Raw genomic sequence first — 57,671 nt, forward strand, 5'->3', positions numbered from 1 at the left:
CGTTGGTGAAGGCTCGGTGGTCCATTTCGGACTCCGGATCGGGCCGTCGCCCCTCCTTGCTCATCGCAGCACGGACCATAGCAGGCGACCCCCCGGATGGTCATATTGGAGTAGTCCCGTACCGCCAAGATCGCCCGCATGCGCATCATGGGCTCCGGTCACGGGCGACGCCGGGGGCCCCGGCGGGGTCCAGGGACAGCGTCTTGTTCTTCATGGTGGCGCGCGCCTCGGCGACGACCCACACGAGGGTCAGCACGATCACCGACCAGGCGAACGCCTTGGTGTTCCACAGCGTGACGCCGTCCAGCACGGCCACCAGGGCCAGCATCGCCAGCACCTTGCCCAGGTAGCTGAAGATGGCGGCGGCGAACATCATCTGCGGCGAGATGCGGGCGGCGTACCCGACCGCGATCACGCTGATGGTGAAGAAGGCGAGCACGACGACGGTGCCGAGCGCGGCGCCCAGCGCCCCCTTGGTCCCGGCCAGCGGCACGGCCGCCGCGATGACGGCGAGGCCGGCGAGGCCGGACGGGATCGCGGCGCCGCGGAGGATCCGGGCGTCGGAAGACTGCATGAGGGCTCCGGCTGGTCACGTAATGTGTTCGTCCCTTGTTCGTGAAAGGTATCACAAGCGTCCGGAACGTCCACAATTACCCTTAACGTAACGACACGACGTCGCGTGCGATCACACACTGAGGTCGCGACGCACCACGGACTGTAGCCCACGTCTCGCACTGGAACGTCCAGAAACGACCGCGCGCCCCCCGATGTTCAACACGCCGACGGGGTCCGACCTGCTCGATGCGCGCCGCGCGGCCGCTCCGGGCCAGTCGATGGGACCGCTCCAGGTCAGACGGGACGCGGGGGCGGCGGGGACGCCAGGTCAGGCGGGACGCGGGTCAGGCGGGACGCGGGTCAGACGGGACGCGGCGTCAGGCGGGCTGACGGGGGCGGGCCGGGGCGGCGTCGCCGGGCGCGTGCCGCGCCTGCTTGCGCTGCACCATCCGCGGCACCCCGATCATCACCACCACGCCGGCGACCGCAACGACTCCGGTCACCGACACCACCAGCGGCACGGAGTTGGTGAACGACAGCGTCACCAGGCTGGAGGCCAGCAGCCCCACCCAGAAGTACATGATCAGCACGGCCCGGCGGTGCGAGTGGCCCAGCTCCAGCAGCCGGTGGTGCAGGTGCTGCTTGTCCGGGGCGAAGGGCGACTTGCCCTGGTTGGTACGCCGCCACACCGCCAGCAGCATGTCGATGAACGGCACCGCCGCCACCGCCGGGATCAGCAGGATCGGCACGTAGAAGGGGAACAGCCGGTAGGTGCCGATGACCGCCGGGTCGAAGTTGCCGGTCAGCATGATCGTGGACGCGCTGAGCAGCAGCCCGATCAGCATCGACCCGGTGTCGCCCATGAAGATCCGGGCCGGGTTGAAGTTGTGCGGAAGGAAGCCCGCGCACATGCCCACCAGCACCGCCGCGGTCAGCGTGGCGGCGCTCAGCGTGATCAGCTTGAAGTCGATCGCCACCAGGTAGGCGTAGGAGAACAGCGCCAGCGCGGCGATCCCCACCACCCCGGCGGCCAGTCCGTCCAGGCCGTCGATGAAGTTCACCGCGTTGATCGTCGCGACGACCAGGAACACCGTCAGCGGCACCCCGTAGGCCGGGGGCAGCGACAGCGACGTGCCGTTGGGCAGCGGGATCACGTACAGCTGGATGCCCTGCATGATGAAGATCCCGGCGGCCGCGACCTGCCCGGCGAACTTGGTCAGCGCGTCCACGCCCCACCGGTCGTCGAAGATCCCGACCAGCACGATCAGCCCGCCCGACAGCAGCAGCGCCCGGTGCACGCTGACGTCGCCGTCCTCCAGCACCCGGCGCATCGCGGGCAGCCCCCCGGCCGCCACCAGCGCGGCGACCATCCCGCCGAACATCGCCAGCCCGCCCAGCCGGGGCGTCGGGATGACGTGCACGTCCCGGTCCCGGGGGGCCGCCTGCGCCCCGAACCACACCGCGAACCGGCGGACGACGGGGGTGAGCAGGTAGGTCGCGAGTGCGGCGATCAGGATCGTCAGCAGGTATTCCCGCACGCCGCACGCCTCCCCTCACCGGCCCCCTGGCCACCGCTCCGCGGTACGTCGCGCACGCCGCCTGGGTTCGGTTCCACGCGTGACGTCGTCGGCGGCGATGCGGCCGGACCTGACCAACAAAACAGACGGCCGCCGGACGCGATCGGTTCGCACCGGCGGTTCATCGCCAACTCTATTCCCCTTGCCCGGCCCCCGTTGCGTGATCCGTATCGGGAACCGGTGAAGGGAGACGATAGCGGTTCCGACCACGGTCAACGCGACACCGCCCATGCTCGCGTCCCCCACCGAGACCGCCCACACGCCGTGCCGGGCGACCTCGTGCGACACGTCGGCGGCCACCAGCAGGCCGCCGAGGGCGACCAGCAAACGGCCCCTGCCCGCCGGCACAAGGCCCCTGTCCCCCGGCACCGTCCGCCCGCCCCGGGCGACCCCCGCCACACCGGCGAGCGCCAGCAGGAGCAGCCCCGACCCGGCCCAGGTGACCGCCCAGTGCGGCCGTGCGCGGCGGGGCGGCGGCACCGAGATCGCGTCCTTGGGCAGCAGCACCGTGACGTGCATGCTCTCGTGCGGGCGCAGCCCGCTCTGGGTGAAGTCGATGGCGTACGGGCCGTCGCGGTCCCGCAGGCAGCCGGTGGCGGACTCGCTCGTCCCGGACCGGCACCGAACCTTCCGCAGCACCACCGGCGCCTCCACGCGCACGGCGGCCTCCCGGATCGGCACATCCCAGGACGTGCCGAGGGCGTCCCAGTTCAGCTCATCGTGAACGGCCCCCGGAGTGAACGCCCCCGAGACCGTGTACTCGATCACGTACGCCTGCCGCCCCCGGACGGTGCGGTCGTCGTCCCCGACGCTGATCAGCAGGTCGTGCCACAGCCTGCGGGTGCGCGCCCGCGCCGGGGCCCCGGTGGACGAACTGGTCCGCACGTCGCGGATCTCGAACAGCCGGTCGCCCCGCCGGTACGGCAGCCGCCGGACGATCCCGTGCTCGCCGCCCCGGGCGAAGTCGTAGGTGATGGTCTCCCGCACGTGCAGATCACCGTTGGCGGCGATCGCCAGGACGACGTCATAGGCCGGAATGCTCTCGAACTCCTCGGGCCCCACGTCCCCGGCGCCACCGCCCTCCTCCGCCCGCGCGGCGGCCGGGGCGGGCGTGATCGGCACGAGCGCGAGCAGCACGAGGACGACGATCGCCGGAAGGGCACCGAGGGCGACCGTCCGCGCCCGGACCCGGCCACGCACGTCAGGCATGATTTCACCACTCGGCCGACATCATCGTCGTAACGAGGCTATTACTCTCCGAAGTCTCCAGTTCCGTCCCGTTCAGGTTACGTGTCATGGGCGATGCGGTGACCATCACGAGCACGACACGGTCGCATGGCCGGCGGGCGCCTTGTGACGAACCAGAAGGTTTCAACGCGCCAATTCGGGGAATGGCGGGCGGCCATTCCTGGCGCACGCCCACGGCCTGCGCTAGCGTTGAATTCCCCCGCCGAGCCAGGAGGTGCCGTGCACCCGTCCGGACCGCGACGCGCCGCCACGATCACCGTCTGCACCGGGCTGCTGCTGAGCGGCCTCGGCTCCGCCGCCGCGGGGGCGCAGGCCGCCGCTAACGGTTCGTGGACGACCAGAGGCGGCTACGCGGCCGTGGACGCCGGCGGAACGTACACCAGAAACGCCGGGCGCGTCACCGTGAACGGCTGGCTGCGGGACCGCAAGACCAACGGCCGGGCCGCCGCGGTGCAGTTCCGCACCACCGAGGGCGACTGGCGGCACACCAGCGCCGTGTACTTCTTCCTGACCGGCGACAGACCCGCCGACCTGCCTTACCGCCAGCGTTACGGCCGGTTCTTCAGCTCCGACTTCACCGATCACCTGTACGCGCGGGAATGCGGCGTCACACCCGACCGCAAGCGCGCCGCGAAGTGCGGGAACTGGCAGAAGATCTTCTGACCGGACGTTTCCCCGGCCCGATTCCCCGCCCCTTTCCCGGGGCGCCGGAATTACTTGGCGCCGTCCTTTTTGAGGGACGGTCCGGCCGAGTCGTCCGCCTCTTCCGCGGGCTTCTTGGCGGCGGATTCCGCGGATTCCGCGGCGTCGGCGGAGGCGGATTCGGCGGGCTTTTCCCCGGCCGTCGCCGGCTTGTCCAGCGAGACGGGAGCGTCGGCGGACTCCTCCGGAACGTCCTCCTGCTCGTCCTCGTCGGTCAGCAGGACGCCCACCACGGAGCGGATCTTGTCCTCGGAGATCGCCCCGGCGCGCAGCAGCCGCGGTATCGAACCGGTGAGGTCGATGATCGTGGACGCCTCGCCCAGGCCCGCCGGGCCGCCGTCCAGGTACACCGACACCGCGTCGCCGAGCATCTTCTCGGCCTCGTCGGCCGAGCGGGCCGCCGGACGGCCGCTGAGGTTGGCGCTGCTGACGGCCAGCGGGCCGGTCTCCTTGAGCAGCTCAACCGCCAGGTCGTGCATCGGCATCCGCACCGCGACGGTGCCCTTGGTGTCGCCCAGGTCCCACACCAGGTTCCGGTTGGCGCGGCAGACGATCGTCAGGGCGCCCGGCCAGAACTCGTCGATGAGGTCCTGCCCGTAGGTCCCGAGGTCCTCCACGAGGGCCGTGGCGGCCCGTACGGAGCCCACCAGCACCGGCGGGGGCATGTCCCTGCCGCGGCCCTTGGCGTCCAGCAGGGCGGTCACCGCGGCCGGGGTGAAGGCGTCGGCGCCGATGCCGTACACGGTGTCGGTGGGCAGCACGATCAGCTCTCCGCGCCGTACCGCCGAGACCGCCTCGGCGATCCCCCGGGTGCGCTCCATGGGGTCGGCGGCGCAGTCATAACGTCGGCTCACGGTGCCATCCTTCCATGTCCGCGCCGTGTCCCGGCCCCGCCCCGGCGGGCGCCGGCACGGCCTCAGTCCGTTCCCAGGCGGGCGGTCACGAAGCGGTCGCGGTTGGTCAGGTCGCGGCGGTTGCGCACGTCCCGCCAGCCGTTCTCCTCGGCGAAGACCCAGTAGACCGCGTTGCCCTGCAGGTCGCTGTGCTCGACCGCCACGTACCCGCCGGGCCGCAGCAGCCGCCGCGCCGTACGCTCCACCACGCGGATCGCGTTCAGGCCGTCGTCGCCGCCGCCCCACAGCGCCGCCGCCGGGTCGTGGTCGCGCACGTCCTTGGGCACGTACTCCCACTCGGTCATCGGGATGTACGGGGGGTTGCTGACCACCAGGTCGACGGTGCCGTTCAGCTCGGCCAGCGCGGTGCCGAAGTCGTCCAGGTGCAGCCGCACCCGGCCCCGCTCGTCCAGCTCCTCGACGTTGCGGGTGGCGTGGACGAACGCGGTGGGGTCCTTCTCCACGGCGTGCACGCGCGCCCGCGGCGCCTCCCGGGCGATGGACAGCGCGATCGCGCCCGATCCGGTGCCCAGGTCGACCACCAGGGGGTCCCGCACGTCCATGTCGCGCAGCGTCTCCAGCGCCCAGCCGACCATCACCTCGGTCTCCGGACGCGGGATGAACACCCCCGGCCCGACCTTCAGCTCCAGGTAACGGAAGAACGCCCGTCCGGTGATGTGCTGCAGCGGCTCGCCCGCCTCGCGCCGCGCCACGTACTCCCAGAAGCGGGCGTCGAACGCGGCGTCGGGCACGGTGTGCAGCTCGCCGCGCGGCACCCCGTGCACGGCGGCGGCCAGCTCCTCGGCGTCGGCGCGGGGCGAGGCGGCCCCGGCGTCGGCCAGCCGCGCGGTCGCCCGTGCGACCTCGTCGAGCAGCAGGTTCATGACGTCGGTTGCGCCTCTTGCGCCTGTCCGGCCTCGGCCAGCCTGCGTGCGGTGTCGGCGTCCACCAGCGCCTGCGTGACGTTGTGCAGGTCGCCGTCCAGCACCTGGTCGAGGTTGTACGCCTTGTATCCGACCCGGTGGTCGGAGATCCGGTTCTCCGGATAGTTGTAGGTGCGGACCCGTTCGGACCGGTCGACGGTGCGGACCTGGCTCTTGCGCTCGGCCGCCGCCGCCGCGTCCGCCTCCTCCTGCGCCATCGCCAGCAGCCGCGAGCGCAGGATCCGCATCGCCTGCTCCTTGTTCTGCAGCTGGCTCTTCTCGTTCTGGCAGGAGACCACCACGCCGGTCGGCAGGTGGGTGATGCGCACGGCCGAGTCGGTGGTGTTGACGCTCTGCCCGCCCGGCCCGGACGAGCGGTACACGTCGATCCGCAGGTCGTTGGGGTCGATGTCGACCTCGACCTCCTCGGCCTCCGGCGTGACGAGCACGCCGACGGCGCTGGTGTGGATGCGGCCCTGCGACTCGGTGACCGGCACCCGCTGCACGCGGTGCACGCCGCCCTCGTACTTCAGGCGCGTCCACACGCCCTCCTCCTGGCCGGGACGCGACTTCACCGCGACGGTCACGTCCTTGTAGCCGCCCAGATCGGAGGGGTGGGCGTCGATGATCTCGGTCTTCCAGCCGACCCGCTCGGCGTAGCGCAGGTACATCCGCAGCAGGTCCCCGGCGAACAGGGCCGACTCCTCGCCGCCCTCGCCCGCCTTGATCTCCAGGATGACGTCCTTGCCGTCGTTGGGGTCGCGCGGCAGCAGCAGGCGGCGCAGCCGCTCGGCCAGCTCGTCCCGCCGCTGCTCCAGCTCCTCGGCCTCGGCGGCGAACGCGGGGTCCTCGCCGGCCAGCTCGCGGGCGGCGCTCAGGTCGTCCTCGATCGCGGTGATCTCCCGCTGGGTCTCGACGACCGGCCGGAGCTCGGCGTAGCGGCGGCCCAGCCGGCGTGCCAGCGCCTGGTCGGCGTGCACGCCCGGGTCGGCGAGCCTGCCCTCGATGTCGGCGTATTCGCGGATGAGATCGTCGATCTTCACGGTGTCGTCGTCTCCGGCCTGGTGGCGGCCTTCGGGCCGGCGGACCGGCGGGGCCCGCGGTACGGCCGGGGCCGGAACGTCGATCGGGGCCGGGAGGTCGGCCGGGATGGATGGGTCGGTTCCGGCCGCAGGTCCGGCCGGGGTCGGTCTTGTGGCGCGGCGGGGCGCCGGCGGCGGACTCCGAACGGCCCGAGGACGCGCGTCGTCCCCGGGCCGATCTGGGTCGCTCCGCTCACCCCTACTTGCGGCCCGCCTTCTTGCCGAACCGCTGCTCGAAGCGCGCGACGCGGCCGCCGGTGTCCAGGATCTTCTGCTTGCCCGTGTAGAACGGGTGGCAGTTGGAGCACACGTCGGCGTGGATCACGCCGTTCTCGGCGGTGCTGCGGGTCTCGAACGTGTTGCCGCACGTGCACGTCACGGTCGTGACGACGTAGTTCGGGTGAATGTCGGGCTTCATGGTTCTCCTCGCCTAAGGGCGGTCGCCGGGCGCTTCCCATCTCCTGCCTGCGTTCCCACCAGGGTGAGGAGCGCGCGGGGGAGGCGTGAACCGGTACCGCAGCGGTCGCACTCCAAGTGTGCCAGATACCCGAACGTGCCGAGGTCACCCGGCATTCCCCGCGGAGGCCGGGCGCCCGCAACGGAGCGCTAGCGGAGTGAGGATCGCCCGGCCGACTGACGGGGGGTGTAGGGGGGTCGCCCCCCACAGGATCAACTATTGCGGCCGAGGTAGGTGAGGACGGCCATGACGCGGCGGTGGCCGCCCTGGGCGGGCTGCAGGCCCAGCTTCATGAAGATGTTGGAGATGTGCTTCTCCACGGCGCCCTCGGTGACGACGAGGTCCCTGGCGATCGCCCCGTTGGAGCGGCCCTGGGCCATCAGCGCCAGCACCTCGTGTTCGCGCGGGGTGAGGGCGGCCAGCGGGTCGCCGGTGCGGCGGCGGCCGAGCAGCTGGCCGATCACCTCGGGGTCGATGACGGTGCCGCCGACGGCGATGCGGCGCACCGCGTCGATGAAGTCGGCCACGTCGGACACCCGCTCCTTGAGCAGGTAGCCCACGCCCTCGGCGCCGCCGCCGATCAGTTCGGTGGCGTAGCGCTCCTCCACGTACTGCGACAGCACCAGGATGGGCGTGCCGGGCCGGCGTTCGCGGACCGCCAGCGCGGCGCGCAGGCCCTCGTCGGTGAAGGACGGCGGCATCCGCACGTCCACGATGGCCAGGTCGGGTTCGTGCTCGTCCACCGCGTCGAGCAGGCCCGGCCCGTCCCCCACCGTGGCCGCCGTCTCGATTCCGGCGTCGTCCAGCAGCCGGACGAGCCCCTCCCGCAGCAGCACCGAATCCTCGGCGATCACCACCCGCATGCCCTCGATTATCGCGGCCCGGTCCTCGTCCTCGTCCACGCGCCGGATCTCTACCAGGTGCAGGGCAGGTCCGCGCGGACGACGGTGGGGCCGCCGGGCGGGCTGTCGACGATCAGCATTCCGTCGATGGTGGCGGCGCGGTCGGCCAAGCCGGCCAGGCCGCCGCCCGGGTGCGCCGCCGCCCCGCCGACACCGTTGTCGGTGACCTCCACGACCACCCAGGCGTCCTCGCGGGCCACCCGGACCGTGGCGCGGGTCGCCCGGGCGTACTTGGCGATGTTGGCCAGGCACTCGGCGACGATGAAGTAGGCGATGCTCTCCACCGCGGCGGGCGGACGTTCGGGCAGGTCGACGGTCACCTCGACGGGCACGGACGCGCGTCCGGCCAGCCCGGAGATCGCCGCGTCCAGGCCACGGTCGGTGAGGATCGCCGGGTAGATGCCGCGGGCCAGGTCGCGCAGCTCGGTGATGGCCTCCTTGGTGCCCGCGTGCGCCTGCTCGATCAGCGCCCGCGCCCCCTCGGGGTCGGCGTCGAGCTTGGCGCGGGCCCGGCCGATGTCCATGGCGACCGCCAGCAGCCGCTGCTGCGCGCCGTCGTGCAGGTCGCGCTCGATGCGGCGGCGTTCGAACTCGGCGGCGTCCACCCCGCGGGCCCGGCTGGCCTGCAGCCGTTCGGTGCGGGCCCGCAGTTCGCGGTTCTCGGCCTGCGAGGCGCTGGGGCCGAGCAGCACCTGGGCCAGCAGCGCGTGCCCGGTCGCGATGGCGCGCGTCACGTAGAGGCTGAGGACGAGCAGCGCCAGGCCCACCGGCACGGCGGGCAGCGCGCCGAGCGGGTTGTCCACCCAGAACGACACCAGTCCCAGGCTGATCTCCGCCCCCTCGCGCGTGAACCCCACGATCAGCGGCAGGAACAGGAACGTGCCGGTCGCCGCCCACATCGCGATGGCGGCGGCGGACTCCACCAGCGACAGGGGGAAGCGCAAGTACAGGTAGAGCAGGTCCTTCCAGGTCGCCGGGTCGGCGGCCATGACCTTGAGCTTGGTCAGGGGGTTGCGGCCCGGGGGCAGGGGCCGGTAGGGGGTGGGGACGTCCACGCCGAACGCCAGTCGCGCCAGCGTCCGCTCCAGCACCGCCGCCAGCCGCCACAGCACCACCATCGTGGCCAGCATCGGGATGCCCACCCAGAGGATCACCAGTGCGGACGACAGCGCCAGCCCGACCGTCAGCCCGATCAGCCAGACGAGCCCGAACCCGAGGCTGACCGCCTGGTAGGCCGCCGACCGCCAGACCAGCCAGGACCGCGCCATGGCCACCGGCCGCCATGGCAGCTCAACGATCGAGGCCCCGCCGCCCCTCAACTCGCCCACATCGACCTCCGTGCCGGGTACGCCGTACGAGCCCAGCCTGCCGGTGCCGCCTCCACGGGACCATGGAGCCCACCGCCGCGTCCAGGGTGGGGCTATCCCCACCCCTGCCGGGATGGGGGCTTGGCCGTCATGCCGATGGGCGGGCGTCCGGAACCCGCCGGCGGACGATCAACGGGCGGGCGGTCGTCGCGCGCGCGTCGCGACGACCCCCGTCACGCACGGGTCGGTGGTTCCGCGCCGGACGCCCCGGGAAGGTCAGCGGTCGTCGGCGACCGTGGTCTTCTGGACCTGGAGCAGGAACTCGGCGTTGGACTTGGTCTCCTTCATCTTCTCGATGAGGAGCTCCAGCGCCTGCTGGGTGTCCAGGGCGTGCAGCACGCGGCGCAGCTGCCAGACCACGCGCAGCTCCTCCGGCGCCATGAGGATCTCCTCCTTGCGGGTGCCGGACGCGTCCACGTCCACCGCGGGGAAGATCCGCTTGTCGGCGAGCTGCCGGTTGAGCTTGAGCTCCATGTTGCCGGTGCCCTTGAACTCCTCGAAGATGACCTCGTCCATGCGGGACCCGGTCTCCACCAGCGCGGTGGCGAGGATGGTCAGCGAGCCGCCGTTCTCGATGTTGCGGGCCGCGCCGAAGAACCGCTTGGGCGGGTACAGCGCGGTGGAGTCCACACCACCGGACAGGATGCGGCCCGAGGCGGGCGCGGCCAGGTTGTACGCGCGGCCCAGGCGGGTGATCGAGTCGAGCAGCACGACCACGTCGTGGCCCAGCTCCACCAGCCGCTTGGCACGTTCGATGGCCAGCTCGGCGACCGTGGTGTGGTCCTCGGCGGGACGGTCGAAGGTCGAGTGGATGACCTCGCCCTTCACCGACCGCTGCATGTCGGTGACCTCTTCCGGCCGCTCGTCCACCAGCACCACCATCAGGTGGCACTCGGGGTTGTTCTTGGTGATCGCGTTGGCGATCGCCTGCAGCACCATCGTCTTACCGGCCTTGGGCGGCGAGACGATCAGGCCGCGCTGGCCCTTGCCGATCGGCGACACCAGGTCGATGATCCGCGTGGTCAGCACCCCGGGCTCGGTCTCCAGGCGCAGCCGGTCCTGCGGGTACAGCGGCGTCAGCTTGGAGAACTCGACGCGGTTCTTGGCCTGCTCGGGCTCCATCCCGTTGATGGTGTCGACCCGGACCAGCGCGTTGAACTTCTCGCGCCGCTCGCCCTCGCGCGGCTGGCGCACGGCGCCGGTGATGACGTCGCCCTTGCGCATGCCGTTCTTGCGGACCTGGGCCAGGGAGACGTACACGTCGTTGGGCCCGGCCAGGTAGCCGGTGGTGCGGATGAAGGCGTAGTTGTCGAGGATGTCCAGGATCCCGGCGACGGGGATGAGGACGTCGTCCTCGTTGATCACCGGCTCCTCGTAGCGGTCGCCGCGGCCACGGCCGCGGTTGCGCTCGCGGAACCGGCGGCCCCGCCGGCCGCGGCCGCCGCCGTCGCCGTCGTCGTCGGAGGACTGCCCCGAGCCCTGGCCGCCGCGCTGGCGTCCCTGCTGGTCGCGCCCGTCGCGGTCGCGCCCGTCGCGGTCACGTCCGTCGCGGTCACGTCCGTCACGGTCGCGTCCGTTGCGGCCGCGCTGACGGCCGCCGTCGCGGGCGCCGTCCCGGCCCCCTTCGCGTCCGCCCTGGGCCTCGCCGTCCTCGGCGCGGGCGTCGCCCTCGGCCTTGACGCCGTCGGACTTGCCGCCCTGCGCCGCGGCGGGCCGCTCGGCGTCGCGCTCGCCGCGGTCGGCCTTGCCGTCGCCCTTGGCCGGGCGCTCGGCCTTCTCTGCGGCCTTGTCGGCCTTGTCGGTGGTCTTGCCGTCGTCGGCGGCCGGGACGGCCTCGATGGTCACCTGGCCCTCGGCGGCGTCGCGCTTGGCCGCCGAACGGGTGCGGCGCGGACGCTCGGTCTTGGTGGCAGCGGCTCCCTGCTCGCCCCCGGCCGAGCCCTCCGCCTGGGCGCCGCCCTGCTTCTCCTGGATGGCGGCGATGAGCTGGCTCTTGCGCATCCCGGTGGTGCCGGTGATGCCGAGGCTGGACGCGAGCGCCTTCAGCTCGGGCAGCACCATGGCCGAGAGGCCGGTGCCGGACCGGCGACGCCGGGGGGTGGCACGCTGCTCGGGGGCCTCGGCGGCCTCGGCGGCAGGTGCCTTGCTCGTTGCGTCCGTAAGGAGTTCGCTGGATTCGCTCACTAAGGGTCCTTCCCAGGGAGCGGGTGTAGGCCGGCGGTCGGCCAGGCAACCCGGTGGTGCGGCCCGGCGGGGGCGCCGAGTCGGGCTCCGCGGATCACGATGGGGCCGCGATCTGCGTTTTCTGGGCACAGCCAGATGATGGTCGGGGCGGTTCGCGCGTCGTCCCCGGTACCGCCACGTCCGTAGTATCGCTGGAACGGCTGACAACGGGATGTCACGGTGTCGGGAAGCCTAGTACGCGGGACCGACACGACCGAAGGGCCGAACAGGTGACGCGTGGCTGACAAGCACACGGCCCCGAACGGGGCATCTGGTGCGGCAATCAGCCTAACATCACCAGGGCACACTGCTATTCCCCAGAGGTCGATGTCTTCGCATTTTACCTAGGCGGATCGTTGCACCCGGCTGGAGCGCCGCGCCATCCCCCTTCCCCCTGCGCGCGGCGTCACGGCCGTCCGGACGTCGGGATCCGGGTTCACCCAGGCCCTGCGCTCAGGACCGGATACCGGGACCGTCGGAACCATCAGGCTGAACGCAGGCGCCATGGGGGGCAACGTCCAGCGGGTGTATGTGCCACCCATTACCCACTTCCGGGCCCATCGAATCAACTTGTGATGCGGTTGTGAAGGCCAGGACAGTAGGTCCTGCCCCGGAAATCACCGCGGGCACGCCCTTGGCGCGCAGCCTTTCCACCAACGCGGCCGATTCCGGCATGGCGGGGGCCCGGTACCGCTGGTGCAGACGGTCCTCGGTCGCGTCCAGCAGCACCTCGGGGCCGAGCCCGCGGGTGAGCGCGGCGACGAGCAGGGCGGCACGGGCCGCGTTGGCGGCGGCGTCGGCGTGCGGGACGGTCTCCGGCAGCAGCCCCCGCGCGCGCTCGGTGGCCAGCCGCGTCTCCGGGACGAACGCCACGACCTGCCGGACCTTCGGGTCGAGCCGTACCAGGCGAGGCCCCTGCGGGGTCGTCCACGCGACCGTCAGGCCGCCCGCCAGGCACGGCGCGACGTTGTCGGGGTGCCCCTCGATCTCGGTGGCCAGCCGCAGCGCCGCGTCGTCGTCCAGCACCTCTCCGTGCGGGTGCAGGTGACGCGCCGCGACGATGCCCGCGACGATCGCGGCGGACGACGAGCCCAGGCCGCGGCTGTGCGGGATGCGGTTGACGCAGCGCAGCCGTAGCCCGGCCCAGCCGGTCCCGACGGCGGCGGGCGCGAGGGCGTCGATGGCCTCGAACGCCCGGCGCAGCGTGGTGACGATCAGGTGCCGGTCGCCCCGTTCGGCGACCTCGGCGCCCTCGCCGTCCACCTCGATGGACAGGCCGGTGAAGCGGGTACCGTCGACGTCGAGGTCCACCTCGACGTCGTCGTACAACGTCAGGGCCAGACCGAGCGAGTCGAACCCCGGGCCGAGGTTGGCGCTGGTGGCGGGCACCCGTACCCGTACCGGGCCCGGCAGGTTCGCGCCGCCCCCGGGGCGGCTCACGCCAGGCCCAGCGCGGACGCGGCGGCGTGGGCGTCCACCTTGACCGTGGTGGGGGCGGGCGCCCCGGAGATGGCCCAGTCGGGGTCCTTGAGGCCGTTACCGGTCACCGTGCACACCACCCGGGACCCGCGCGGCACGACCCCCTGCTCGGCGGCCTGCAGCACACCGGCCACGCTCGCCGCCGACGCGGGCTCGACGAACACGCCCTCCTCGCGGGCCAGCAGCCGGTAGGCGGCCAGGATCTGGCGGTCGGTGACGGCGTCGATCGCGCCGCCCGACTCGTCGCGCGCCGCGATCGCCAGGTCCCACGACGCGGGGTTGCCGATGCGGATCGCGGTGGCGATCGTCGACGGCTTGGGCACCGGCTCGCCCCGCACGAACGGCGCGGCGCCGCTGGCCTGGAAGCCCAGCATGCGCGGGGTCCGCGACGCGACGCCGTCGGCCGCGTACTCCTTGTAGCCCATCCAGTAGGCGGAGATGTTGCCGGCGTTGCCGACCGGCAGGCAGTGCACGTCGGGCGCGTCGCCGAGCGCGTCCACGATCTCGAACGCGGCGGTCTTCTGGCCCTGCAGGCGGTAGGGGTTGACCGAGTTGACCAGCGCCACCGGGTAGTCCACGGCGAGCTTGCGGGCCAGTTCCAGGCAGTCGTCGAAGTTGCCGTCCACCTGCAGCAGCCGCGCGCCGTGCACCAGCGCCTGCGCCAGCTTGCCCATGGCGATCTTGCCCTGCGGGACGAGCACCGCGCACGTCATCCCCGCGCGCACCGCGTAGGCGGCCGCGGACGCGGAGGTGTTGCCGGTGGACGCGCAGATCACCGCCTTGGCGCCCTCCTCGGCGGCCTTGCTGATCGCCACCGTCATGCCGCGGTCCTTGAACGACCCGGTCGGGTTGGCGCCCTCCACCTTCAGGTGGACCTCGCAGCCGGTCAGCTGGGAGATCCGCGGGGCGGGCAGCAGCGGCGTGCCCCCCTCCCGCAGGGTGATCACCGGGGTCCGGTCCGACACCGGGAGCCGGTCGCGGTACTCCTCGATCAAGCCGCGCCACGCGCGGGCGGTCGCGTTCACTGTCGCTCCTTGGATGACCTGCGGTGTTGCGCAGATTCTAGAGCCCCGGGCGGGCCGGGGCGGCGGGCCGGGCCGGGTCTACTCGTCGGCCTCGACGCGCATGACGCTGGAGACCTCGCGGACGATGTCGAGGCCGCGCAGCCCCCGCACCGTCGCCGACAGCGCGGCGTCCGGCGCGCGGTGCGTCACCACGACGAGCTGGGCGTCGTCGCCGAACCCGACCTGCCGCACCGCCTGGATCGACACTCCGTGCCGGGCGAACTCCTCGGCGACCGTGGCGAGTACCCCCGCCTGGTCGGCCACGTCCAGCTGGATGTAGTAGCGGGTGACGGTCTCGCCCATCGGCAGCACCGGCAGCCTGGCGTAGGTCACCTCGACCGGGCCGGACGCGCCGCCCACCAGGTTGCGGGCCACCGCCACCAGGTCGCCGAGCACCGCCGAGGCGGTGGGCGCGCCGCCCGCGCCGGCCCCGTAGAACATCAGCGAGCCGGCCGACTCGGCCTCGACGAACACCGCGTTGTAGGCCTCGCGGACGCTGGCCAGCGGATGCGACCGGGGGATCATCGCCGGGTACACCCGCACCGACACGCCGCGTCCGTTGCGCCCGTCGTCCGAGGGGACCCGCTCGCAGATGGCCAGCAGCTTGACCACGCTGTCCATCGCCTTGGCCCCGGCCACGTCGGCGCTGGTGACCTCCGTGATGCCCTCGCGGTGCACGTCGGCGGCGGTCACCGGGGTGTGGAAGGCCAGCTGCGCCAGGATCGCCGCCTTGGCGGCCGCGTCGAACCCCTCGACGTCGGCGGTCGGGTCGGCCTCGGCGTACCCGAGCGCCTGCGCCTCCTGCAGCGCCTCGTTGAATCCGGCGCCGTGCGTGTCCATCTGGTCGAGGATGTAGTTGGTGGTGCCGTTGACGATGCCCAGCACCCGGTGCACGTGGTCGCCCACCAGCGACTCGCGCAGCGGACGCAGCAGCGGGATCGCCCCGGCCACCGACGCCTCGTAGTACAGGTCGGCCCCGTACTCGCGGGCGGCGGCGAACAGCGTCGCGCCGTCCTCGGCCAGCAGCGCCTTGTTCGCGGTGATCACCGACTTGCCGGACTTCATCGCCTCCAGCAGCAGCGTGCGGGCGGGCTCGATGCCGCCGATCACCTCGATGACGATGTCCACGTCGTCCCGGGTGACCAGGGCGTGGGCGTCGGTGGTGAGCAGCGCGGGGTCCACGCCCTGGCGGACCCGGTCCGGCCGCCGCACCGCGATCCCGGCCAGCTCCAACGGTGCGCCCACCCGCGCGGCCAGGTCGTCGGCCTGGTCGCGCAGCAGCCGCACCACCTCGGTGCCGACGACGCCGCAGCCGAGCAGCGCCACCCTCAGCCGCCGAGGCGTCCCCCGCCCAGGTTTCACACTCCTACCTCCGCATCCAGCCGCAGCAGGTCCTCGTCGGTCTCCCGGCGGACGATGACCCGCGCCTCCCCGTCGCGCACCGCCACCACGGCGGGCCGGGGAACGTGGTTGTAGTTACTGGCCATTGATCGACAGTACGCACCGGTGGCCGCGACCGCCACCAGGTCGCCCGCCGAAAGATCTTCGGGCAGCCACAGGTCTCGCACGACGATGTCGCCGCTCTCGCAGTGCTTGCCGACAAGTCTGCTGAGCATCGGGGCCGCATCGGACGAGCGGCTGGCCAGCGTACATGTGTACTCGGCGCCGTACAGGGCGGTGCGGAGGTTGTCGCTCATCCCCCCGTCCACCGAGACGTAGGTGCGCAGGCCCTCCACGTCCTTGACGGTGCCGACCTGGTACAGGGTAACCCCGCCCGGACCCACGATCGCCCGGCCGGGCTCCACGGTGAGGCGCGGCATGGCCAGGCCATACGCCCGGCACTCGCGTCCCACGATGGTCCTGAGCGAATCGGCGATCGCCTTGGGGTCGTGCGGCTCGTCCCCCGTGACGTAGGCGATCCCGTAGCCGCCCCCCAGGTCCAGCTCGGGCAGCTCCAGGTCGTGCTCGTCACGGATCTGCACAAGCAGCTCGGCCAGCCGGTGCGCGGCCACCTCAAAGCCGTCCGTGTCAAAGATTTGCGACCCGATATGGGAGTGCAGCCCCACCAGTTCGAGCTGGCTCAGCGCCAGGACCCTGCGGACGGCCTCCAGCGCGGCCCCCGTGCTACGGGAGAACCCGAACTTCTGGTCGTCATGGGCCGTGGCGATGAACTCATGGGTGTGCGCCTCGACGCCTGTGGTGACCCTCACCATCACCTTGGGCCGTACGCCGCGTTCCTTGGCGAGGTACCCGAGCCTTGCGATCTCCTCGAACGAGTCGACGACGATGCGCCCGACCCCCGCGTCCAGGGCCTTCTCAAGCTCCGCCAGGGACTTGTTGCTGCCGTGGAAGGTGATGCGTTCCACAGGGAAGTCCGCCGCCAGCGCAACGGCCAGCTCGCCCCCGGTGCACACGTCCAGCCCGAGGCCCTCCTCGTTGAGCCAGCGCGCGACGGCCGTGCACAGGAACGCCTTGCCCGCGTAGTGCACGTCCCCGTCATGGAAGGCGGCCGCGTACTCCCGCGCGCGCGCCCGCACGTCCTCCTCGTCGTAGACGAACAGGGGCGTCCCGAACCTTTCGGCCAGCTCCCGTACGTCCACACCGCCCACGTGCAGCACGCCGTCCTCACGCTTGGCGCTGCGCGGCCAGATCTGGGGCTCCAGCGCGTTCAGGTCCTCTGCCGGGGGCAGCGGGTTCTCTTCGGGCAGGACGTCGGCGTGCCTCGGTCCCGCGGGGTGCACTCTGCTCATATCCGCTCTCTAGGGGTTTCACCGATCGTGTTCAGGCAACTGCCGAGGGCGATGCGCGTGGCCTCCGCCAACGTGACCCGGGCCGCGTGCACCGCCCCGGGTTTCTCCTCGCCCTTCGGCAGCGCCGGACACCGCTCGTGGACGTCGTGGTACGCCCCGGCCAGCCGTTCCAGATAACGCCTCAGGGGCCGAGATCCTTGCCGCACACGCGCGGGAAACTCGCCCAGCACCCCGATCAGCCGGAGCTCCTCCTCAGCGTCCAACCCCACGGGTTCCCCCGCGTCCACCCCCAGATCCCTGGCCTGCCTCCGCACACCCGCCGCACGCGCGTAGGCGTACCGCACACAGAACCCAGGATTCTCAAACGTCCGAGGCCACTCCGGCCACACAGGCGCGTCGGAGGCCTTCTCCAGGGGGGCCGGCTCAGGGCCCGCCTCCACAAGCCAGGTCAGCAGGTCCCCGGGCCGCTCGACCCGGACCGTGAGAAATCCCCCGTCAACCCGAACCTCGGCGACCCCGGCGGACGCCGCGACCCTCTCAGCGACGACCTGCGCCGACATGCCCCTGCGCAGGGCCACCGGGCTGGCGTACAGCCCCGGCCCCACGCACCTGAGCGCCACCTCACCGGGGTCGGCCCCGGCGGCGGCCGCGAGGGCACCGCAGACATCGGCTGGAGTCACCCTCGTGAGACTATCCGACCACTATTTGGACACGGCCGCCAGCTTCCGCACGGTCTGGATCAGCTGGTTGGGGTCGAACGGCTTGGTCACGTAGGCGTCCACGCCGATCTCCTCCCCCCGCCGCACGTCGTGCTCCTGCGCCCGCGCCGTGATCATCACGACCTTGATGTGGCTCGTCGCCGGATCCTGCCGCAGCCGCACCGCGGTCACCCATCCGTCCAGCCGCGGCATCATCACGTCCAGCGTGATCACATCCGGCCCGACCTCGCGCACCTTGTCCAGGCAGTCCTGCCCGTCCACGGCCGTCGCGACCTCGAACCCCTCCAACTGCAGGTTCACGGCGATGAGCTGGCGGATCACCTCATCGTCGTCCACGACCAGCACGCGTCCCAGTGGCTCGGTCACGGCCACGAAGGTAGTCGACCCCGCCCGTCCACGCACGGCGAACGCCGAGGTGCGCGTCAGCCCGCCAACCCTGGTAGCCTTTTCTCGCACCGAACGCCCGCCCCCTTAGCTCAGGGGATAGAGCAACGGCCTCCGGAGCCGTGTGCGCAGGTTCGAATCCTGCAGGGGGCACCCAGAAGATGGGAACAAGCGGCCGTGCTGCCGATCTTGTTCCCTCTTCATGTCAGATCCTCGTTCGGTGATGCTCTCTGTGCTGTTGGTGAGCAACTTCACCGTATCCTCTCGCACCGTCACACGAAACGTGGCCTCGTGGCGAGGTCGGTTGTAGCGGATCTCCAGGTGGAACGCGTCGTAGAGTCGGCGCTCCAGATCTTCTGGCAAATCCGACAGCTCCAGGGGAAGCTGGGGGATGAGGTCGAGGAGATCTGCGTCGTCCCCGGCGGGTGGTGTGTCGGTGTTGAGCTGGTCGAGTTCGGCCTGCTTGGTGCGCCGCGCGGCGGTGAGCTCGGCGAAGCGTCGCTGGATGGACTGCCGGTAGTCGCGGTCGGCCTCGGGATCCCCGGTGGACTCGAAGGTCTCCAGCTGGCCAATGAGGTTGTCCTGGCGGCGCTGCAGGTCGGTCAGCTCACGTGTGATCTGCTTGCGACGTTTGGTGTTCGTAGAGTCTGCGCGCTTGGCCCCTGAGCGGCGGAGCTGGTCGCTGAGGTGTTCACGGCGACGAGGGCCGAAGATCCGCTCGGCGAAGAAGTGACGGACGCCGTCCAGGAGGACGTCTTCGCGCACCCACAGGCTCTTGGGGTGGTCGTTGAACCAGTCGGCACGGCCCTTGTGGTGCTGCCGTTCGGGCTGGCAGGCGAAGTAGGCGATGGCGTGGCGGGTCTTGCCGAACATCCGCCGTCCGCACAGATCACAGGAGACATAGGACCGCAGCCGGTAGGAACGCTTGGTCTGCGGGTGCGTGCTGACGGCGTTGGTGGGACGCGATCCCTGCCGGTGCTGCGCCACAGGTGAGGCCGCTTCGAACAGTTCCTTGGTGACCAGCGGCTCATGGGTCGGCTGTCGCGACCAGACCCACTCGGTCACCGGGTTGTGGCGGCCGCCCTTCTTGGTGGCGCGACGATTCCAGACCATGTAGCCGGTGTACTTGGGGTTGGTGAGGATGCCGCGGACCGCTGAGCCGGTCCACCGGCCGACGGCGCGGCGCGGATCCACCGGCTCTGGGGCTGGATGGCTGGCGAGGTCGGTGTTGAGCCGGTCGGCGATTTCGTCGTAGCCCAGGCGTTGCAGCGCCCGCAGCTGGAAGATCGTCGTTACGGTGGGCCCCTTGGCCGGATCAGGGACCAGGCGCGTTTTGGTCTTGCCTTCCGCGCGTTTGGCCGGCACGGGGTGCGGACGTTTTTCGGCCATGTAGCCATAGGGTGGACGGCCAATGTTCCAGCCTTGTTCGGTGTGCTCGCAGAAGCCGTCCCAGGACAGTTCGAGCATCTGCACGACGTACCATTCGGCGATGGCCTGGTTGATCCGCCGCGTGAGAATTGGTCCTGCTCGCTTGCGGGAGCGGCCTCTGTTCCCGATGTCGGGCAGGATGGGTTCGTTGGCGGCCAGCAACGGCACGCCGTGCTGTTCCAGCTCATGCTCGATCTTGGTGCCGTAGTAGGTGCGGCGCGCGACACGTCCGATTTCTTCGCAGATCACCGCTACGAATCGCCGGTCAGGTCGTGCGGCCTCGACCAGCAGGTCCTGGATTCCGCCGTCGCGGGGGATCGCGATGTCGAACTGCTCGTGCGCACGGCTGTAGCCGCGTTCATCGAGTTCTTTGCGGCCCGACTCGACGTCGTAGAAGTGCGCGACAATCACGTACCCGCTGGGCAGGGCCTCGCGGGACTTGCGTAGCTGACGAGGAAGCGACAGGGATGGATCCTGCTGGTCGTCAGTCGATGTTCGCCCTAGCCATGCGACCGGTACGGGCAGTCCCGCCTGCGATGCCTCAGCGAGCGGATCGGACTTGTCACCAGGCTGAAGCCAGGGCAACACCACGTCGCCCTGGCCTGATTGCGGGGGTTGGCCGTCTACTCCTGGGAATCGGCGCGCCGATGTAGCCATTGAAGAATCTCTCGGATCACTGCGAGTTGCGATGCTTCCAGCGCCTCCCCCTCGCTGCCGCCCACGGCGACGAACTCGAAGCGGGTCGAGAGTGGCCGCTGATCATCTCGGTCAGCGCTGGGAGGTTCCTGTGAGTCGGCAGCATATTGGCTGCTCAGGCCAGTGCACCTTACCGAATGGTTCGGATCGCGTGTTCGGCGGTTCATTGGAGGTCGCCGTCGCTGTGGCCGCCGTTGTCACGGAGGTTCTGCTCGGCCACGCGGCACAGCACCCAACTCTGCTCCACGCCGATGTAGGAACGACCGAGTTTCCGGGCGGCAATGCCGGTGGTGGCGCTTCCGGTGAACATGTCCAGCACCGTGCCGCCGGGGCGGCACCCGACGGCAACACACGTGAGCGGCACCTCGATCGGCAGCGCGGGTCGCTGCGTTGGCGCCGGCAGCGTCCAGACGTCTTCGGCAGGCCCGAGCGGCAACGCTGCTGGATTGTGCCGTGAGCTCGGCTGCGTTGCCTCCGTGCCGGGTGGGATGCGGCAATCGCTGATCCTTTTGCCGCTTTTGCCGATGCCGTGATGGCTGCTCTGCCGCCTCATGTGGTGCCAGCCGCACCGACGTTCCTGGCGGCCCGGCTCGACGACCGGGTTGTTATGGCGGCGGAGCTCGGAGATCAGGCGGTTCGGCGGGTGTCGGGTGGCGTCGTGGTTGAAGTAGTACTGGTCCGTTTTGACCAGCAGGAAGATGAGCTCATAGGAGAGCGCGAGTCTGTCTGCTTCGGGCTGTTCCTCGGTGGAGGGATGGTGCCAGACGATGGCGTTGCGGATGATCCATCCATCGTCTTGTAGCGCGAACGCCAGTTGCCAGGGCAGGCCGATCAGCGAGGTGGCGGGCACGCCGGTCATGGTCTTGTCGCGGATCGTGCGGCGGTGCCTGCCGGTGGGTGGACCGTCCCATCCGGTCTGTCCCGCGTAGCGATCGCCGGTGATCAGCCATGCCGTTCCCGCGTCGGCCAGAACACGGTGCGCCTGGGCAAAGACGCGGCGCAGAGCGGCTATGTAGAGGGCGGGGGTGGGTTCGAGCCCGTAGCGTTTCGGGGCGTCTCCGGCCACGTCGGGGTGTGGTGGCGTCCATGCCGGTGGGCTGGTGACGATGCAGTCGGCGGATCCGGGGGGCAACTCGGCCAGTACCTGGCGAGGGTCTCCGGCGTACAGGGCATGGGTCTTGTCGTGCCAGTAGGGGTCGCGCACCAGTTCGGTCCCTCCTGCGTTCAGGTGGTTGCCGGTATGGGCGCGATTGTCGGCACGGGCCTCATAGGAACCTCTGAGAAGCGGCATCTACCTGGGCTTTTGCCGTGCCATCGGGCGTATGTCCGGCAGGCCCTTGCCGCCGCTACGTTCACAGCGGGGTTGCCGCCCGGCGTTGCCGGACGGCCAGTCCGCTCATTGCCGCCGCGGCAATCCGGAACCGGTGCCCTGGCGGATCGACGGCATGCCACGCCGGTGCGTGGCATCGGCATCGGCATCGGCATCGGCATCGGGGAACCTTGCCGGGTCCTGGTAGCGGGCGAAACCAGCACGGCGGTTCCAGTCCTGCGGCAACTGCTGCGGCGTCGTCCATGGAGCCGCGACGTATGAGGCGCTGAGGTGTCAATCCCCTGAAAGCGTGGAGACGGTCCTATGCCACTTCGGCCCTGAGCTGGGCCGTTGATGTTCTCCGTGCTTCTGCCACCTGCTGCTCGTAGGTGATCGGGGCGAGCCCGTCGTTGGCGCTGTGTCTCCTGCTGGTGTTGTAGAAGTCGGCGGTCCAGGTCGCGACCTTGAGGCGCGCTTCGGCACGGGTGGCCAGGCGGTGACGGTGGACGAACTCGACTTTCAGCGTGCTGTTGAACGCCTCGGCGGCGGCGTTGTCAAGCGCGCACCCGACCCGGCCCATCGACTGCACCACCCCCAGCGCCCCGCAGGCCGCCGCCGTCCGCGCCGCCGTGTACTCCGACCCGCGGTCCGAGTGGAAGATCACCCCGTCCACATCTCCGCCCCTGGTGGCGGCCGCCATCTGCAACGACGCCACCACCAGCGCCGCGTCATGGTGCTCACTCATGGCGTGGCCGAGAATCCGGCGGGAGAACAGGTCCTCCACCGTGGCCAGATACAGCGGCCCCTCATCGGTCTCGATCTGCGTGACGTCCCCGCACCACAGCACATCCGGCGCCACCGCGGTGAACTTGCGGCGCACCAGGTCGGGAGCGGCCGGCCGCCGCCCCTGCCGGGTCAGCGACCGCCGCCGCTTGGGTGGACGTCCGGCCAGCCCGTGCTCGGCCATCCGTGCCGCGACGGTGTTGACCGACACCTTCCAGCCCGCCGCCCGCAGGTCATCGGTGATCCGCGGCGAGCCGTAGGTGCCGCCCGAGGCGGTGAACAGGCGTCTAATCTCCTCATCCAGCCGGTCCCGCCGCTGCTGACGGGCGGTAGGCATGCGGTTGATCCACTTGTAGAACCAGGACTGCGAGACCCCCAGGGCCCGGCAGGCGATCGCATGCGGGATACCGAAGGTGGTCCTCTGGGACGCGATGAACTCCGCCACGATCACTGGTTCATCGAGTCCTTCACCCACAGGACCACTGATCGCTTGAGCACGTCACGCTCCATCTCAAGCTCGGCGCGGTCCTTGTCCCACTGCACCCGCTCGGCCCGCAGCCGGGCCAGCTCTGCGCGTTCGGACTCGTCCAGCTCGCCGCCCGGGGCCTGGTCCTGCGCGCGGTCGTTCTTCACCCAGTTATGCAGCGTGTAGGGACTGATCCCCAGATCCCGCGCGACCTGCGCCACGGGTTTGCCGGTCTCCTTGACGATGCGCACCGCACCCGCCCGGAACTCCGGATCGAACCGACGTTTCTTGTCTCCCACGACCCAACCATCTCTCTGGTTCAGGTCTCCACGCTACGAGGGGAAGCACAGAGGTTCCGCATAGATCACTCTGACCGGTTGGTAAGCCCGGTGCCTGTTGTGAGGTTCCTCGGTGGCCATGTGGCGTGCTGGGTGCGCCGGGGCCCCGTAGGCGGCCGATTGCCCGCCCCATGCGGGCCGGGTTCGTCCCTCGGGTCGCGCCGCCGTTACCGGAAGGAGGTGATGGCGTCCCTGACCCGGCCCGCCTTCTCGGGCCGCAGCGGGGCCCCGGCCACGTCCGTGAGGGAGGTGGCCGATGCGTTCGAAGACATCGTTGCGGGCGGCTTCGACCGTTGCCGCACTTGTAACGGCACTGCTGGTGGTGGTGTTCGCGGCGCCGGACGCGCTGGCGCGCACGCTGGCGGCGCCGCCCCAGGATCTGACCACGGTGATCAACAACATCACCAAGTGGCTTGTGGGGTTGCTGGTGTCGCTGGCGACCCTGTTCTTGACCGTGGGCGGGATCCGCTACCTGCTGGCCGGCGGCGACCCGGGCGAGGTCAACAAGGCCAAGGACACGCTGAAGTACAGCGCGATCGGCTATGGCGTGGCGGTGCTCGCTCCGGTGCTAGTGAGCATCCTCAAGGGATTCGTCGGCGGGTGATCCGCGATGCGAACTCGTCCACGCACCGGGCTCGCCGCCATCGGCTGCTGCGCCCTCGCGTTGATCACTGTGGTACTGGTCACGGTGCCCGCGTACGCCGTCACGCGCGGGACGTCCGCTGGCGCTGTGGCCGCGGAGCCGCCGCCGACACCTGTCTCCTCGCCCTCTTCCGCGACGTCCTCTCCCCCGCCGACGCCGTCGGCGTCCCCCTCCAACTCCACCCCCGGCACATCGACCCCCAGCACGCCTAGCCCAACGACCTCGGTCCCTGGCAGCCCAGGTTCTTCGCCGGGGCTGCCGACCAGTCCGGGGCAGGACTCGGGTGGTTGCAGCTGGTTCGACGTCGCGTGCAAAGCCAAGCAGGCGATCAACAACTGGTTCAAAGACCTAGTCGAGTCCGCGATCAATCCTGTGCTCGGGTTCCTGGGGAGATCACTGCTGGCCACCCCGCGATTGGATCAGACCAGCCGGGTGCAGGGTCTGTGGACGGGGTCGCTGGTGGTGGCCAACTCCTGCTTCGTACTGCTGGTGCTGGTCGGCGGACTGACCTTGATGGGCCGCCAGACGCTGCAGACCTCCTACACGGTCAAGGACATCGCACCCCGCCTGGTGGTCGGCATGGTGGCATCCAACACCAGCCTGCTGCTGATCGGGCAGTCGATCGAGTTCGCCAACGCCCTGTCAGCCGCCCTGCTGGGCCAGGGCGTCGACCCGCAGCAGGCCGCCGATCAGCTCCAGAAGATCGTCCTGCACGCCCTCAACCCCTCCGACGTGGGGATCTTCATCGTGCTGGTGACGATCTGGGCGGTGCTGCTCGGCGTGATCCTGATGCTGATCTACGTCGTGCGGGTCATGCTCACCATCCTGCTGATCGCCGCCGCCCCGCTGGCGCTGGCCTGCCATGCGCTGCCACAGACCGAGGGACTGGCCAAGCTGTGGTGGCGCTGCTTCTTCGGGGTGTTGGCAATCCAGGTCGCGCAGGCACTGGTGTTCATCACGGCGATGCGGGTGGTGTTCACCACCGACATGGTCACCATCCTGGGCTGGCGGACGCCCGGCGACCACGTGGATCTGTGGATCGCGATCTGCCTGTTGTATGTGCTGGTGCGGATCCCGTCCTGGATCTCTCGGATGGTCTGGCAGGGCGGCGTGATCAGCCGCAGCCCGATCAGCCGCGCGGCCAGAACGATCGTGTCTCTGGTGCTGTTCCGGGGCATGCTCAAGCGGTTTGCCGCAGGGCAAGCCGCAAAGGTTCCGTCCCACCCACAACTGCCGGGAGGACGCTCAGCGCCCCCCGTCCTTGTGAGCAAGCCAACGCCTGGCAACCCCCCGTCACCCCCACCCTCCAACTCTGGAGATGGAGCGCAGCCGCGGTGGGCTGACCCGCACAAGCGATGGATGCCACCGGATCCGGCCTGGCACGAGCGGGTGCATCGCGGGCGCCCTGCCCCCGACAGTGCGGGCGAGCAACAGCGCTGGGGCAAGCCGGAGACCACCTGGACACCGCCGCACGCCGGGGACTGGCGCCGGCCGCCGCCCCCGCCCCGGCGATCCCCGCCGTCGCCGCCGTATCGGCCCGATCCGAACCGCCCGTGGAAGCGGCCCAGCTAAAGGAGGTGATGCGCCGTGCCGCAGGACGACCACGTCGTCTACAGCGTCCGGATTCCCGCCGATGTGGAGACGCCGGACAAGATCCTGGCCGGTCTGACCGCCCGCCAGGTCGCGATCCTGGTCACAGCGGGCGCGGTGGTGTGGCTGGCCTACGCGGCCACCCGAACCCTGGTGCCCCTGCCGATGTTCGCCGTGTTGGCGATACCGTTCGGCGCGGCCGCCGCCGTGCTCGCGCTGGGACGCCGCGACGGCATGGGCCTGGATCGGCTGCTACTGGCCGCGATCCGGCACGCGCGCGCTCCGCGCCGGTTGGTGCTGGCTCCCGAAGGGGTCGCAGCACCGCCCGCATGGGCGCAGGACGGGCACCTGGCGCTGCCCGCACCACTGCGTCTGCCCGCCGGCGCGATCTCCGCCGAGGGTGTGATCGATCTTGGCGCCGACGGGTCTGCGGTGGTGTGCGAGGCGTCGACGGTGAGTTTCGCTTTGCGCACCCCGCAGGAGCAGGCCGCGTTGGTGGGGGTGTTCGGCCGCTGGCTGAACTCGCTCTCAGGTCCGGCGCAGATCGTGGTGCGCGCTGAGGACGTCGACCTCGCCCCGTTGATCTGCGGGCTACGCGACCATGCCCCTTCCTTGCCTCACCGGGAGCTGGAGCAGGCCGCGATCGACCACGCCGACTTCCTGTCCAGCCTGGCTGGGCGCCGGGACTTGTTGCGCCGCCAGGTGCTGATCGTGCTGCGCGAACCACGTAACGGCAGAGCCGGTGACGGAGCTGCCGCTCAGCGAGCACTGCGCCGCGCTGACGAAGCGGCGCGGGCACTGGCCGCCGCCGGCATCACCGTAAAGGTCCTGCCCGGCGGCCAGGCCGCCGCGGTGCTGACCGCCTGCTGCAACCCCTGGCGCACCGCGCCCGTCACCACGACGGCCTCCCCATCGGCCCGGCGAGCGGCGCCTTCCGAAGTGATCACATCCGCCGGAGAATCCGAATGACTCTGCTCAAAACCGCACGCTCGCGCATTCGAAACGCCGCCGGAGCCAAGAACCACACGGGCACGGCCATGGGCCCAGACGCCATCGAGGTCGGTGCCCGCACCCTCACCCTGGCCGACGGCGTCTGCGCCTCCTTCGCCATCACTGGCTACCCCGCCGAGGTCGGTCCCGGCTGGCTGGATCCCTTGCTGACATACCCGGGCCGAGTCGAGGTCGCCGTGCACATCGAGCCGACCCCGCCCACCGTGGCGGCCGACCGGCTGCGCCGCCAGTTGGCCAGGCTGGAATCGTCCGCACGCTCCGACGCCGAGCATGGCCGCCTGGAAGACTTCCACGCCACCGCTGCGGCCGAGGACGCCCGAGAACTGGCCGCGGCGCTCGCCCGCGGACAGACCAAGCTGTTCCGCGTCGGCCTGTACTTCACCGTCCACGCCCCGGACGAGGAGACGCTGGAGGCCGAATGCTCGCAGGTGCGGGCGCTAGCGTCCTCGCTGCTGCTGGACGCCGCTCCCGCGACCTTCCGCCCGCTGCAGGGCCTGATCACCACCCTGCCGGTCGGGGTGGACAGCCTGCGCATGCGGCGCACCTTCGACAACCAGGCGCTGGCGGCCTGTTTCCCGTTCTCCAGCCCGGACCTAGACGTCCCGATCACCGACACCACCGTGCTGTACGGGATCAACACCGCATCCTCCTCCCTGGTGCTGTGGGACCGGTGGGGCCTGGACAACCACAACTCGGTCATCCTCGCCCGCTCCGGCGCCGGCAAGTCCTACCTGACCAAGCTCGACGTTCTGCGGTCGCTGTATTCGGGGGTGGAGGTCGCCATCATCGACCCCGAAGACGAATACGCCCGTCTGTCCGCCGCAGTCGGCGGCTCTTATATCTCTCTGGGCTCGCCGGGCGTCCGCTTCAATCCCTTCGACCTGCCCACCGCCCACGCCGGCACGGACGCGTTCACTCGGCGTGCGCTGTTCCTGCACACCCTCATCGGCGTACTGCTGGACGAACCGCTGGACCCGGCCAGCAGGGCAGCCTTGGACCGGGCGATCGTGGAAACCTACGCCGACAAGGGGATCACCAGCGACCCGCGTACCTGGAGCCGCCCCGCCCCGCTGCTGGCCGACCTGACCGCCGCCCTGCGGGAGGACACCGAGGACCCCAAGGCGAGCGAGGTCGCCGCACGGCTCGCTCCCTACGTCACCGGCACCCACCGCGACCTGTTCGACGGGCCCACCACCACCCGGCCCGACGGGCACCTGGTCGTCTTCTCCCTGCGGGACCTGCCCGACGAGCTACGGGCAGCGGGCACCCTACTGGCGTTGGACGCGGTCTGGCGGCGCGTCTCCAACCCGCACGACCGCAAACGCCGCTTGGTCGTGGTGGACGAGGCATGGCTGCTGATGCGCCAGCCCGACGGCGCCAAGTTCCTGTTCCGCCTGGCCAAGAGCGCCCGCAAGTACTGGTGCGGCCTGGCCGTGGTCACCCAGGACGCCGCCGACCTGCTCAGCACGCAACTCGGCCAGGCTGTGGTGGCCAACGCCACCACCCAGGTCCTCCTGCGCCAAGCCCCTCAAGCGATCGACACCGTCGGCGACGCCTTCAACCTGTCGGCCGGTGAACGCCAGTTCCTGCTGGCCTGCTCCCGCGGAGAGGGACTGCTGGCAGCCGGAGCCCACCGGGTCGCCTTCCAAGCCATCGCCTCCCCCGCCGAACACCACGTCATCACCAGCGACCCCGCGGAACTGGCCGCGCTCGACTCCAGCCACCGCGTGGAATTGGCCGGCATCGAAGACGAACTGGACATCGAACCATGACCCTTCGATCACTGATCCTGATGCGGCCGCAGCTGCATGACAGTCCGTCTCCGACTCCCTCGCCGACGGAGCCGCCAATGGGCCCATTCCTTCGGGACCCGGACGCGGTCATCCACACCCTTATCCACAAGGCTGAACATCTACTGGACAGCTACGGCTGGGTGGGCGGTGTCCTTCTGGCCAGCGTGCTGGCGGCGTTCTTGATGCTCCGGCACATGTGGTGGCGGCGGCGTCATGATCGTCTCGCCGACGGCGCCCGCCTGATCACCGTGCTGCCGCCGCCCGACGTCGACCCGCAGGCCGCGCATGAACTGTGGGCCAACCTCATCGGGCTCCTGCGCCCTGCCTACAAGCGGCTGGTGACCGGTCAACCGCACCTGGCCTGGGAGTACGTCTGGGACACCTCCACAGTCCAGATCCGACTGTGGGTGCCAGGAACGGTGCCGCCCGGGCTGATCGAGCGGGCGATCGAGGCCGCCTGGCCCGCCGCCCGCACCCACACCACCCCCGCGACCACTCCGCCCCTCCCCGTCGGCGGGGTCGCTGTGGGAGGCCGGTTGCGGATGGCCCGCCCGGACTGGCTGCCGCTGCGCGCCGACCACCCGGCCGACCCGCTCCGCGCCCTGATCGGCGCCGCCTCCGGGCTGTCCCCCGACCAGCGCGTGGTGGTGCAGATCTGCGCCCGGCCGGCCACCGGCCGACGGCTCGTCAAAGCGCACCGGGCAGCCGCCGCACTCCGCGGCAGCACCGAATCCGGACGCCCCTGGGGACGCCTCTTCGACCTCATCACCCCGGTCCCGGCCCGCCGCTCCTCCTCAACCAGCGCCTATGCGGCCCACCCCGAACGCGCCGCCGAGGTCCGCGCCATCCTCGACAAGGCCCGAGAGCCGCAGTGGGAAGTGGCCGTCAGCTACGGGCTGGCCGTCGCCCCCGACACCGTGCCCGAAGCGTCCTCCCCCAAAGACCACCACGGTGAAGCGGTCAACCCGCGCCAGGTGCACCGCGCGTTGCGGCGCGGGCTCCGCGGACGGGCGCACGCGATCGCCTCCGCCTACGCGCTGTACGCCGGGCACAACTACCTGCGCCGACACCGCCTCCGCCGACCCGAGACGGCTCTAGCACGGCGGTGGATGCGGCGCGGCGACCTGTGCTCGGTCACAGAGCTGGCAGCACTGGCCCACCTTCCTTGGGACGCCGCCGTCCCGGGACTCTCGCGGGCGGGCGCCAAAGCCGTCCCACCGCCGCCAGCCATTCGGCTGCCCGGCCCGGACGCCAAACAGCTAGGCGTCAGCGACACCGGGATCGTGCGACCGGTGGCGTTGGGGGTGGCCGACGGCCGCCACCACATGCACGTTCTCGGCGCCACCGGATCCGGCAAGTCGACGCTCATGGCCCACATGATCTTGGCCGACGCCGAAGCCGGCCGCGGCGCAGTCGTCATCGATCCCAAGGGCGACCTGATCGTCGACCTGCTGGCCCGGCTCCCCGAGCAGGTCGCCGACAAGGTCGTCTTGTTCGACCCCGACCAGAGGCGTCGGCCAGCCCTGAACGTCCTGCAAGGCCCCGACCCCCATCTGGCCACCGACAACCTGGTGGGGATCTTCCACCGCATCTACAAGGAATTCTGGGGACCACGCACCGACGACATCCTGCGCTCGGCCTGTCTGACGCTGTGGCACGCCCCCGACGCGACACTGGCCGACATCCCACGGCTGCTGGCCGACCCCGCCTACCGGGCTCCGCACACCGCCCGGGTCCGCGATCCAATCCTGGCCGACTTTTGGGCCTGGTACGACAACCTGTCCCCCGAAGCCCGCGCACACGCCACCGGCCCCGTGCTCAACAAACTCAGGGCCTTCCTCCTGCGCGACTTCATCCGCTCCACCCTTGGCTCCGGCGCGTCCACCTTCGACCCCACCACCGTGCTCGACGGCGGACTCATGCTGATCCGCGCCCCCAAAGGCATCCTCGGCGCCGACGCCACCGCGGTGTTCGGGTCACTCATGCTGGCCAAAATCTGGGAGACCGTCTCCAGCCGAACCCGCCACGGCCAAAGCGCCCGCGCCGACAGCGCCCTCTACGTGGACGAGTGCCACAACTTCCTCACCCTGCCCCACGGCTTGGCCGACCTGCTGGCCGAGGCCCGCGCCTACCGGCTCTCGGTCGTCCTCGCCCACCAAGACCTGGCGCAACTGTCCCGCGAACTGCGCGAGGCGATCTCCGCCAACGCCCGCAACAAGGTCTTCTTCGCTGTCTCCCCCGAGGACGCCCGCACGCTGGAACGCCATATGGCCCCCAATCTGTCCCAGCACGACCTGGCCCACCTGGACGCCTTCCAGGCCAGCGCCCGGCTGATCGTGGACGCGGCAGAAATCCCCGCCTTCACCCTGCGCACCCTGCCCCTGCCACCCGCCGTCCCCGGGCGGGCCAAGCTGATCCGCCGCGTCTCGGCCGACACCTACGGCGCCCGCTCCGACCGACGCCACAGCCGCCCCCGCGCCGACGATCCCCGCGTCGACCCGCGCACTGATTCGCATCACGCACCGGACCAGACATCCACCTGACCACGGCATCCCCCGAACAGGAAAGGCCCTCTCAATGACCCGATACGTTCCGCCAATTCCCCAGCCCGTTCCCGACGCATCCGCAGCGCGCCGCGATCCCAAGAAGCTCGTGCCGATGCTGCTGGCGTCCCGGCTGACCCAACGCGACCGGCTGGTACTGCGCGCGCTGTGGGATCACCACGTGCTCACCACCGGGCAGATCGCCCAGCTCGCCTTCCCCAACGCCGACCGCGCGCGCCGCGGCATGCTCCGCCTTACCGGCCTCGGCGCGGTCGAGCGGTTCCGGCCACTGCTGCCTCCGGGCAAGGGGACCGCACCTCTGCACTACACCATCGGAGAAGCAGGCGCTCATGTGATCGCCGCCGAACAAGGCATCCCGTTCGCTGATCTCGGCTACCGGCGCGACCGAATCGTGGCCTGGTCCCTGTCGCCCCAGCTGGGCCACCTGGTGGGCGTCAACGGGATCTTCACCGCACTGGCCGCCGCCGCCCGCCACCGCACGGCCGCCGAACTCGCCCAGTGGTGGCCCGAACGCCGCTGCGCCACCACCTGGGCCCCCTACATCCGCCCTGACGGGTTCGGCCGCTGGCGAGAACACGGAGTCAGCGTCGACTTCTTCCTCGAATACGACACCGGCACCCAACGACCGCTCAGAAGGGTCGCCGACAAGCTGCGCGGCTACGCCAATCTCGCCACCGCCGACGGCTTCACCACCCCCGTACTGATCTGGACCAGCAGCCCCCGCCGCGAAGCCAACCTGCACGCCGCCATCGGTACTCCTCCCGTCCCGGTGTTCACCGCCACCGCCGACGCGATCAGCGAGCCGCCCCTTGGACCAGCAGGACCGATCTGGCTTCCCGTCGGAGCGCCACACGAAGGCGCTGCGCGGCTGCGACTAATAGAACTCGCCCGCTACGCCCGCCCTCTCCCCTCAGGCAGGGGCGACGATGACGAGGCCTGACCTCCCCATCCCCAACTTCGCGATCTCCGCCTGCCTGACCGCCGGGCTCCTCGCCGCCTGCGCCCTACGACCACCGGTGACGGACGACCACACCGCATCTCCTCCACCAGCGAGCCCCACCCCGACCACGGCAAGTTCCGATGTGACGGCGTTGCTTCCCCTGACCACGGCCGACTTGACCGCCGCGATCCGCCTCACGACCAGCTTCGCCACCGCCTACGGCACATACAGCTACGACCAGCCGCCCCAGGCGTACCTGGCGCGGCTGCGCCCCATGGCCACACCAGAGCTGTACGGATCACTCGCCCGCGCGGCAAGCACCCGCTCCATCCAGGCACAACGAGCGCGTGACCGCGAGGCCGCCACCGCACACGCCACGGCGAACAAGATCCGTACCATCGGCCCTCACTCGCTGATCCTCATCATCAACCTGCGTCAGGACATCACCACCACCGCAGGCCGCCACCAGCGCACCCAACGACTGGCCATCACCGCCACCAAGACCAGCGATGACAGTTGGGCGATCCACGACTTCCAGCCCGCCGACGCCGGTAACGCCGGAGACACCAGTGCAGGCGCCTCGTAACCACCACCGAGCCCGGTGTCATGCCGTGGGCAACGATTGCGGCGCGGCCCAATTGTGGCTGGCCGCCGCTGTCGGAGCGCTGCTACTACTGATCGCGGTGTTCCTCGGCGCCAGCAGCGGCATCGACGACAGCACGGCCGCCTGCCAGGCCCAGCCCGGCACCTCAGATGAAGCCGAAAACACCATCCCCGCCGACTACCTGGAGCTGTATCGCGAGGTCGGCCAGGAGTCCGGCATCGCCTGGACCATCCTCGCCGCCGTCGGCAAAGTCGAATCCGACCACGGACGCGACCCCGCCCCCAACTCCGGTGTCCATTCCGGTGCCAACTGGGCTGGAGCCGCCGGCCCCATGCAGATCGGCATCGGCGGCAAGGCCACCAACAACTGGGGCGGCCCACCCCGCCACCGGGCCGGCCAGCACACCGGCGGCTACGCCACCGATGGCAACGGCGACGGCTGGGCGAACGTGTACGACCCCGCCGACGCCATCCCCGCGGCGGCGGACATGCTCAAGGACTACGGCGCTCCAAGCGACATCCCCCAGGCCCTGCTGCGCTACAACGGATCCACCGAGTACATCGGCAAAGTGCTCGACTGGGCACGCCGCTACGCCGACGGCGGCGCCCACGTGGTCGCCACCGCAGGCAGCTCCATCTGCCAGCCGGGCACGCTTGCACTGGCGCCCGCTGGAGACGTAGCCGCCAAGGTCATCGCCTACGCCCGCGCCCAGCTCGGCAAACCCTACATATGGGGCGCCGAAGGCCCCGACGCCTTCGACTGCTCCGGGCTGACCATGATGGCCTACCGCGCCGCAGGCATCAGCATCCCCCGCACCACCTTCGACCAATGGCGCCACGGCACACGCATCCCCAAAGGCCAGCAGCGACCCGGCGACCTGGTCTTCTTCAACTCCGGCCCCGGCAGCAGCCCTGACAACCCTGGACACGTCGGCATCGTCATCGACGCCGACCAGATGATCAACGCCCGGTGCACCAGATGCCGACCCGGCATCGCCATGGACTCCTACGCGCGGCGCAGCGACCTCGTCGGCTTCGTCCGCCCCAGGTAGCAGTGAAGCGTTGCTTCTGGCGACTACCATCGCCTCCCATGGCCACGACCGACTCAGGAACGCCACAGCGAGTCAGCGCTGTACCGCTGCCACTCGCCTGCCCTCTCTGCGGCGGTCAAATGCAGGCTACAGACGACAAGGGGAACGGACTGGCCACGATCCAGCCCTGCGGGTGCGTGGTGGAATTCTCTCAGCCGGCAGGCCCAGTTTCGGCCCCTTGGGATGACACCACCGGGATCTCCTCATAAAGGGACGCCGAGACGTGTTCCATTTCGAACGCGTTGATCTCGCCCGTCCAGATGCAGCGTGCTGAGCCCAGTCTCAGCGCAGGATGCGCGCAAGCGACAGGTTCAGTCGCCAGCGGACGGCTCGTCATCCATGAGCGTGCGCAGCAGCGTGTTCCCCGGCATGAGGTCGCCAGGTGTGAGCGGCACAGTGAAGACCTCTGGCTCGCCGAAAACTGGCTCCCCGTCGGGACGGCGTGTGTAGGGCACTCGACCGTAGTCGATGCCGCCTTCCTGGTCGAAGCCCATCCAGGTGATGGCCTCTTGCTCCCCTGGCCGAAGTGGATGGGAGGAAGGGGCTCGCGTGGCCACATCCCGTTCGCCGATCACCCAGACCTGCGGCACGGCCAGAACCCATCGGATCGCTCCGATGCGGCGGGCATGGGCGGCCGCTTGTTGCTCGAAGGCGACGGCGGCGTCTTGATCCCGAAGGTAGTCGTAGTCGCTGAGAAGGAGCGTGCGCTCCCCTTCGAGCGCAGCGATCGCCACGTACTCGCCAGTCTGGATGTGCTGCTCCAGGCGCTCCACGACATCGAAGAGCAGCGCCACGAGGTCATCGTTCATCTGGCACCACCCTCCCACTTCATCGGCACCGGGAGCAACGACACGCCAGGCAGCAGTCTCTCGCGTGGGTGAACCCGAGCGACATACGGCTGTGTAGCCAACCGCCGGACTGGGCCATCTTCAATGCCCACAGGTGCATCTTCCCAAGATGCGCGCCGTGGCCACCGGGCTGTTCGCTGCTCGCAAAGCAGGTCCCCAGGATGTCGCTCGCTGGGTGGGGTGACAGTCGAAGGCTGGATGGTGTCCTGCCCTGTGAAGGGCACCGTCCCAGCTTTAAAGGCGTATCATAGACAACGATCAGTCTCCTGCTTGGCCTACTCATCTAAGTAAGGGATTTGATCAAAGGGGTCGGCTCCCGCCAAGGGGGCCGACCCTCTTGCGACATGTGACGTGCTCAGCGACGAGGCTGACAAGAGTACAGCGCAATCGACCTCCGCTTCGGATGCTTGGCTGCTAATCCTCTCAGATCATCGCCGCGACGAATGCGTCGAGTTGTCCGAGAAGTGAGTCTATGATCTGTGCAGCCTCACAATGATCCCGATCGCCACATCGAGCCCGCACACCGAATCATCCCTCGTTAGCCGGAGATGCAAGGGTCACCAAAACAGGTCCTGAGAGTCAACAGAAATCAGTAACACCAATCATCTCCATCATCGACGAACTCTATGTTCGCTTTGGCGTGACTGGAATGGGCGAGTACATCCTCCTTGCAATGGGGCTACTGAATCAGAAAGGAGACGATGTCTTCCTGGCCAGGATCGCACGGCTGTCAGCCAAGGTTGAGCCGCAAATTCGCCCCTCCTTCTCGGGTGTCGGTCTTGTCGGCAAGGTCGGCCAGCTCGTGCACCACGATTAGATCTGTCACCCACTCCTGCGCGGCCTCTTCGTTGAAAGTGAACGACTTCATCGATATTCCCATTCCCAATTTCAGGAAAGGAGGCTGAGGACTTGATCGTTGTCTCGGATTTGTTCAGTACCTCTAGTCCAGCGACTGATCTGGAGTCCTGGAACCTCGCCGAGCCAGCCGTTGGCAGTGACTCGTCGATTCAAGCGGCGAGGTTGTCGATAATCTCGGAGCATTGGGCAGCGGATGCAGGCGTGCTCGTAGTTACAGGGCCCCGTAGGGGCGGCCACAGGTTCCGAATTCAAGCTTACGTAGCTGGAAATTTCTCTGCACTAAGCAAGGCGACACGCCGAAGCGGGCTAGAGGCTGCCGCTGCCGTCAGACTGTGCCTGTTTCTGCCTTGCCTCTGCTCACCAGCGGTGGCGCTCCGGAACGTCCGGTCATGCCGATGAGCGGACGTTGGGTTAAACGGCTCTTCAGCTCTGGCTGATCTTCCCTCCCTTGATCGGCATGCCCCATCACATCGCGCCTGTCCGTCTAGGTGGTGGAAACTGCTGAGGGCTTCATACGCCCCGAACGTTTCGGGCGAAAGAGCCGAGAGACCGGGCCTGTTTGAGGCCAGCTGGAACGATTGTGTTCTGGCAATGGTTTGCTGCAGCCGTGGGTGGACGAGGTAGTGGATCGCGGTGGGAAGGGCAACTCGCTACGGCGAGCGGCCGTCTTCGTCGAGCACGCGGATGTTGCGCCAGACGTGTTGGTAACTCTGATGCAGCTCACGGAGCCAGGTGGGGACGGCTCTCCAGTCGACGGTCGCCTCGCGCTCACCCCAAGCGACCTGCATGATCCGCCGTTGGTCAGCAAAGCCAACGACCAGGTCACGGCGTAGGAATAGCAGATGTCCGCGCCAAGGCGCCTCTGCGCGGAAGGTCGCCGAGGCGCGGGTGCCCTCGATGCTGACCAGGTCTAGCGTGCTGGGCCGTTGACGGAGCCCGAACTCCGCGGCGAAACCGAACGATGGCACATCGTAGGAGTGCTGAAGGGACGTTGGCGCTTCTCCGTCCTTGGTCGAGAGTTCGACGGCGACCTGCCCGATGCTGATGCCTTCCTCAGACCAGGCACGACGCAGCACGGGACGCATGTAGGCGTCATCGTCGAAATGCACCTGGAACCGGGGGCTCCAAGGTGCTTCCCCGGCGAAAACCCCGTGAACCACCGGGAGTCGGGGAAGGAAGTCGTTTCCTAGATAATCCGTCGCGATGATCAGCTCAAGCGCCGGATCCACATCGGGTGGTTCGAGCAGGAGAGTACGGAAGAACCCCCACACCTTCCGTCCATCGCGGCGGTGTTCCAGAAAGCCCTCGACCAGCAGCCATCCACCGAGAACGCCGTAGAGCTCCTCAGGAGCCCACAGTTGTTCGGGTACAGTGACGGCCCCCGCTCGCACCCATTCCCGATCGTCTATCGGGCCTTCGGGTGCCCACTCCGGAAGCGGTACCGCCGCTGCAGGGGGCTCGCCGGGAAAGGAGGGGTCGATATCGGGAGTCAGGTTTCGGCCGCCACCGACCCACCGGTCGGGGGTTTCTCCGGCGTCGGCGAGGCGGCCGACCAGTTCGTGGTAGGCGATCCACCCGTACTTCTTGCCGTAGCGTTCCACGCGTACACGTTCACGGCCGAGGCGGTATACGTCCTCGGCGATGTCGCGATCGATGCCGCCGAACATCGCGGTGCGCCATCCGAGATTCCATACGCGGGCCATGACCTCGCCGCGGGCGCGTCGGAAATCCGGGTGGGTGGAATCGTAGTTCGCTCTGCCCTCGATAGCTGGACCGATGATGTAGTTTTCGAAGTCCATGCCGAAGGTGCTGCTGCACTCTTCAGCGTTGGGGGCGTCGTCGGCCATCACCGGTGCCGGCGGCGGGGAGACAAATGTCAGTGTGAACGGGTCGACGTCGTCAGGTACCGCACTGGGGTGGAGGGTTCCGGCGAACTCGAAGATGGCCCGTACGTAGCTGCGCAACAGCTCGTGGGATGTGGGAGAGGAACCGTCGCGGAGAAAGTGGTCGCGGAGTTCGATGAGCCACCCGGCGAGTGCGCGCTCGAACGTGCCGCCGGGATCGGGCATCTGATGAGCGCTGGCAGCACCGAACGCGGCACCGATGATTCTCTCGACCACATATGGGTCGTCGACGTCGAGCATCCGGGTGGCGAGATCGAACAGGCGCTTGGGTTCGGGGCGGCCGTAGCGTTGCAAGGCCATGGTCGCAAGGTCCCGCACTGTCTGGTTCGTGGAGGTCAGCAGCCAGGAGGTCGCCAGCGCGTGCAGGTCGTCGGCTTCGGTACGCTCAAGGTTGCGGGACCAGTCCCAGATAGCTCGTTTGCGGCCGCTCGCGAGTTCCTTGCCGCGGTAGCGGACCCATTCGGTCCATCGACGGTCTCGTTCGGGTAGCGGCATCTGGCGAAGGACCCGGTCGAGGAAGGCGGCGTTCAGCCGGTGGGCGGGAGCCGAACGGACCTCCCACAACCGATCGAAGGGATGCTGGTTCCCCTGTCTGAAAGGCCCCGGGGTCTTCCAGTCTGAAGAGACGATCCATGCCGCAAGCGCGTCGACGGTCTCATCGTCGAGGAACACCGACTCCGAGTCGAGTTCTTGCGCCAGTACCCACGGTCGGTGCTTATCCGGACTGAGACGCCACAGGTGGTGGCCGCCGAACCGGCGGGGCAGCAGCCCGATCAGGCCAATGACGATGTCTTCCCCGAAGGGGTGGCCATCCTTGCCGCCGAGGAGGTTCCACAGGGACGGTTCTGCGAGCCGCTCATCGACTTCGGCGTAAGGCATGCGGACGAGGAGCGCATCGGCGATGAGGTATCCGGCGAGGCGGTCGAACAGGAATCCGACCTCGGTGTCGTCGCTGCCGTCGACCTCGTCCCGGAAGAGGATCCCTTCGTCGACGAGGCGCCGAAGCAGGCTTTCGTCCCAGTTCGTCTCGCCTTCGTCGAGTATCGCTCTGGCATCCTCGGAAGGCAGCCGCCGGGCTTTGAGGTCCCACATTCTCCGGGCGAGTGCAGCCAGGCGCCGCTTGATCTGCGCTGGGGGTACGGGTGTGCGAGCAGGGTCTGCCGCCAAACGGTCGGCGACGCTGTCGCGGTACCGTTCGAATACGCCGACTAGAGAGGTCGGGAGCGCTTCCGCCCCAACCCGCTTCTTGCGGTCAGGGTTGGCGGCTTCGCAGTACATGCGGACGAAGAGCGGGTTGCCGAACATCTTGGCCGGCAGCCATGCGCCACGGGCGTCGATCAGGTAGTCGGCGAAGTAGGTGGCGACGATCTTCTCCACCTCGGGCCGGCGCCAGGCGAGGTCCAGTCGTACGGCTGTTCCTGGGACGGTGCGCTCGGCGAGGGCCTCGCGGAGGGTGACGATGACCAGGACGTTCGGATAACTGCCAAGGGCTGGCGTCAGCTCGTCGAGCAGCGCTCGCCATTGCGAGGGCCGCTCGGCCTCGTTCAGGCCGTCGATCACTAGGGGAATCCTGGTCCCGGCGCGGGCCCCAGCAGAGTCCAGTGCTAGCAGGAGGTCCTCGAACCGGTCGACCTTCAGCCCGGGGATGCGCCGCACCACGTCATCAAGGTTCTCCCCGATACGCAGGCGCCCGCCCTGGATGAACACTCCCGCGGTTGGCTGCCCCTCTGGAGCTGTCAGTTGAGCGGCCAGGTGGGTCTTGCCCATTCCGGCAGCGGCGACGATAGCGGTCAGTGGGGCTTGTAGGTCTGCGCGCACGTCTTGCAGCCATCCGACGACGTCGCGGATCTCCGCACTGAGGCCCGTGACGGCAAGGGCCGCAGGCAAGCGGCGCTTGCGGAGGTCCAGCAAGAGCGTGCGGAGGCTGCGCGGCGACGTTGCAGGGGGCTCCTGGTCGGCAACGCGCTCACGGACCTCCATCGGTCGGCGGTTCCTGCTGGCGTCGGCGATGGCTCGCAGGTCGGCGGTGAACCGTTCGAGGTCGTCGGCGATGGTCTCAGCGTCCGCACGCGCATCATCGTCGATGTCCGGCAAGGCGATGCGGAGCCGTTCGGTGCGGGAGGCGATGGCAGCGATGCGTTCATCGAGCCAGTCGAAGGAGGTCGGGCGCAGCAGGATACGTTCGATCCGGTGTTCTACGTGGGTCGTGGTGTGCAAGAGCGCTAGCCAACGGGCTCGGATCGGGGCGACGCACCGCTCATGGACTTGGGCGAGAGAGCCCGGAGACAGGACAAGCTCTCCGAAGAAGGTAGAACGAAGATCGTCGAGCCCGGCCATCTGCGCGTCGAAGTCTTCCGCTGCCCACAGCTTCGTCGAGATGCCTTTGGCAGGCCCGAGCCCGTCGATCCACTCCTCGTCCTTCTTCGCCGGCCGCTCGGGAAGACCCAGCACGAAGTCGGTCAGTCCGTCGACGTATTTGACGGCCCTGTCGACGGACTCCTCGATCTGCTTGCGCTGGCCGGATGTGAGCTCGTGTTTGGGGCCGAGAATGAACCATTTGCACGACCAGCCCCAGACGCGGCCTGGGTCTCCGAGCTCGCCGGGGTGTTCGACACGCAGATAGAATTCGACGCCGGGCTGTTGGCGACGTTCCCGGAGCGTGCCTAGCGCTCCGTAGCGGCGGATGACGATCGCGCGCGCGAGGGCTTCGAAGTTCTGATCGGCGGCACCTGGCAAGTGCGCCAGCGTGGTCAGGTCCACCGCCATCTCAGCCGTCCGTGGTCCGGCGTGTCGTCCCGTCCTCGTTCCAGGTATGGAGCGAGAACACTTCGACGCGTGCGCCCAGGTCCAGGAACAGCTTCACGAACCCTTGGATATCGGACTCCTCGGTGGCGATGCGGACCACGGATCCGGTGCGCTCAGCCGAGTGGTCGAAGGCGTAGGCGTCGACGTCGAAACGTCCGAAATCATAGAGCTTCAGCTTCGTGAGTCCGTCGACGAGCGTGCTGGGCATGCCCTTGTCTTGGCGTCGCCAATCGTCTTCGGACCACGCGCTCTCCGCGAGGCCCTTCAATGTCTCCATCCGCTCGATCGCAGTCTCCGCATCGGCGACGGTCTCGAAGGTGCCGATCAGCACCAGATTCATCGAGTGCTCGGAGCCGTAGCTGTGCCAGATCCTCACACTGCCCCCTTCAGCGCGTGCACGGCCTCCAGGATGGAGCCCTCGATCGGCATTCCCGTGGTCGCGTAGGCGTGGGGACGCAGGATAGCGGTCGCGTCGACGTGCAGGTGGGCATCCAGCGGGCGTTCGCCGGGGATGGCCTCAACAGCCGGTACCGATCCTTCGAGCCCCGACTGCGCGATGGCGAGCCGCACCGGCGTCGCGGTGCCTCGGATCCAGCGCACGAGATGCTGTGCATCAGCATCGCTGATCCCAGGAGTGGCCGCGGTCGGCTGCTCGGGCAAGAGTAATAGCTCACAGGCGCCCACGTCGGTGGCGAACGCGGCCAGGTCGTCGAGTTCGCCGACCGTGTCGCCGTTCACGACGACGTTGATTCCGAACGGGGCCACCGAAGCCAGCAACGCGGCTGCCGCACGGACCGCAGTGAAGGGCCTGTTACGAAGCCGCTCGTACGTAGCGGCGACCCCGTCGACAGATAGGCGCGCGAAATGCACGGACCCTCGCAAGGCATCGGCGAGACGGGGAGTCAGCCGGTGCCCGTGCGTCGTGAACGTCACCGCCATCGACGTCGACGCGGCGATCCGCCCGCACAACTGGGCGAAACGAGGGTGAGCCGTCGGCTCTCCACCTCCAAAGCCAACCCCCAGGCACCCGGCCTCATCGAGCTCGACGGCCCAGGCGACCACGCGATCGATGTCAAGCATGGCGGCATGTTTGGGCGCGTAACAGTAGCTGCACTGCAGCTCACAGGCGTTAGACAGTGCAATCGAAACATACCGGGGAGCAGGCGAGACCTGCCCAGGCAGCACCTCGACCTCGTCGAGCAAAACGTTCAGCCCGGAATCACGGTCGAACAGGTGTACACCGGCGTCGGACAGGCGGACCTTGTATTCCACTCGCCTTACAATGCCACGCAGTACGCGATCACGCAGGTTGTAGGCGTGAAGCGGTCCGGGTTGTATCGGGCCCTTGGTGCGCCATCGTCGATGTAGACGACGGCCCCTGTTACTAGCTCACCACACCGCCTACAGCGAGGCCGTTCTCGCCTCCACCACCGGCGCCTTCCCCCTCACCGAGGTCACCACGTTCCTCCACCAGACCCGCCAGAAGCTGAGATCCCCTTCTGACCAGCCCGGCGAGGACCATCGAGCCTGCAACTCGAAGTGCACAAAGATGATCTCGTGATGGTCTGGTTTTCTTTACTGGATGCGGCCTGGGTATGCGGCGGCGAGTTCGTTGAGGGCTTCGGCCCAGCCGCAGGTCTTGGTGCCCTCGATGAGCCGGCCGGGATAGCCGGGGCGGGCGCCGTCCTGGCGGGTGCGGGCGGCGCGTTGGCGGGCGCGTTTGTCCTCGATGTTGACGATGGCCGGCCACAGCAGATTGACCACCGCGTCGTCGGTAGGGAAGTGTCCGCGGGCCTTGGTGACCTTGCGCAGCTGGTAGTTCAGCGACTCGATGCTGTTGGTGGTGTAGAGCAGCTTGCGGACGGCCGGGGTGAGCCCAGGAACGGGATGAACCGTTCCCAGGCCGCCTCCCACGCCCGCACGGCTTGGGGGGAGCGGCGGCCCAGGTCGGTGCCGGCGAAGGAGGCCAGCGCGTCCAGGGCGGCGTCGGTGTCGGGTGCGGTGTAGATCTTGCGCAGCTCGGCGGCGACGGCGGCGCGGTGCTTGCGCGGTACCGGGCGCAGCCCGCCACACCTTCGGCACGCCACCATGGTGGCCGGGGCGGGCCAAAAAAGGAGGGCCACACGCCATGCACGTCTCGACGGTCCTGGCGGTGCTGGGACCACTGGCACGGCTGCTCGCCGCTATGATCACGGCAGCCGATGCCAGACTGCGGGCGCCACGGCGTTGGCCGGGCAGGAGCACTCGTCGTGCGCGACACCGTCGGCGTAGGGGCAGCCCGGCAGATGCGATTCGATCGACCTCTCAGCGGCGCCATGCTTATCAAGGTCGGTCGACGGCCCGGAACTGGTGGCAACGTTGGCGGGATCACCTAAGTCGCTATGGGTTAGTTCGACGACTTCCAGGATGAGGCCGCCCGGCAATGTGGCGTAGCCGGTTCGTTCCACCTGCTCAAGCTGCTCTCGGAGCATGGCCTCCAGCTCTTTTGCCGAGCGAAGGTCGGGGTCGCGGAAGTCATGAAGGATCTTGGACAGGCGGGCGCGCAGGGCACGGCAGGCCTGCGGTCGGTCTGCGCAGGGCTGGGCGACGGCGACCACGCGGTGGTCCGTTCCTTCGCGGCGAGCGGAGATGTACCAGGCCATCAGGCCTCACCTCCGTTCCGAGCGGTCGGAGGCTGGGAGCCGGCATCGGTCGGGCCAGTCGCCTCCGCGGCGGAGGCCGGGATGGGCCCCCCAGTCAGGTCGGGGATCTGGTCGAGGTCGAAGGGTCGCCCTTGGGCGTCCAGCTCCACAACGCGGAAGGTCATCAGGATCTTGCCTTCGAGACAGACGTCGAAGCGGCCTGTGTGGGCGGCCTGCGTGGCTGCTCGAAGCGCGAGGATCCGGCCGAGGTTGGTCATGCCAGGGAGGCGCATCGCCAGCTTCTCGATCGTCAGCGCCAAGTCGTCGCAGGCGTCCTGGCGATCGGTATAGACCTCCTTGCTGAGCTGTGCGGGGTGATAGGCGTGCTGGGTGCGGATCGCCCAACGACGGACCGGATCAGACACTGCTGCACTCCTTCCATGTGCGGTTGATGGAGTTCCGGCGGGCGGAGATCGGACATGGTCAACCGGGTGCAGTGCGGACGTGATGTGCCAGGGCATGCCGCCAAGGCACGTCGTTGGCGGCGCAGGCGTCATGGAGGGGTGCCGATCCCGGCCGCGCTCTGCCTGAGGGCGATGGGATTTTGGGCGGCCGGGACCTCCTTGGCGTCTGCAACTGGCCAGAGCACCGATCCGGTCGTTCGCTGCCCGAGTTGGCGGTGCAACAGACTCGAAGCGGGCATCCCGACACGACCGGCCGCCGCTGACTCGGTCAGAGTGCGTGCTGCGTCAGGACGGCTCAGCTTCCCCTTCCGAGCGCGTTCGACGGAGGCTGAACGGTTGCTCGGAGCCGTGGGCAATCCTGGCGGCCTGCTGATTCTGGCTGTGCTCGCGTTCGGCGTAGGCAGCCGCCAGCTCCTCGGGAGTGATGTCCAGCCGTGCCTTCTCCGGCGGAATCCCCGCCGTGACGATTTCGCGGATCAGGTGCGCCATCGAATACAGCGGGTCTGCGGCGCAGGCACGGTCGAGAGCGACATTGGCGAGTGCACCGTCCCCCATCTCGAAGGCTGCATAGGCCAGCAGGCTCGCCGGGGCAGCGACGTAACGCTCCCCCACCCGGCGCACGACATCGCGCCAGAACTCCACGTGCTGTCGCAGATGGTCGACGTCGATGCGCACCCATGCCTCGTCCCGCAGCCGAACACTGCTCAGCAGCAGACCGAGCCAGGCGACCTCGTCGTCATCGAGCCGGATCTCGCCGGTGCGGACCTGGTCGGCGAGTTCGGCGATGAATGTCCGGCCTTCGTCGATCAGGTGTGCAGCCTTGTCTGCACGAGAACCGCTGGCGGCGATTCGCTCACGCATCCGCTGCTCGGCGCGCTTGGTCGCTTCCTCCATCGCTGTGTGCTCCTTCCCCTGGACGGGAGCGACCGATTCGACGAGTTGGTCACGATCGTCGAGCACGACCTGTCCGGCCAGCGTGGCCTGTGCGGCGATCACGCTGGTGCTGACGTCGTAGGCAGTGCCCTCCGGCGGACAGCAGCTCGGGTTCTGGCAGGTGTAGGACCACCACCGCCCCTGGTCGACGCGCAACGCTTCCAGAACCTGCACTCCGGCTTGGTTGAAGATCGGCAGCACACCTTCCATCACAGGCGTGACCTGCTCATTGGGTCCGTATCCCAGCAGCAGCGCTGAGGACGATCCGTTGCGGTTCAATACGGCAACCAGGTTCTCGCCGATGGCTTCGGCTTCCTTGCCAGCGCTGGCAGCCCGTCCCGGTAGGGGCAGGTTTTGACGCACCCCGACCACGCGCCCCTGCTCGGAAATGCCGACGACCACCAGGCTGCGGGACGGGTGATAGCCCACCATGTAGGCCACAAGCGCGATCGCGTCAACGGGGCCACGTATGACCACCTGCGATGGCTCCGTCCCGCCGAACGCCGCCCCTGTCTGACTCTCTGCCGGGATGTTCGACTCCCGCTCGTGCTCGTCCGGCATACAGCATCACGTCCTTCCACTGCCGCTTGGGAAAGATGTCGGGAAATGAAAAAGCGAGACCTGCTTGTCTCGCCACGGTTTGCGTTCAGATCCGCAAGCTTCTGCTGCTTGCACCGGGCAGCTCTACGCCCGACTTTTCTGGCTGAGGTCGATGACCGACTCGCCCAGGAACGGCGAGCTTACTGATCGATTTCAGGCTCGGACTGGTCCATCGCTCGGGGCTGTGCGCTCACCATCAGCCTATGAAGGCGGAACCGCGCCCGGCAGGGGTGAATGCAGTTTGACCAGCACAATCGGAGAGCTGCATTCGCTATGCCCTGATCTGTATTGGTCGGCCCTGCCGGGCGCGTAGTCCCACCCTATCCAGAGACCTTCGGTTCTTTAAGGACCGGGGCGCGCCAAGTCTCGCTCCACCTAACCAGCATTAACCTCGATCTTTCGTTCGGGTCGCGTAGTGACCCGAACGGCTGAGGTATTTCAGCGGTGAGGCAGTGTCAGTGCCTAGCTGTCGCGCCGGGTGGGTGGGGTTCCACCGGCCCTGGTGGTCTGCTTCCTGGTGTTGTCGGGACGGTTCGGCCTGCTCCAGAGCGCAGGCAGCATCTACAGCCGGGTCATCGCGGTGATGATCAGGCCGGCCCAGGGGCAGCGGTTGCTCAGCCGGAGCCTGAGCCGTCGTCCGCCGCGGCCCATGCGCCCGGCGGCGGAGAAGACCCACAGCCGCAGACGTTTGGGTTCCCACGCGCTGGCCGACCCTTCCAGCGCGAGCATCTGGGCCCAGGCGGTCAGTTCCGCGGCCAGCGCGACCAGCTTCAGCCAGATCTGGTTGGCCGTGGCCCCATGCAGGGGCAGGTTGCGCAGGCCGGTGTCCTTGGCGCACCAGATGCGGTCCTCGCATCGGGCCCGGCGGCGGTGGCAGAGCTCCAGGTCGGCCAGCTGCCCGCGCCGGGTTCCGGTGACGAAACAGGTGAAGCGGTGCCCGTCCAAAATCGGTGAACCGCAGCTGCGCGCCGGGGTCCGGGCGTTCACGGCGGACGATCACCCGCATCCCGTCGGGCCAGGACGACAGGTCCAAGCATCCCGGTCAGCTCGGCCACCCACGCACCATCGCGAGGTCCACGATCGGCGGCATAGGCGCACTGCCACGGGGTGTTCATACAGGGCCAGGATCGCGGCGCAGACCTCATCGGTGAGGTTGAACCCGATCGAGTACTTGAGCCGGCGGGCGGCGACCCAGCCCAGGAACTCGTGGGTGCCGCCGAGTCGGTCCGGATCAGGACCTGCTTGTGCAGGCGGGAAGGGATCTGGTCGAGGGCGAGCCGCCCTGCGGCGATGTGATCGCGGCGGTGTTGGACCTGACATTGCCGGAGCGGAGCAGCAGCGCGGCGGCCTCGCCGCCTGTGTCTTCACCGTGGTCAATGAACGCGGTCATCGGGTGGTGCCCGGTCAGACGTGCACACCGGCCCTCACTGACAGCTTCCCTGCTGTCCATTTCGTATACCGGGGTGGACGTGAGGGTCTTACCGACGCGCCACCCACAGTAGCGTTTCACCTAAAGGGCAGGCACCCGTCCTCCAATGCCCCGTTTGCAGCGGTTTACGGGGGTGCGCAGCCAGAACCTCGGGAAGGCGTACGTGGTTTCCCGGATGCGCTCCTGTCAGCGATCATCACAGAATGTTTCCATTCAACTGCGATCAGTCACCAAAGTGCAGCGGTGCATGCAGACTGGCCGCTCTAGACGCACACGCACTGCGTTGTGAGCGGCGGCGGAAGTAGTCGAACGTGTCGGTGTCCGCCGACGCGCCCCCGGCAGCAGGAGGAAGTACCGCAAATGGGACGACCTTGTCACGTTCCGCCTACCCATGACCTGGAAGTCACCAAAACCGTCTACACCGTCGGCCTGCGCCTCGGTGTTTCCGACAAGGTGATGCTGTCCGGATTCGAGGCCGGGTGGGTCGAGTCGCACATGAACAACCTCCCTTGCGGCGACCGCGATTCGCTGGGCGTCTTCCAGCAGCGCCCCAGCCAGGGGTGGGGTACGCCCGAGCAGATCATGAACGTGTCCTATGCGGCCGAGCAGTACTTCGTACGAGCCGTGCGCGTGGAGCAGCAGGATCCCGGGCTCACGGCTGGGCAGACGGCGCAGAAGGTACAGCGCTCTGCGTTCCCTGCCAGGTACGACCAGGCGGAGGCCAAGGCCCGGGCGCTGCTGGAGGAAGCCGCGCGACTTGCCTGGCCTGGTGGCCGGGCAGCCCATGTGAGTGTGGGGGTGCCGTCGGTGGTGGATCACGGTGGTGGGATGGTGATCTTCGGGGTGGATCCCGCGGGTGGGATCACGCATCGGTGGCAGAACGCGCCGGGTGGTGCGTGGTCGGCGTGGACGCCGCTGGGGCGGCCGGCGCCGGGTGCGGTCGGGCGGCCGTTTCCTGTGGTGGGCCGGTACGGCAAGCTCGCGGTCTTCGTACGCGGTGCCGACGGGGCGCTGTGGCACACCTGGCAATCGGAGGAAGGCGCATGGGCGCCCGACTGGGTGTCGCTGGGCGGCCGGCTCGCATCCGCCCCTGCCGTCGTGCTGTCGCCCAACGGCGCGTTGTCGGTGTTCGCCCGCGACCCCGGTGGCCGTCTCACTCACACCTGGCAGCGCGGACCCGAGCACGGGCACGCCTGGCACGGCGAATGGGTTGACATGGAAGGCGACGTGCAAGGCCGCCCTTGCCTGCTCGTCGGCCGTGACGGCGGCATGGTCGTCTTCGCCCGCGGCAGCGACGACCAACTCCACCATCGCTGGCAGACCGGCACCGGCGGTCCCTGGTCAGGTTGGGCACCTCTCGGTGGACGGCTCGCGTCCGATCCGGCGGTGGTGCTGTCGCCCAATGGTGCGTTGTCGGTGTTCGCCCGTGACCCCGGTGGCCGTCTCACTCATACCTGGCAGCGTGGGCCTGAGCACGGGCATGCCTGGCACGGCGAATGGGTGGATATGGAAGGCGATGTGCAAGGCCGGCCGTGCCTGCTCGTCGGCCGTGACGGCGGCATGGTGGTGTTCGCCCGCGGCAGCGACGACCAACTCCATCATCGTTGGCAGACCGGCACGGGGGGCCCTTGGTCGGGCTGGGCACCCTTGGGTGGCCGTATCGTCGACGATCCGTCGGTGGTCCTCAATCCCAGCGGCGACCTGTCGGTGTTCGGGCTCGCCCCCGGCGGTCGCGTCACTCACACCTGGCAGCGCGGACCCGAACACGGGCACGCCTGGCACGACCACTGGGTCGACATGGAAGGCGACCTCACCCACGACACGACAAACACCGTGTCCGCGTCCGCCCCGCCCCAGTCGCTGGAGTGAGGGGCGGAACAAGAACCTCACAAGCCGTCCGGCGGGCGCACGAGCGGCCTGTTCGATGAGGCATGAGCGGCGCCGGGCGTCCGGACTGCACCGGCCCCGGCAGGTCACTTACCACCGGCGATCAGCCGGAGAAAGAGGCAGGTATGCCACCCTCGACACCGGACTTCGGTCCCGACATCGACCCCTACGCCGCCTACGAACCGCAGCGCGGCTGCGACCCTGCCGCCAAACCCGGAGTGCTCGCCTTCCGCGACCTGCTGCTCGCGACCTACCCGGACACGACCAGCCTGGGCATCAGCAGGGAGTGCGGGAAACCCGGCGTCAGCGAGCACAAGGAGGGCCGCGCCCTGGACTGGGGCGTCAACATCAATGGACAGGCCCATATCGCCTCCGACCTGCTGGACTGGCTCCTGGCCACGGACCGGTACGGCAATCCGCACGCCCTGGCCCGCCGCTTCGGCATCATGTACATGATCTGGAACCGGCGTATCTGGGAGTCCTACAGAGCGGACCGTGGGTGGACCCCGTACACCGGCCGCTCCCCCCACACCGACCACGTCCACTTCAGCTTCAACTGGGCCGGAGCCCGCAAAGAGACCACATGGTGGAGCCAGCCACCGCACCACGGCCCCCGTGTGAGTGTGGGGGTGCCGTCGGTGGTGGATCACGGTGGTGGGATGGTGATCTTTGGGGTGGATCCCGCGGGTGGGATCACGCATCGGTGGCAGAACGCGCCGGGTGGTGCGTGGTCGGCGTGGACGCCACTGGGGCGTCCGGCGCCGGGTGCGGTCGGGCGGCCGTTTCCTGTGGTGGGCCGGTACGGCAAGCTCGCGGTCTTCGTCCGCGGTGCCGACGGGGCGCTGTGGCACACCTGGCAGTCCGAGGAAGGCGCATGGGCCTCCGACTGGGTCTCGCTGGGCGGCCGGCTCGCATCCGATCCGGCGGTGGTGCTGTCGCCCAACGGTGCGTTGTCGGTGTTCGCCCGCGACCCCGGCGGTCGTCTCACCCACACTTGGCAGCGTGGGCCTGAGCATGGGCACGCCTGGCACGGCGAATGGGTGGACATGGAGGGCGACGTGCAAGGCCGGCCGTGCCTGCTCGTCGGCCGTGACGGCGGCATGGTCGTTTTCGCCCGCGGCAGCGACGACCAACTCCACCATCGCTGGCAGACCGGCACCGGCGGTCCCTGGTCAGGTTGGGCACCTCTCGGTGGACGGCTCGCGTCCGATCCGGCGGTGGTGCTCTCGCCCAACATGGCGTTGTCGGTGTTCGCCCGCGACCCCGTTGGCCGTCTCGCTCACACCTGGCAGCGCGGACCCGAGCACGGGCACGCCTGGCACGGCGAATGGGTCGACATGGAGGGCGACGTGCAAGGCCGCCCTTGCCTACTGGTGGGGCGTGACGGCGGCATGGTCGTTTTCGCCCGCGGTACCGACGACCAACTCCACCACCGTTGGCAGACCGGCACCGGCGGTCCCTGGTCAGGCTGGGCACCTCTCGGCGGCCGTATCGTCGACGACCCGTCGGTGGTCCTCAATCCCAGCGGCGACCTGTCGGTGTTCGGCCTGGACCCCAACGGCCGCGTCACCCACACCTGGCAGCGCGGACCCGAACACGGGCACGCCTGGCACGACCACTGGGTCGACATGGAAGGCGACCTCACCCACCACACAACAAACACCGTCGTGCGCTGAACCCACCGGGGTCGAAGGCGCCGGCTGGCAGGTGCGGCATCAACCCGACCACGACCAGGCCTGAGGCGACCGCGCCGGATCTCTGCGAGCCGTCCATGCCGCGGCGCGCGGGTGGAGGGGCGGTCGCCAGAGCCGTTGAGCATCTCCCGTCTTCGGTGGCGCTCGTCTAGGGCGAGAGCGAAGTGGAAAGTGACCAATTCAGCCAACCTCCGGGCTGTTCTCGCACGACGTTGGCGGGCGGAGGTTCCTTCCTCTGCCCGCTACCCAGACGACCTGCCTCTTCCACAGGGCATTCCGGTACCGGGCGCGGCGGGTCGCGGTGCCGCGGGATGACGGTACCGGCCACAATGTTCAACGTGGCCGGTACCGTCGTGTTCTCTCCCGCCGACGATGACGCTGCGTGGGCTCGGCCAAGCGTTTCTGACCTCGCCGCAGCTGACCACCCTCAACTCTGTCTGCGCCATATGCCCGGCGTACCGGCAAAGTGACCGAACTCTTGGACGCCGACCGGTGTCCGCGCACAGGCCGCACTGTCTCGGTTGGCCGCAGCTGCAGCCCGCTCCCACGCTTACCGGCAGTCGGCTGCACGAGGTGCGCCACGACTCTGAGTGGCAGTGCGTGCACAATCTGTAAGTGTTTTCCCGGATACAACCACGAAGGTGCTGGTGACAACCTGTAGTCAGATGCGCACCGTCCGTGGTGCAGCGAAGACGTCGGGAGACAATGTGAACACCAAGCGCCTGGCCCTGATACCGGCCTTCACCGCCGGGATCATCGCCTTGTCCGCCGCCGCCGCACAGGCATCCACCCTCGTGGTCTACACGGGCAGCCACTTCTCGGGCCGCTCGATGACGATCAGCAAGTGCGGGATGAGCAACATCCCCGAGGAATTCCACGGGTCCTACAAGTGGTACGCCACCGGCCAGAGCGCCAGGATGTACAACCAGCCCAACGCTGAGGGCGTGGCCCACCACGAGCTCAGCTCCAGGTGGAACAACGAGCAGCAGACGCCCTTCGGCTGGAAGAGCACGTTCATCGTGTGCTGAGGTAAACGCCGCGATGTACTCGGGCGGGACAGGCCGGGCGTCCTGGCTGCAACCGGTGGGGGCTGCCGCCGGTGGCGTGCACGTCTGGCTGTCCCGTGCCGGGTCGCGGAGCATAGCCGAAACCCGCAGGGCCAAGCCGAAGCCCGCGTTCGCCCCACAGCGCTTCACTGAGGAGTGCGACTCATCGTCACGACTCATAGAGGCAGGACACGCTCCACTGTCCGATTCTGCCTCGGCCTCTCGAAAGGGCAGTTTGAGGATGTGGCCTGCAGGGTGAGCGTGAGCGACCCAAGATGGCAACCATGCGGAAAGTGAAGAGACAGTCGCAATGGGTGGCTGCCGGGGGCGTCGTGACGCTGGTGGTGCTCCTGCTGGTGGTCACGGCGATTCCGCTGGGCCGCCGTGAAGGATTGCAGACCTCGGCGAACGTCGCGCAGCTGACCGCGCTGCTCATCGCCGCCGGCACGGCGGCAGCCGGAGTTGTGCTGTGGGCCTGGCGGGCCACCCGGCCGGCTGCCGCACCCGCCACCGACACGCTGTCACATGCCAAGGACGTGCTGGCCGGGGTGGTGGCCGAGCAATGGAAGAACGAGGCACGGCTGCGGGCCTTGGATGATCCCGACCCGATCCCGGTGCGATGGCGGACTCCCCAACAATCCCCGCACTCGACCTCTGCCTTGATGGATCATGCAGCCAATGTCGAAACCGCCAGCGGTCCGGCAGCGGGTGCGGTGTGGTGGACGGCCTCCAGCGCCGACATCGACGCGCTGGCCGACCGGTTCCGCCGCACCCGACGGCGTCGCCTGGTGATCCTGGGCGGGCCAGGCGCGGGCAAGACCACCCTGGCGCTGCAACTGCTGCTGCACCTGCTGGCCACCCGCACCCCCGAGGAAGCAGTCCCGGTGATGCTGCCGGTAGCCGGGTGGGACACCGAGCAGTTTCCCCGGCTGCACAACTGGCTGGCCGACAGGCTCCCACGCGACTATCCGGCACTGCGCTCGCCCGAGCTGGGCATCGACGTCGTTCGGGCCCTGACCAGGCGCGGGCACATCCTGCCCGTCCTGGACGGGCTGGACGAACTGCCACCAGCTGCCCGGGCCAAGGTGATCACTGCTCTGAACCGGTCGCTCGGTGGCGACGACCAGCTCATCCTCACCTGCCGCACCGGCGAGTTCGCCGCCGCGATCACCGCCGCCGCGGACCTGGTGACCTCCGCCGCGGTGCTGGAACCACACCCGTTGACTCCGGCGGCCGCCGCCGACTACCTCACCCGCTGCCTGCCGCCATCCCCGGGACCGCACTGGCAGCGAATCTTGACCGTTCTTCGCCGCACACCCCCGGCCGATCAGGATCCACCCGGCTCGGTGGTCGGCGGGCCGGGGAAGGTACTGGCCGACGTCACCGCGACCCCGCTCGGACTGTGGTTGGTGCGCACCGTCTACATCGATCGCGGTGCCGACCCGGCGCCCCTGCTGGACGCGGCGCGCTTCCCTGACGTCGAGAAGCTACGCGCTCACCTGTTCGACCAGCTCATCCCAGCGCTCATCGGCACCAGACCTCCCAGCGATGATCCGGTCGATGTCTTCTGCCCCCGCCTCGGCCACGATCCCGACCAGGTCCGCCGCTGGCTGGGCTACCTGGCCCACCACCTCGTCCATTCCGGCGGTGGTGGCGCCTCGCGCACTCCCGACTTCGCCTGGTGGCGGCTGGCTCACCACGCCCGGATCCTCAACCTCAGAACCAGGCTCGGACTCGGACTCGCGCTCGCGTTGGGCACCGGCCTCGTTTTCGGCATCGGCATTGCGGTAGGCCAAACGTTCTGGACGGCAACCACCTTCCCCTTCCCTGTGGCGCTTGCGGCGGGGCTCACCAACGGCGTGCTGTACGGACTGGCAGCGGCGCTTGTGGCGGCTCTCACGATCGGGGCAGCAGTCAGCCTCAAAGCCAGGACATGGGCAGAAGACTCGCCCGGATATGCGGAGTTTCGCATGCGCGGCAGGCTGACCCTGCTCATCCGCTGTATCGGTCGGGCCGCACTCATGACGGGCCTCCCATTGGGGCTCGCCGCAGGCGTCCTCTTCGCTCTGTCTTTCACGCTGGTCGAAGCTTTGGAAAACGCCTACGACGAGGTGCTCTGGGGCGAGGCGACGCCCCTCGGGCTGGCTCCGGCGTTCGAACAAGGCCGCTGGGCAGCGCTCGACTACCTGAGCGGTGACGCACTGACCGACGGTGCCGCCGCAGCCGTCACAGTGACGATCACAAGTGGCATCGCCACCGGCCTCCTCCGGTGGATCGAGACCCCGGCGGCAATCGAGCAGGCGGTCACACCGATCAGAAGCTGGCGTGCCGACCGAGCCCTGAGCATTGCACGTGCACTCATCACGGGACTCGCGGTCGGCGTGGCGATCGGATGCGCAGCCGGGTACTCGATAGGCCGCGCCGAAGGGCTCGATATGGGGCTCGTTGCCGCCGTCCTTGTCGCTGTTCCCCTGGGGAGCCTGACCGGCCTGGCGGCGATGCTCACCTTCGGTGGTCACCATGCCTGGACGGCCTACACGGTCGCGACCGTCGCGCTCTCCCGGTCGGATCGGCTCCCACGCAGGCTGATGCCTTTCCTGGACGACATGCACCGCCTCGGCCTCCTGCGCGCCGTAGGTCCGATCTACCAGTTCCGCCATGCTCAACTCCAGAACTACCTGGCCGCCACCCACCGGCCCGTCACCTGACGGATCGCGATCTCCAGCCGGAACTGGAGAGATTCTGTACCGATTACACCGATCGATGGTCGGCGGGGCCTGCGAGCTGAGGTGCAGGCATTCGAACGTGATCATCCGCTACTCGTTGCGAGTTCCTGGTTCTGACCGGGGGTGACCCCAGAGGCTCGACCGCCTCCGCTCGGCGGCCCTTTCTCACTGCGCCTTCAGCCTCGGTCGTTCAGGCTTGCGCATGGAATCCTCAGACCGGTCACCTGCACACACAAATCGAGCAGCACACCCTAACGGGAGCTCATGATCCGCGGCGCGCAGGGGGCCAGGTGAGTCAGGCTGAAGGCGTCGCCGGCCCCTGGGTTGGCTGTCGGCTGGCCGCCGTGCCTTCCGGCCAGTGGCAGCCGATGCGGTGCGCGTACTGCGGTCGCACCCAGGCGTCGTAGGTGCGGCCGGACACCGTTCGATAGAGCACGATGGTGAATTCCGCTGGCGGGGTGTGAGTCAACTCCGAGAGCGGGTGCTCTCCGGGACCGTAGACCTCGACGGCTGTGACGACCGTCCCGGCCGGTTCCAGATCGGAGTTCAGCGAACCTGTCGGCAGCACACAGCCCGGCATGATCTCGTCGTAGTCCACACCGGTCAGGTGGTACCCGATGTCATGAACCGGGCAATGACGCGAGATATCTTCTTCCACAGACTCCTCCCTTGAATGGCTTGTTGATCAGGCGCCTCAGCGAGACCAGACGAGAATCGGATCGGCGCCAAGCTCCGGTTGAACGGAACGCTTAGTCGACGTCGTCGGACTCTTCCCAGCCGTGAGGCCGCACCACCGTGCCCGTCGTGGGATGAGCCCAATGGTCATCGGTCCCGCGCACGGCGGGGTTGTGAACGTGCCACCAGTCACCGCACCATTCCAGGATGGGTTCGCCGCACCCGCACAGCGCCAATGCAGTCTGGCCGTCGACGATGTGGTAGCGGTGTTCTTTGGCGATCGCGTTGGCGAGCCCAAGGCGCCACCACACGACCTTCTTGGAATTCCACACCAGGTCGGCGGCCGCCCTCGGATTGGCCAGCACGCCTGCCAGTCGGTGCAGACCGGCGGGCAATGCGATCCGTCGTGATTTGCTCATCTGCTCCTCCGGTCAGCAAGGCGGCCGCCTGTCTGTGGACTTGGTTGGACGGACCGCAGCCTGTCCTGTGAGGCTGGGACGATGTCGTAAGGGAATGCGTTTGCGCAGGTCAGTTGGCAGCAGCCGTAGCTCCAATGAGCTCGCGTGGTGCTGCCTGCGGGGCGGGTGCGTCCTGGCGAGGAGTTCTGACAACAGGGGCGCATGCGCGGGCGACGGAACGGGGAGCCCGTTTCCTTCCTGATCACGATCGCGCACCTGAAGGGCACGCATACCCGCCTGATGAGAGGCCGGGCTGGTTCGAGCAGAGCGCCTGCGTGCCTGTGGTGGTCCAGTTTGGGTTCGCCTGGGGTCGGCCTGGAGGCGCCTCGCCGATATTCAGGTTCGGTGGTCAGTGGGCAGGCCGAGTCTCTGGACGATCCGGCGGTGCCACTGCTGGGCGGCGGCGCCCGAGGCACCGTCCGGCGGGCCCACGGTCAGCACCGGTTCGTCGCTGCCGTCCTGATGCAGCCGTACGGTCACTGAGGCGTCCGAGTGGTGATGCCTGGAGCCGACGGCGGCCTCGATGTCGGCCGTGGTGATCGTGGTCTCGGCGTCCAGTTCCCAGGAGGCTTGACCGAGGTTCACTGCGGTCCATTGCTGGGACAGCAGGGATTGCGCCAGTCCGTCCAGCACCCGGCCCCAGGCTCCGGCCAAGGGCTGGGGAACCTCATCGATGCGCAGTTCGGGCAAGCCGAGCCGCACCAATCCGCTGGTCTGCAGGCGCAGTCCGGTGCTGTGGGAGGTGTAGGTGATGATCGTCCATCCGGCGACGTGGAAATCGCTGGGCTCGGTCAGCGGGTAGGGCATGTACTCGGCGGCCAGCATGACGGCGTTGTCGGCGTCGATCGGGATGCCGCCCGTGTGGATCGCCTGGGCTTCGGCAACGGCGGCGGCCAGCGGAACATGCGAGGGCGGCCAGCTGGCACCGCCGCAGCAGGACACGTGGATGTAGGTGTCGCTCGTGCTGATTCGGTGTGCCAGCGCAGGGTCCGTCCGGTCGCAGTCCGGACAGCTGAACAGGTGAGCCAGCGTCGGCATCGGTGGAACGTCCACCGACCGGACGTCGACGTAGGGCACCAGGTCCACGCCGTGGGGAGCGTCGTCGGAATGGAGCACGGTGGCCAGGCGCGTCAAATCCTCCGGGAGCTGCTGCGGCGCCGCGACGACGAAGGAAGCGGTCAGTCTGGTGGGTATGGGCAGGGTCAGCTTGTCGGGCATCTGGATTCGTCTCCGGGCGATTGAACCGGCCCGCCGTGTCGTTCTCCACACGCCGCACCGGCCTCGCCGAGCGCGGCCGCGCGCGTGGTGTCGCGACGCTGACAGATCGAAGGGCGGGTCGTGATCGGACAGTGACGCCGCCTCGGGTAGCGAGGTCGGCGTTGATGGTGGGTTAGTCGTCGTGGCGAGTCAGCCGGTCGATGATGCGGAGGATCACCGCGTTGCGGTCCCGCCAGGGCAGCACCGCTTGGTCGTTGGTGATGACTTCGGAGATCATGGCGTGCAGCAGATTGATCGCTGCTTGCCGCCAGCCCTTCCAGAAGGCCAGGTTCGGCGCGACCGTCGCATCCACGATCTGGTCCCGCTGTCCGGGGGCAAGGTGTTCATCCGCGTCCCAGACGGCTTGGCGGACGTTGACCAGTGCAGGGCAGGCGGCGATGACATCAGACAACAGCCGCTCCGCCAGTTCTTCGTATCTCGCGTCCGCTGACGGTCCCATGCGCTATCACCTCCATGGCAAGGTCGTGGTGCAACGAAATGGCTCGTGCCGCCGGGGAATCGCCCCGGCGGCGGTGCCGGTCTCCCATGAGTGGGGCGGGCTGCAGGTCAGGCGGCTGACGCGTCGACCAGGTCGGCGTAGCCTCCCTCATCGAACGACTTGACGAAGTCCTTCGCGGCCTTGGGCTGAGCCACGGTGATCTCCTGGTACTCGTCGGTGTCGGGCTGGTGGATCTCCACGGCGACCTCCCCAGCGCAGACACGAACGTTGATCCTCGCCGACGGCACCAACTGGCGTGTCCTTTCCGCGATGTACCGGGCGAGCGGGCACTGGTAGGCGCTGCTCTGCCTCCCGACGATCTTGGCTCGGCGGAGTGCAGCAGCGACCTGGTCGGCAGTCTCGCCGAGGCTCATCAGCAACTCAGCGAGCCGCTGTTCGCTGATCGTGTCGCTGGACATGGACATGGTGAACGCTCCTTTCAAACGGTCACCCGCACGCGGGGGCGGTTGGCAACGTGCCGCTGACCGGTCGGGAACCGGCGCACGCTGACTCCCGACCTTGAGGAAGGCGGTAGGCCAGAGCCGAAGCAGCAGCACGGCTAATTGCTCGGTGTTGCTTCGTTGAATCGCATGACCGATGAAGACCCGCCACGAGGAGACCGCTTCCAGCTAGGCAATCTCCCCTGGATCCTGGCGAGCTGAGGTTCAGGCAGCTGTTTCGTCGACCAGATCGGTGTACTCACCGTCGTCGAAAGCGTCGATGAACTCCCGCACGGCCTGAGGCGTGACGGTCCAGACGGTCTGAGGGTCGGCGTCGCGCAGGTCGATCTCGACCTGGATGGTGCTCCTGGTGGCGGAGGCGGTCACCTGTGCGGAGGGCACACGCTCGCGAGCCCGGGCCGCCACGTATCGGACCATGGGGCAGTCGCTCGGGTTGTGCCTCTGACCGGTGATCTTTGCCGCGTGCAGCGCCGCAGCGACCTGGTCGGCGGTCTCACCGAGGCCGGTCAGCACTTCATCGAGCCATTGCTGGTTGATCGCATCGCTGGGCATTGTCGTTTCCCTTCTCGACTGCCACCCGAGGGTGGGGTGGCGCAGTGCCCTGGCTCGGTCGTGAACCGATGGCACTCATGTCCCAAGGCTGAGCAGGACGGTGCCGCAGGGCTTCGGCCCGGCTGCCGCCACCGACAGAGGGGTTGCTCTCCGGGCTTCGACGGGCAGCAGGCAGCCCGACGGATGAAGACGGCCGCGACGATTGAGATCGTGGTTTGCTCAAACGCGAGGGTCGTCTGGCAGGAACCATCGCGAGTCAGGCAGCGGAGACGCCCACCGGCTCCTCGCGTACGGCGTTGAGCGTGTGCAGCGTGGCCTGGTCCAGCTCGTCGAAGCCGCCGGTAACGGCGCGCAGCATGTTGCGTTCGACCCGT

General features: G+C 68.9%; 51 protein-coding genes, 1 tRNA gene and 3 pseudogenes (2 of these 55 only partly in view). 16 read left to right on the plus strand and 39 right to left on the minus strand.

Annotation, left to right across the window (positions count from 1 at the left end):
* From ABD811_RS38180 to ABD811_RS38195, 4 genes are all read right to left on the minus strand, one after another.
* Nucleotides 1–25 carry the beginning of an AtpZ/AtpI family protein gene (locus ABD811_RS38180; RefSeq protein ID WP_344957575.1) on the minus strand. It extends 164 nt beyond the left edge of the window, so the window shows 25 of its 189 coding nt (coding positions 1–25); it begins with the start codon at nt 23–25; the stop codon falls past the left edge of the window.
* A 120-nt stretch (nt 26–145) separates the two neighbouring features.
* Nucleotides 146–574, minus strand: coding sequence for a Cg1360 family ATP-synthase-associated protein (locus ABD811_RS38185; RefSeq protein WP_344957577.1), 429 nt, complete (start codon nt 572–574; stop codon nt 146–148).
* Between the two features lie 358 nt (nt 575–932).
* Nucleotides 933–2,093, minus strand: coding sequence for a glycosyltransferase family 4 protein (locus ABD811_RS38190; RefSeq protein WP_344957579.1), 1,161 nt, complete (start codon nt 2,091–2,093; stop codon nt 933–935).
* 15 nt (nt 2,094–2,108) lie between these two features.
* Nucleotides 2,109–3,341: a DUF2207 domain-containing protein gene (locus tag ABD811_RS38195; protein ID WP_344957581.1), complete on the minus strand. Its 1,233-nt coding sequence runs from the start codon at nt 3,339–3,341 to the stop codon at nt 2,109–2,111.
* A 258-nt stretch (nt 3,342–3,599) separates the two neighbouring features.
* On the opposite strand from ABD811_RS38195, the gene ABD811_RS38200 reads away from it, so the two are divergent.
* Nucleotides 3,600–4,043: a hypothetical protein gene (locus tag ABD811_RS38200; RefSeq protein WP_344957583.1), complete on the plus strand. Its 444-nt coding sequence runs from the start codon at nt 3,600–3,602 to the stop codon at nt 4,041–4,043.
* A 50-nt stretch (nt 4,044–4,093) separates the two neighbouring features.
* Here the strand turns inward: ABD811_RS38200 and ABD811_RS38205 are convergent, their stop codons facing one another.
* The 13 genes from ABD811_RS38205 to ABD811_RS38265 form a co-directional block, all read right to left on the minus strand.
* Complete coding sequence (locus ABD811_RS38205) at nt 4,094–4,936, minus strand: L-threonylcarbamoyladenylate synthase (RefSeq protein WP_344957585.1); 843 nt, start codon at nt 4,934–4,936, stop codon at nt 4,094–4,096.
* Nucleotides 4,937–4,998: 62 nt separating this feature from the next.
* On the minus strand, nt 4,999–5,859 hold the full coding sequence (gene prmC, locus ABD811_RS38210; protein ID WP_344957587.1) for a peptide chain release factor N(5)-glutamine methyltransferase: 861 nt from the start codon (nt 5,857–5,859) through the stop codon (nt 4,999–5,001).
* A complete protein-coding gene (gene prfA, locus ABD811_RS38215; RefSeq protein WP_344957589.1) occupies nt 5,856–6,941 on the minus strand; it encodes a peptide chain release factor 1 in 1,086 nt (361 codons plus the stop codon). The genes prmC and prfA overlap by 4 nt, the downstream gene beginning before the upstream one ends.
* A 238-nt stretch (nt 6,942–7,179) precedes the next feature.
* Complete coding sequence (rpmE, locus tag ABD811_RS38220; RefSeq protein ID WP_344957591.1) at nt 7,180–7,398, minus strand: 50S ribosomal protein L31; 219 nt, start codon at nt 7,396–7,398, stop codon at nt 7,180–7,182.
* Nucleotides 7,399–7,649: 251 nt separating this feature from the next.
* Complete coding sequence (locus ABD811_RS38225) at nt 7,650–8,300, minus strand: response regulator transcription factor (RefSeq protein WP_344957766.1); 651 nt, start codon at nt 8,298–8,300, stop codon at nt 7,650–7,652.
* 50 nt (nt 8,301–8,350) lie between these two features.
* On the minus strand, nt 8,351–9,667 hold the full coding sequence (locus ABD811_RS38230; RefSeq protein WP_344957593.1) for a sensor histidine kinase: 1,317 nt from the start codon (nt 9,665–9,667) through the stop codon (nt 8,351–8,353).
* Between the two features lie 255 nt (nt 9,668–9,922).
* Entirely contained in the window at nt 9,923–11,890 is a 1,968-nt protein-coding gene (gene rho / locus ABD811_RS38235; protein WP_344957595.1) for a transcription termination factor Rho, read from the minus strand.
* A 492-nt stretch (nt 11,891–12,382) separates the two neighbouring features.
* Nucleotides 12,383–13,369, minus strand: coding sequence for a homoserine kinase (gene thrB / locus ABD811_RS38240; protein ID WP_344957597.1), 987 nt, complete (start codon nt 13,367–13,369; stop codon nt 12,383–12,385).
* Complete coding sequence (thrC, locus tag ABD811_RS38245; RefSeq protein WP_344957599.1) at nt 13,366–14,433, minus strand: threonine synthase; 1,068 nt, start codon at nt 14,431–14,433, stop codon at nt 13,366–13,368. Before thrC ends, thrB begins: the two co-directional genes overlap by 4 nt.
* A gap of 78 nt (nt 14,434–14,511) precedes the next feature.
* Nucleotides 14,512–15,798: a homoserine dehydrogenase gene (locus ABD811_RS38250; RefSeq protein WP_344957768.1), complete on the minus strand. Its 1,287-nt coding sequence runs from the start codon at nt 15,796–15,798 to the stop codon at nt 14,512–14,514.
* A 32-nt stretch (nt 15,799–15,830) separates the two neighbouring features.
* Nucleotides 15,831–17,222 carry a diaminopimelate decarboxylase gene (gene lysA, locus ABD811_RS38255; RefSeq protein WP_344957601.1) on the minus strand — a complete coding sequence of 464 codons (1,392 nt, stop codon included), beginning with the start codon at nt 17,220–17,222 and terminating at the stop codon, nt 15,831–15,833.
* Nucleotides 17,219–17,902, minus strand: a complete 684-nt coding sequence (locus ABD811_RS38260) for a DALR anticodon-binding domain-containing protein (protein ID WP_344957603.1) — start codon at nt 17,900–17,902, stop codon at nt 17,219–17,221. Before ABD811_RS38260 ends, lysA begins: the two co-directional genes overlap by 4 nt.
* Nucleotides 17,903–17,923: 21 nt before the next feature.
* On the minus strand, nt 17,924–18,286 hold the full coding sequence (locus ABD811_RS38265) for a response regulator transcription factor (protein WP_344957769.1): 363 nt from the start codon (nt 18,284–18,286) through the stop codon (nt 17,924–17,926).
* A 120-nt stretch (nt 18,287–18,406) separates the two neighbouring features.
* Between ABD811_RS38265 and ABD811_RS38270 the strand changes: the two genes are divergently transcribed.
* Nucleotides 18,407–18,478, plus strand: a tRNA-Arg gene (locus ABD811_RS38270).
* A gap of 24 nt (nt 18,479–18,502) precedes the next feature.
* Nucleotides 18,503–18,991, plus strand: a complete 489-nt coding sequence (locus tag ABD811_RS38275; protein WP_344957605.1) for a hypothetical protein — start codon at nt 18,503–18,505, stop codon at nt 18,989–18,991.
* Between the two features lie 387 nt (nt 18,992–19,378).
* Here ABD811_RS38275 and ABD811_RS44090 read toward each other — a convergent pair.
* A pseudogene (locus ABD811_RS44090) lies at nt 19,379–19,651 on the minus strand (recombinase family protein); the annotation flags it as partial.
* Here ABD811_RS44090 and ABD811_RS38280 point away from each other — a divergent pair.
* Nucleotides 19,535–20,200, plus strand: a complete 666-nt coding sequence (locus ABD811_RS38280; protein WP_344957607.1) for a hypothetical protein — start codon at nt 19,535–19,537, stop codon at nt 20,198–20,200. The pseudogene ABD811_RS44090 and the gene ABD811_RS38280 sit on opposite strands and share 117 nt — an antisense overlap.
* Before the next feature lie 412 nt (nt 20,201–20,612).
* On the opposite strand, the gene ABD811_RS38285 is transcribed toward ABD811_RS38280, so the two are convergent.
* The 4 genes from ABD811_RS38285 to ABD811_RS38300 form a co-directional block, all read right to left on the minus strand.
* Complete coding sequence (locus ABD811_RS38285) at nt 20,613–21,740, minus strand: DNA-methyltransferase (RefSeq protein ID WP_344957609.1); 1,128 nt, start codon at nt 21,738–21,740, stop codon at nt 20,613–20,615.
* A gap of 105 nt (nt 21,741–21,845) precedes the next feature.
* Nucleotides 21,846–22,004, minus strand: a complete 159-nt coding sequence (locus ABD811_RS38290; RefSeq protein ID WP_344957611.1) for a hypothetical protein — start codon at nt 22,002–22,004, stop codon at nt 21,846–21,848.
* A 76-nt stretch (nt 22,005–22,080) separates the two neighbouring features.
* Nucleotides 22,081–22,986 carry an IS3 family transposase gene (locus ABD811_RS38295; protein ID WP_344957613.1) on the minus strand — a complete coding sequence of 302 codons (906 nt, stop codon included), beginning with the start codon at nt 22,984–22,986 and terminating at the stop codon, nt 22,081–22,083.
* Nucleotides 22,987–22,988: 2 nt separating this feature from the next.
* Nucleotides 22,989–23,306: a transposase gene (locus ABD811_RS38300; RefSeq protein ID WP_344957615.1), complete on the minus strand. Its 318-nt coding sequence runs from the start codon at nt 23,304–23,306 to the stop codon at nt 22,989–22,991.
* Nucleotides 23,307–23,601: 295 nt separating this feature from the next.
* On the opposite strand from ABD811_RS38300, the gene ABD811_RS38305 reads away from it, so the two are divergent.
* The 8 genes from ABD811_RS38305 (at nt 23,602) to ABD811_RS38340 (ending at nt 33,541) form a co-directional block, all read left to right on the plus strand.
* Nucleotides 23,602–23,949, plus strand: a complete 348-nt coding sequence (locus ABD811_RS38305; RefSeq protein WP_344957617.1) for a pilin — start codon at nt 23,602–23,604, stop codon at nt 23,947–23,949.
* Between the two features lie 411 nt (nt 23,950–24,360).
* Entirely contained in the window at nt 24,361–25,560 is a 1,200-nt protein-coding gene (locus ABD811_RS38310; protein WP_344957619.1) for a TrbL/VirB6 family protein, read from the plus strand.
* Nucleotides 25,561–25,575: 15 nt separating this feature from the next.
* Complete coding sequence (locus ABD811_RS38315; protein ID WP_344957621.1) at nt 25,576–26,547, plus strand: PrgI family protein; 972 nt, start codon at nt 25,576–25,578, stop codon at nt 26,545–26,547.
* Nucleotides 26,548–26,615: 68 nt separating this feature from the next.
* Nucleotides 26,616–28,361, plus strand: a complete 1,746-nt coding sequence (locus tag ABD811_RS38320; RefSeq protein WP_344957623.1) for a VirB4 family type IV secretion system protein — start codon at nt 26,616–26,618, stop codon at nt 28,359–28,361.
* A 77-nt stretch (nt 28,362–28,438) separates the two neighbouring features.
* Nucleotides 28,439–30,925 (plus strand): type IV secretory system conjugative DNA transfer family protein, encoded by a 2,487-nt coding sequence (locus ABD811_RS38325; protein WP_344957625.1) that lies wholly within the window; start codon nt 28,439–28,441, stop codon nt 30,923–30,925.
* Between the two features lie 115 nt (nt 30,926–31,040).
* Complete coding sequence (locus ABD811_RS38330) at nt 31,041–31,886, plus strand: replication-relaxation family protein (RefSeq protein ID WP_344957627.1); 846 nt, start codon at nt 31,041–31,043, stop codon at nt 31,884–31,886.
* Nucleotides 31,887–32,061: 175 nt separating this feature from the next.
* Nucleotides 32,062–32,472, plus strand: a complete 411-nt coding sequence (locus ABD811_RS38335) for a hypothetical protein (RefSeq protein WP_344957629.1) — start codon at nt 32,062–32,064, stop codon at nt 32,470–32,472.
* Nucleotides 32,473–32,497: 25 nt separating this feature from the next.
* Nucleotides 32,498–33,541: a C40 family peptidase gene (locus tag ABD811_RS38340; protein ID WP_344957631.1), complete on the plus strand. Its 1,044-nt coding sequence runs from the start codon at nt 32,498–32,500 to the stop codon at nt 33,539–33,541.
* A 350-nt stretch (nt 33,542–33,891) separates the two neighbouring features.
* On the opposite strand, the gene ABD811_RS38345 is transcribed toward ABD811_RS38340, so the two are convergent.
* From ABD811_RS38345 to ABD811_RS38390, 10 genes and pseudogenes are all read right to left on the minus strand, one after another.
* Nucleotides 33,892–34,389, minus strand: a complete 498-nt coding sequence (locus tag ABD811_RS38345) for a hypothetical protein (RefSeq protein ID WP_344957633.1) — start codon at nt 34,387–34,389, stop codon at nt 33,892–33,894.
* A gap of 769 nt (nt 34,390–35,158) precedes the next feature.
* Nucleotides 35,159–35,296: a hypothetical protein gene (locus ABD811_RS38350; protein ID WP_344957635.1), complete on the minus strand. Its 138-nt coding sequence runs from the start codon at nt 35,294–35,296 to the stop codon at nt 35,159–35,161.
* A 640-nt stretch (nt 35,297–35,936) separates the two neighbouring features.
* Nucleotides 35,937–39,956 carry an NACHT domain-containing protein gene (locus tag ABD811_RS38355; RefSeq protein ID WP_344957637.1) on the minus strand — a complete coding sequence of 1,340 codons (4,020 nt, stop codon included), beginning with the start codon at nt 39,954–39,956 and terminating at the stop codon, nt 35,937–35,939.
* Between the two features lies 1 nt (nt 39,957).
* On the minus strand, nt 39,958–40,371 hold the full coding sequence (locus tag ABD811_RS38360) for a DUF6375 family protein (RefSeq protein ID WP_344957639.1): 414 nt from the start codon (nt 40,369–40,371) through the stop codon (nt 39,958–39,960).
* Nucleotides 40,368–41,267 (minus strand): radical SAM protein, encoded by a 900-nt coding sequence (locus ABD811_RS38365; protein WP_344957641.1) that lies wholly within the window; start codon nt 41,265–41,267, stop codon nt 40,368–40,370. Before ABD811_RS38365 ends, ABD811_RS38360 begins: the two co-directional genes overlap by 4 nt.
* A 303-nt stretch (nt 41,268–41,570) precedes the next feature.
* Nucleotides 41,571–42,058, minus strand: a pseudogene (locus ABD811_RS38370) (transposase); the annotation flags it as partial.
* 126 nt (nt 42,059–42,184) lie between these two features.
* On the minus strand, nt 42,185–42,637 hold the full coding sequence (locus ABD811_RS38375) for a hypothetical protein (RefSeq protein ID WP_344957643.1): 453 nt from the start codon (nt 42,635–42,637) through the stop codon (nt 42,185–42,187).
* Nucleotides 42,637–43,041 (minus strand): hypothetical protein, encoded by a 405-nt coding sequence (locus ABD811_RS38380; RefSeq protein ID WP_344957645.1) that lies wholly within the window; start codon nt 43,039–43,041, stop codon nt 42,637–42,639. Before ABD811_RS38380 ends, ABD811_RS38375 begins: the two co-directional genes overlap by 1 nt.
* Before the next feature lie 324 nt (nt 43,042–43,365).
* Nucleotides 43,366–44,574, minus strand: a complete 1,209-nt coding sequence (locus ABD811_RS38385; protein WP_344957647.1) for a DUF4192 domain-containing protein — start codon at nt 44,572–44,574, stop codon at nt 43,366–43,368.
* A gap of 600 nt (nt 44,575–45,174) precedes the next feature.
* Nucleotides 45,175–46,015, minus strand: a pseudogene (locus tag ABD811_RS38390) (transposase); the annotation flags it as partial.
* A 387-nt stretch (nt 46,016–46,402) separates the two neighbouring features.
* On the opposite strand from ABD811_RS38390, the gene ABD811_RS38395 reads away from it, so the two are divergent.
* From ABD811_RS38395 to ABD811_RS38410, 4 genes are all read left to right on the plus strand, one after another.
* Nucleotides 46,403–47,911, plus strand: a complete 1,509-nt coding sequence (locus ABD811_RS38395; protein ID WP_344957649.1) for a PLL family lectin — start codon at nt 46,403–46,405, stop codon at nt 47,909–47,911.
* Nucleotides 47,912–47,973: 62 nt separating this feature from the next.
* On the plus strand, nt 47,974–49,605 hold the full coding sequence (locus tag ABD811_RS38400; RefSeq protein WP_344957651.1) for a PLL family lectin: 1,632 nt from the start codon (nt 47,974–47,976) through the stop codon (nt 49,603–49,605).
* Between the two features lie 725 nt (nt 49,606–50,330).
* Nucleotides 50,331–50,651 (plus strand): MiAMP1 family antimicrobial peptide, encoded by a 321-nt coding sequence (locus ABD811_RS38405; RefSeq protein WP_344957653.1) that lies wholly within the window; start codon nt 50,331–50,333, stop codon nt 50,649–50,651.
* A gap of 302 nt (nt 50,652–50,953) precedes the next feature.
* Nucleotides 50,954–53,377: an NACHT domain-containing protein gene (locus tag ABD811_RS38410; protein ID WP_344957655.1), complete on the plus strand. Its 2,424-nt coding sequence runs from the start codon at nt 50,954–50,956 to the stop codon at nt 53,375–53,377.
* Nucleotides 53,378–53,690: 313 nt separating this feature from the next.
* Here ABD811_RS38410 and ABD811_RS38415 read toward each other — a convergent pair whose 3' ends face one another.
* The 7 genes from ABD811_RS38415 to ABD811_RS38445 form a co-directional block, all read right to left on the minus strand.
* Nucleotides 53,691–54,053, minus strand: coding sequence for a hypothetical protein (locus ABD811_RS38415; RefSeq protein WP_344957657.1), 363 nt, complete (start codon nt 54,051–54,053; stop codon nt 53,691–53,693).
* Nucleotides 54,054–54,144: 91 nt separating this feature from the next.
* Nucleotides 54,145–54,489 (minus strand): hypothetical protein, encoded by a 345-nt coding sequence (locus tag ABD811_RS38420; RefSeq protein ID WP_344957659.1) that lies wholly within the window; start codon nt 54,487–54,489, stop codon nt 54,145–54,147.
* A 375-nt stretch (nt 54,490–54,864) separates the two neighbouring features.
* Entirely contained in the window at nt 54,865–55,746 is an 882-nt protein-coding gene (locus ABD811_RS38425) for a hypothetical protein (RefSeq protein WP_344957662.1), read from the minus strand.
* A 172-nt stretch (nt 55,747–55,918) separates the two neighbouring features.
* Entirely contained in the window at nt 55,919–56,245 is a 327-nt protein-coding gene (locus ABD811_RS38430; protein ID WP_344957664.1) for a hypothetical protein, read from the minus strand.
* A gap of 107 nt (nt 56,246–56,352) precedes the next feature.
* Nucleotides 56,353–56,709: a hypothetical protein gene (locus tag ABD811_RS38435; protein WP_344957666.1), complete on the minus strand. Its 357-nt coding sequence runs from the start codon at nt 56,707–56,709 to the stop codon at nt 56,353–56,355.
* Between the two features lie 240 nt (nt 56,710–56,949).
* A complete protein-coding gene (locus ABD811_RS38440) occupies nt 56,950–57,297 on the minus strand; it encodes a hypothetical protein (protein ID WP_344957668.1) in 348 nt (115 codons plus the stop codon).
* A 256-nt stretch (nt 57,298–57,553) separates the two neighbouring features.
* Nucleotides 57,554–57,671 carry the 3' end of a DUF932 domain-containing protein gene (locus tag ABD811_RS38445; RefSeq protein WP_344957670.1) on the minus strand. The gene runs 911 nt beyond the window's last position, so the window shows 118 of its 1,029 coding nt (coding positions 912–1,029); the start codon falls outside the window, past its right edge; the stop codon is at nt 57,554–57,556.

The sequence above is a fragment of the Actinomadura miaoliensis genome (genome assembly GCF_039536785.1).
GTDB lineage: Bacteria > Actinomycetota > Actinomycetes > Streptosporangiales > Streptosporangiaceae > Spirillospora > Spirillospora miaoliensis.

Excerpts from the sequence above, each read along its gene's own strand:
- ABD811_RS38185 (WP_344957577.1), bottom strand. The coding sequence starts at position 574 with ATGCAGTCTTCCGACGCCCGGATCCTCCGCGGCGCCGCGATCCCGTCC.
- ABD811_RS38195 (WP_344957581.1), bottom strand. The coding sequence starts at position 3,341 with ATGCCTGACGTGCGTGGCCGGGTCCGGGCGCGGACGGTCGCCCTCGGT.
- prmC (WP_344957587.1), bottom strand. The coding sequence starts at position 5,859 with ATGAACCTGCTGCTCGACGAGGTCGCACGGGCGACCGCGCGGCTGGCC.
- rpmE (WP_344957591.1), bottom strand. The coding sequence starts at position 7,398 with ATGAAGCCCGACATTCACCCGAACTACGTCGTCACGACCGTGACGTGC.
- ABD811_RS38225 (WP_344957766.1), bottom strand. The coding sequence starts at position 8,300 with ATGCGGGTGGTGATCGCCGAGGATTCGGTGCTGCTGCGGGAGGGGCTC.
- lysA (WP_344957601.1), bottom strand. The coding sequence starts at position 17,222 with ATGAGCAGAGTGCACCCCGCGGGACCGAGGCACGCCGACGTCCTGCCC.
- ABD811_RS38280 (WP_344957607.1), top strand. The coding sequence starts at position 19,535 with ATGGCTGGCGAGGTCGGTGTTGAGCCGGTCGGCGATTTCGTCGTAGCC.
- ABD811_RS38285 (WP_344957609.1), bottom strand. The coding sequence starts at position 21,740 with ATGCCGCTTCTCAGAGGTTCCTATGAGGCCCGTGCCGACAATCGCGCC.
- ABD811_RS38305 (WP_344957617.1), top strand. The coding sequence starts at position 23,602 with ATGCGTTCGAAGACATCGTTGCGGGCGGCTTCGACCGTTGCCGCACTT.
- ABD811_RS38320 (WP_344957623.1), top strand. The coding sequence starts at position 26,616 with ATGGGCCCAGACGCCATCGAGGTCGGTGCCCGCACCCTCACCCTGGCC.
- ABD811_RS38325 (WP_344957625.1), top strand. The coding sequence starts at position 28,439 with ATGGGCCCATTCCTTCGGGACCCGGACGCGGTCATCCACACCCTTATC.
- ABD811_RS38330 (WP_344957627.1), top strand. The coding sequence starts at position 31,041 with ATGCTGCTGGCGTCCCGGCTGACCCAACGCGACCGGCTGGTACTGCGC.
- ABD811_RS38345 (WP_344957633.1), bottom strand. The coding sequence starts at position 34,389 with ATGAACGATGACCTCGTGGCGCTGCTCTTCGATGTCGTGGAGCGCCTG.
- ABD811_RS38350 (WP_344957635.1), bottom strand. The coding sequence starts at position 35,296 with ATGAAGTCGTTCACTTTCAACGAAGAGGCCGCGCAGGAGTGGGTGACA.
- ABD811_RS38355 (WP_344957637.1), bottom strand. The coding sequence starts at position 39,956 with ATGGCGGTGGACCTGACCACGCTGGCGCACTTGCCAGGTGCCGCCGAT.
- ABD811_RS38375 (WP_344957643.1), bottom strand. The coding sequence starts at position 42,637 with ATGGCCTGGTACATCTCCGCTCGCCGCGAAGGAACGGACCACCGCGTG.
- ABD811_RS38385 (WP_344957647.1), bottom strand. The coding sequence starts at position 44,574 with ATGCCGGACGAGCACGAGCGGGAGTCGAACATCCCGGCAGAGAGTCAG.
- ABD811_RS38395 (WP_344957649.1), top strand. The coding sequence starts at position 46,403 with ATGGGACGACCTTGTCACGTTCCGCCTACCCATGACCTGGAAGTCACC.
- ABD811_RS38400 (WP_344957651.1), top strand. The coding sequence starts at position 47,974 with ATGAGCGGCGCCGGGCGTCCGGACTGCACCGGCCCCGGCAGGTCACTT.
- ABD811_RS38410 (WP_344957655.1), top strand. The coding sequence starts at position 50,954 with ATGCGGAAAGTGAAGAGACAGTCGCAATGGGTGGCTGCCGGGGGCGTC.
- ABD811_RS38420 (WP_344957659.1), bottom strand. The coding sequence starts at position 54,489 with ATGAGCAAATCACGACGGATCGCATTGCCCGCCGGTCTGCACCGACTG.
- ABD811_RS38425 (WP_344957662.1), bottom strand. The coding sequence starts at position 55,746 with ATGCCCGACAAGCTGACCCTGCCCATACCCACCAGACTGACCGCTTCC.
- ABD811_RS38430 (WP_344957664.1), bottom strand. The coding sequence starts at position 56,245 with ATGGGACCGTCAGCGGACGCGAGATACGAAGAACTGGCGGAGCGGCTG.
- ABD811_RS38435 (WP_344957666.1), bottom strand. The coding sequence starts at position 56,709 with ATGTCCATGTCCAGCGACACGATCAGCGAACAGCGGCTCGCTGAGTTG.
- ABD811_RS38440 (WP_344957668.1), bottom strand. The coding sequence starts at position 57,297 with ATGCCCAGCGATGCGATCAACCAGCAATGGCTCGATGAAGTGCTGACC.